We start from the raw sequence: 55,313 nt of genomic DNA on the forward strand, positions 1-55,313 counted from the left end.
AACTCGGCGTTGAGCTTGTCGAGCAGGGCGGCCACGCGGTGGTTGATGTATTCGCCGCCGTTATCGGCATGGACCCCGCGGATGCGAAACGGGAAGCAGGCGAGCATCTGTTCGAGCACGGGCAGCAGGAACGCCTCGGAGATGCGTTCGCAACAGGCCACGACCTGCCACTGGGTGACGCAGTCCACGGCGTCGATGTGGTACACGCCCTTGATGCCGTCGTAGTCGCCCTGGTGCACGCTGTCGATGCGCAGGAAGCCTGCGCGCCCTGCGGGCTTTGGAGCCTTTCTGATCGCGATGGAGACGGCCCGGCTGGGTCGGGCCGGCTCCCAGTGGCCGCGCGCCTGCCGGTAGCGTGCCTCGTGGCGCAGGTTGTACAGGTGGGAGACGGAGATCGTGGCCAGGCGCTCATCGCGCGCGTCGCCGTAGACCAGCCAGGCGCGCTGGCACAGGTGGCGGGTGGCCGCCCCGCTCAGGTTCTCGTGCAGGGCCTCGAGCCTGGCCAGCGCGGTGATGTCACCCTCGGTGTAGCGGCGCGTAAAGCCGTGCGCGGGCGCGTGGCGCTGCCCAAGCGGGGCGTGATCGCGGAATCGGGCGATCAATCGGCTAAGGTGCTGGCGTGAGTAGCCGCTGGTGGCCAGCTGGTAGCCGATGACCAGTCACTACTTGTCGCGTGAGAGTGAGTGGTATCGAAAGCGCTGCAGCACCGACAGGACGTGCGCGTGGCGCTGCGCCTCGGTGCCGTCGGCGACCTGTGGATCGAGCCCAGCGGTGCCGGCCAGAAATTGTTCCAGGCTCTCCCGGCTGGTGAGCCGTTCGTCGTGCAAGGTCAAGATCATCTCCCGATGATCGACGACCCGCGCCCAAAGCTCCAGACTCATCTGATGTTGGAATCACCAGGCCCCCTTCAGACTCATCTGATATTGGACAGGGCTCCGGACAGCGCCGGATGCGCAAACACGATACAATGGCGTCCCCGTGCCGCAATGACGCGGGCGCCTGCGCAGGCCCTCCGGGGCAGGCCCAGGCCGACTGGCCGGCTCCGCGCCGGCAGACCGTGCGCCTGTAGTTCAATGGATAGAATAGGAGTTTCCGAAGCTTCTGATACAGGTTCGATTCCTGTCGGGCGCGCCAGATAAATCAACGAGTTACGAACACTCGTTCAGGTTGGAATCAGTCCATCGGAATTCGGCCGCCGGTCGTGCGTACCCGCTTGCCCCGACGCACCCCTTCGATACCCATGCGATGCATCAGCCGCTCGGCCGTGCAGCGGGCCATCGGCTTGCCCTCGTGGTGCATCTGGCGCCAGACCTTGCGCGTGCCATACCTCGTACAGGTCCCGGTGTCCATCGATATAGGCGTTCACTTCTTCAGTTGGCGGTCGAGATGCGCCTGGGCGAAAAAAGCGCTGGTGGGTTCAGGATCTCATTGGCGCGGCGGAGCTCCCGATCCTCGCGTTCCAGGGCCAGGATGCGTTCACGTTCGGCCGTGGTCACGCCGGGGCGCACACCGCTATCGATCTCCGTGCGCTTGACCCAACCCAGCAGCGTGGTCGGCGTGCAGCCGATCTTCGGGGCGATCGAACCGACCGCCGCCCACAACGACGGGGATTCGCTGCAATGCTCCTGCACCAGCCGCACGGCGCGTTCACGCACTTCCCAGGAAAACTTCGTTTGATTCGCCCTGGGTCCATTCCCCCAAAGCTTGGAGCCTCCGCAAAACCCGGGTGGGATTCATGTGCGACCTTCATGGGCTCGCGAGGCGGGCAGCTGATGGGAGTAGTGTAGGCAACGCCGGTTTGGGCGGTACATGCCGGGCCGGCTAGAGTTTTCCCGTGCGGATATGTCAAATCATCTTTGATGGCGCTGTGGCGGCAAATGGCCATTCGTCGGACAGGAATGTTGATTCGTCATCTTCATCTTGCCCGCTGGCCGGCGATTTTCTTTAATCGGTTCCATACCTCTTGAGTATATGCAGCCATGATAGCTACGCCAAAATGCTTGAGCCTGGGCCGCGGCAGCGGTTTTCCGCTGCGCTGGCTTGCACTCTTCTTGTTGGCCGGGATTGCGGCGTTCCATTTTTCTGTGCAGACAGCCCATGCCCAGTCCGGTTCGCCGCTGGCCTATATATATCGTGGTGCGGACGGCACCTGCTACTCGGGCGGCATCCACCCGGACAACGGCCATGATGGCCAATGGGGACTGCGGGATTTCATCCAGAGCGACAGCAATCTGATCTGCACCGCGACGGGACCCGGCCAGGCCGGCATCCGGATCGATGTGAGCGGCGGCAACGGCGGGAATGGCAAGCATACTGACTATGAATACTCCCATTGGGGGGGCAACGGCGCGGGCGGCCGGAATATTGATTATGGCTTGTCAAAAAGCGTGGTCACCTCTGCCAGTCGTGGAGTCGATCTTCATTCGGGTGGCGGCAATGGAGGCCTGTATGGCAACGCCAATGGGCCTGATGGCGGCTATGGCATCGGGGGCGATGGACATCTGGCGCGCGCGACGCTGACCGATACGACGGTAAGCGGCATTGGCTTTGGCGTTGCGGCCCAATCATTGGGCGGCACAGGCAGCGATAGCGCCTTGCCCGCAGGTTTCGGCGGCGAGCGGGATTCCGGCCGCGGCGGGAACGCCGGTGAGGCCACCGTGAGCTTGCTGGGCATGACATCGGTGACGGTGCACGGGCCGGGACCGGACACCGTGAGCGCCGGAGTGGGCATGTTATCGATGGGAGGAAATGGCGGTACTGCCCAGCACATCGGGGATTTCGGCGGCCACAGCAATGCGGGGCGGGGCGGCGATGCGTCGACGGTCACCTTTACGTCCTCGGCGGGCTCCTCGGTCGTTAGCCAGGGGGACGGCGTGTACGGTGTGGTCGCCCGTTCTCTTGGGGGGAATGCGTCGACGAACAATTATGCCGACACGCGGGCGGGGGACGGTGGCAACGCGGGCCCGGTAATCATTGCCAACGGCGGCACGATCTCGACGCTGGGCAGTCGCTCGATCGGCATTTTCGCTTTGAGCCAGGGGGGCCAGGGCGGCAATGGCGGCGACGGCACTTGGGCCAGAGGGCACCCCGGGGGCGCGGGTGGAGCGCCGGGCGCCATTACCATCACCAACACCGGGGCCATCAAGACGGGTTCGAGCGACACCGTGGGTGCCAAAGGCATTGTGGCGAATGTGCTCGGCGGAGAAGGCGGCGAGGGCGGAGGCGGCGGATCATTCGGGCGCGGCGGGGACGGCGGCCCGGGCGCTCAGGCGGATCAGGCCATCTCCATTACCAACGCCGGTGATATTGCCACGGTGGGCAACGATGCGGCCGCCGTGCTCGCCAGCAGCGCGGGCGGGGGGGGCGGCCTGGCGGAAACCACCAACGGCATCATGGCTGTGGGCGGAGGCCGCGGCGGAGCCGGGGGCGCCGGAGGCCGCATCATCATGGACAATACGGGCGGCATTGCTACGTTGGGTGACAACAGCGCGGCGGTGTCGCTGCAAAGTATTGGCGGTGGAGGCGGCTTTGGCGGGGATGCGAATGCCACCGGAGTGATTACGTCCATCGCCATCGGCGGCAACGGCGGGGCGGGCGGCAATGGCGGCGAGCTTCGGTTTTCGTCGAATGGCAGCATTTATACCCAGGCGGGAAATTCCTCGGGAGTCGTGCTGCAGAGCGTTGGCGGTGGCGGTGGCAGCGCCGGGTCGGCCTCCGCGGTCGGCGTTGGCGTAGGGCTGAACATTACGCTGAGCAATGGCGGACGAGGAGGCGGCGGTGGTTCGGGCTCCTCCGTTTCGTTCACGCAGACCAGTCCGGGAATCATCGGGACGCTTGGCGCACATAGCGACGGGGTGTTGGCGCAAAGCATCGGGGGCGGCGGAGGCAATGGAGGCCTGGCTAATTCGCGCACCGTCACGATCGCGCCGCCGACCGGGGACAACCCGAGCGGAGCCGTTACGCTCGCCATCAGCAATGGCGGTTCGGGGCAAGGCGGCGGCGTTGGCGGTATGGTCACGCTTGTGAACGGCGGATTCGTCAGCACGGCGGCAGAGCAGAGCAAGGGTCTGATAGCGCAGAGCATAGGCGGGGGTGGCGGCAACGGCGGGGGCGTGCTGGCCCCGGTCAAGTTGTCGACGATCGGCAGTTCGCTGATCAGTTTGCAGTTCAGTCTTCGCCACGGCGGCCAGGGAGGGCAAGGCGGCAATGGCGGGCAGGTCAAAGCCGATAATTCCGGCACGGGCTCCGTTACCACCTTGGGCACGGGGTCGGTCGGCATTCTCGCGCAGAGCATCGGCGCTGGAGGCGGCAACGGCGGCATCGTTCAGACGCATGATGCCGGTTCCTTCAATGACATCCTTGGCTCGGCATCGGACCTGCCCGACTTGCTCGACAAGGTGGCGCTCTGGCTGGAGAGCGGCCCGGAACTGGAGCTCAGCAAAGCCATTGACCTGTCCGTCGGGGTTACAACAGGCGGCAGTGGTGGCGCTGGCGGCGACGCCGCCGCATTCAACGTGCGCAACGATGGCCTCATCAAGACGGCGGGGGATCACGCGCCCGGCATCGTCGCCCAAAGCATAGGCGGAGGCGGCGGCAATGCGGGGATGATCGATTCGAGTGGGATCTCCAGTCTGTTTTCCAGCATCAATGCGCTGATCCATGCCGCGGCGCCCATATCCCGCGGCGCATTTCTTTTACTGCCGCAAATCGCCATCACGCACCAGACCGGGGGAAGCGGCGGCGCGGCCGGTTCTGGTGGCGGTTCATCGTCGGACCCGAGCACCGTCCTGAATACTGGCACGATTGCGACGCTGGGCGACGGTTCGATGGGGATCTTGGCGCAAAGCATAGGCGGTGGCGGCGGGCGGAGCGTCGCCAGCGGCCAGGATCTGGAGAACGCGGTAGAGCAGGCCGCGGGCAGCAAAAGTGGTGAAATCATCGATAAGATCACCTACGTCATCGAGCTTCTCGACACTGGGCTGCGCTCTGCCTTCACCTCCGCCATCAATGTGAATGATGGGGGCGTGGATGGCTCGAGCGGTATCGGCGGGGTGGTCGTGGTCGACGCCAGTGCTTCGACCAGCCGGATCAGCACGCAGGGTTATCAGGCCCCCGGTATTCTGGCCCAGAGCGTGGGCGGCGGAGGGGGCGTGTCGTCGGTCAGCCAGCCGATGTTTCTTTTGAGCCATTTCGATCCGACCATGAAGCTAGGCGCCACAGGCACCCAGACCGGAGGGGGGACGACAAGCACGGGAGGCTCGGTGACCGTGACTCATGGGGGCGTGATCACGACCCATGCGTCCAGTTCGGCGGGCATCATGGCGCAAAGTGTGGGCGGCAGCGGCGGCCTGGGCGTGCTCAGCCTGCACAATGGCAGCCTTGCTCCCGTGGAGCATACCGCTACGCTGAATCTTACTTTGGGGGGCGAGTTCAAATGGGTGCCCCCCGGGTTCGGTTTTGCGCAGGTGAGCGGCGGCGCGGTAAGCGCAAGCAACAACGGTGGCATCGCGACACGCGGATCGCTTTCCCCCGGCATATTCGCGCAAAGCGTCGGGGGCGGCGGCGGAGCGGCCATCGTGTCGTCCAGCGCATCCCTGGAGAGCACCGACATCCTGCTGGGTAGCTCGGGAGGAGAGGACGGGGTAGAGGCCCCGCCCAGCGCCGGCGACGGAGGCAGTGTGGCGGTCGCCAACCCGGGCGGCAGCATCGTTACGGACGGTGCGCTGTCTTTTGGCGTTCTCGCGCAAAGCGTGGGCGGTGGCGGCGGCTATGCTGCGGTCGACGATTCGACGGCGCCGGCCGCGAATGCCGCGAACATTACCTTTGGATCCACTTCGCAGATGAGCGCGACGGGAGGAATGGTTACCGTGACGCAGGACGCGAACGGCAGCATTTCGACATCGGGCGTCAACGCGCACGGCATCGTGGCGCAAAGCGTCGGCGGAGGGGGAGGCATCGCGGGGCTGACGACCCAGCCCAATCTGACGACCCTGAGGCAGTTGGGCGCTGCGGCCGCCGGCGGCGATGGCGGCGCGATCAATCTTTCCATCTCCGGCACGGTGGCGACGTCGGGGGCTGGTGCCATCGGCATTCTCGCCCAGAGCATAGGCGGAGGCGGAGGACTGACGGGCGACCAGGCTTCCGCGCATTACACGACCAGTCTCATACAAGGGGCGGGGCTGACTGCTGGCGATGGCAATGGCGGCGCCATCGATGTTTCCGTCGGGGCCGGGGGATCCGTCCAGACTACAGGCGCGAACGCTCCGGCTATCCTGGCGATGAGCATTGGCGGTGGAGGCGTGTTCAAGGACGGCACGCTTTATCAATACGGCACGCCCGACAATCACCTGGCCAATGGCGGACCGATCTCCATCGATATTGGACAGGCCGCCAAGGTCGTGGCCAGCGGCGCAGATACTCCCGCCCTCGTAGCCGTCAGCAATGGCGCCAACGGAGGAGGCCGGTCTATCACGATCGGCCTGGCGTCGAAGGCGCTCCTGGGCGCCGATCTTGCGTCCGGAACGGCCATCCTGGCGCTGTCTCCCCTGTCGAGCACGACCATCGCCAATGCCGGTGTCATCCAGGCAAAGACGGCGATCGACGCCCCCGGGCGCACGGCCGTCACCAATACTGGAACCGTGGCGGGCGACGTGCTCATGGGAAGCGGCAGCGTTTTCAACAACGAGGCGGGGGGAAGCTTGTACAGCGGGCTGCAGTTCCAGGGCGATCTGAACAATGGCGGCGTGCTCAATCCCGGCGGGCCCGGCGCCTATCTGACGACGCGGATTGCCGGCACGCTGAACAATACGGGCGTCTATCGGCCGGATCTTGGTTTTTCCAACCACAACAGCGATTTTGTTTCGGTGTCCGGGGCGTCGGTCTTCGCCGGCACGGTTCGGCCTGTGCTGCACAATCCCGTGAAAAACATCTGGCTGGGCATAGCGCATTTCGACATCCCGCAAACCAGCGTGCCGGTTGCCGAAAGCGACTCCCCCTTATTCCGTTACATGCTGAAGAACAATGGTCCCCAGGCCTGGCGCGATCCGCTGATTTCGGTCGATGCCGATTTTACGCCCTCGGTGTTTGCGCTTAGCGCGGATCGCGCAAATATCACCCGTTCGCTGCAGGAGCTATGGAACCGGGGCGATGCAAGCACCGGCCTCGCATTCGACAAGTTCACCGGCGTCCAGACGCAGGACCAGTACCGGGATGCCCTGAACAGCATTGCCCATGATGGCCAGTTCGCCCGCGCCAGCAATCAGATGCAGGCATCCTACGCTTCGATGAACCGCATGATGAGCTGCCCGGGGTTTGTCGGGGAAAGCACCATGTTGCGGGAGGGCGATTGCACCTGGGCGCGCCTGGACGCGAACTGGATCGTGCGCGATACGACGGCGGATGACGAAGGTTATCGAGTTCGCCAGAAAACGGTGACCATCGGCGCGCAGCGCGAAATATCGCACAACTGGTTCCTGGGCGGAGCGCTAGGCTATGCGTATGGTGAAACCACCTCTTCCTCCAGTGTGTCGAACTATAGCGACACGTTCTCGGGCGGTCTGGCCCTCAAGTACAACCGCGCTCCCTGGCAGGCCGCGGTTGCCGTCTATGGCGGCGTGGAGCAGAGCCGGATGTCGCGAAGCACGCTTGACGGGGTGGCGAAAAGCACGCCCAAGTCGTTCTTCCTGGCGGGCAGGCTGCGGCTTGCCTATGAGGTCAGCCGACAGTCCTGGTACTTGCGCCCCTATGTCGACTTCGATGTGAGCCATATTCGCCAGAACGGCTATCAGGAAGAGGGCTCCGGCTTGTTCGACCTGAAGGTTCACGGCAACGACACCACGTCGTACATGGTTTCGCCCATGCTGGAGATCGGCGGGCGCAGGAACCTCGCCAGCGGCTCGACGCTGCGGGCCTATCTGGTGGGTGGCGCAAGCTTCTTGAATGGCGGAGACGTCGTAACCACCATGGAGCTTGGCAGCCTGGGCTCGAAACCGTTCTCGTTGAGGTCGGGCATGCCCAGGACTTACGCAAACCTGTCGGCCGGGCTGGAGTATGTTACGCCCAAGGGGTTCGAGCTGAAGACGGAGTATTCATTGCGCGTCAATGGGCAATACAGGGATCAGTCGTTTACTCTGCGCACGGCCTATCATTTTTGATCCGACGACCGGGGCCAGATTCCCATGCGTTCGCGCAGGCTTTTCCGGTACGAACGCGATACCGGCCAGGCATTGGCCGCCGCCCGCATTTCGATCAGCCACTTGTCGTGGCTTCTGCGGTCGACTGCGACGATATGCAGCGCATTCACGATGGCTGTTCTATGCACCCGGAAAAAGAACTGCCCCGGCAGCAGGACCGACCACATTCCAAGCGTGCGCGAGTCGAGCACCATCGATCCGTTCTCGAGCCATATCTCGCTGTAGTTTCCAGCCGAGCGCACGCCGACGATTGTGTTGGGCGGGACGCCCCGGGCCACACCGCGCATGCTGAGGTAGACGAGGGGAGCCGAGCTTTCGTACGCGGTGTTGCCGTGGTTTCGCTGGTTCCGGTATTTTGCCTGCCCAACCAGGCCCGCGCACTGAAACAGCGCGTGGACTTCGCCGCGAGACCAGGTTCTGTGCCGGGTGGTGGCGTCGAAGCCGATGATGCCGCGCAGCTTTTCTTCATGGAATATCGGCACGCTCAGGACGCTTTGGTTTCCCTGGCGCCGGAATTCGGCCTGGATGGCCCGCGCGTTGCGCGGCAAGTCGTTGACATCGTGCACGGCCACGGCATGCCCTTTCACCATGTACCGGTGCAGCCAGGCGATCAAGGTCGTCGGAACGTCCTGGAGTTCGGTCACGAATGGCTTGGTCTGGTCCCGGCACCATTCGTAGGTATTGCAAAAGCGCAGCATGTCCGGGCCGTATTCGAGCATCCATGCCCGGTCGGCATCGGCGGTCTTGCCCATGAAGGCCAGTTGTTCCGCAATCGCTTCATCGACCGGGTATGTGAGCAGGCTCATGGCGCAGTGATAGGCCCAGATGCCGGGTGGACTGGGTTCAAGGTCGGTTGCGGTGTAAATCGTATATGGACTTGCATTCTGCATGCGCGACTCCTGCTGCTGCTTGCGGGCTACTGCCTATATCGGCTGTGGTACGGCCAGACGCAGCCAGGGCAGGGTTTCCTGGTGGGCTATCCACAGGGTTAATGCCGACGAGGCGATGGCGATCAACAGGGAGAGCACGGTGATCGTCGGGTCGTAGCCCAGGGGAATCGGCCGGCTCAGCGCGAGCATGCCGACAAAATGCATGGACCTGATGCCCACGCTCATGGCGCAGGCGCCTCCGGCCAGCCACAGCCGCGCCGCGCGCCCTGATGTCTTGGTGATGCGTCCCGCTATGTCCAGGGCCGTATAGGAGGCCAATATGGCGACGAAGATCGAGACCGGAACAAATGAGCTGCTGTAGTTGGCGGCGAGCATTGTGGTTTCGCGTCTTTATGAAAGTGATGGATAGCCCGGGGAGCGGTGCATTGCAGGGTACGGGTGGGAGAAGAATGGTGCTGGGCAAGTGTTTGTGAATTAGACATTGTATGTCTAAATATATATATGCGGCGAAGGCACGGTCATGCAGCTGTCACCGGCTATAACGGCATCGTGGGTGAATACTTGAATTCGGCTGCTTTTTATTGGCCGTTGCCTCGCGGGCGCTCGATGGCGCGCCGGTGCCGTTTGGTGGGGCTGCCGTCACATCGATCGCGCCCAAGATCGGCTGCTCGCGCATTCGCTGCTCAAGTGGATCTGTAATTGGCCGCTCATGGTCGGAATCGGGCGCAAGTCATCAAAGCCCCTGGACACGGATCATCCAGCCGGAATCGTCACCGTCACCCGCAACCCGGTTTTCCGTTCCGGATCCGCAAAATCGAGATGAATCTGCGCGCCGATACGCCGGGCAATGGTCAGGACGATGGACAGGCCGAGTCCCGAACCCGGTTGCTCGCTGCCCAGCGTGCGATAGAACGGATCAAAAACCCGCTGCCGCTCCGCCAGCGCAATCCCCGGCCCGTCGTCCTGGATGCTGATCCGGGCCGTTGCGCCCGTCACATCCACCGAGAGATCGACTCGTCCGCCTTCGGGCGTGTAGCGGATGGCGTTGTCGACCAGATTCCTGATCATGATGATCAGGTCCAGTTCGCCGGCCTGCACGCGTGCATCCTGCGTGCCCTCGACCCCCAGGTCGATATGTCTGGCTTCAGCCAGTGGCATCAGGTCTTCGAGCACCCGCCGGAAAATGGCCTGGATGGAGAGGGACGATGTCGCCGCAGCCGTGGCCGATTGCGCCCTCGCCAGCGCCAGGAGCTGGTCCAGCAGATTTCTGCCGCGCGCGATGCCCCGGCGCAGCACCGCCAGTCGCGCGTGCGCCTGGCTGGACATGTCCGCTTGCGCCAGGCGTTCGGCTTGCAGCGAGAGGGCTGTCAGGGGTGAGCGCAGTTCGTGCGCGGCATCCGCCACGAAACGGCGCTGGTCGTCCATGCTCTGGCGCACACGGGCCAGCAAGCGGTTGATCGCCACGGCGAACGGGCGCACCTCGACGGGCAGGCGATGAGCCTCGATGGCGTGCAGTTCCTGTCCGGCGCGCTGGTCGATTTCCCGGGACAGGACGGCAATGGGGTGGAACATCTTGCGCACCAGATGGGCGACGATCAGCAGCAGGACCGGCATGAGGATGAGCAATGGCATGATGGCGCCGAAAGCGCCTTCGCTGGCGATCTCGTTGCGCAAGTCGGATTCCTGCGACACGGCGATGCGCTCGCCTGAGGCGGTGGTCCTGACCAGAACGCGGAATGTCTCGTCATCGGCTTCCAGCGTGTGCAGGCCGTCGGACAGCGAGGCCGGAAGCGGGAGCATGTCGCGGGCCTCGGTGTCGTCCTCGTTGTCCGCAGCGGGGGCGGCCCGCTCCAGCCGCTGGATGGTCACGCGCACGTCGTCATCGATGTCCTGCTGGCGGCGACTGGCGGCCGCCGGCGTCGCCAGCTGGGGCTGACGTTCCACGAGCTGCGCGATCTGGCGCAGCATATCGTCCTGCAAGTCCTGGGCTTCGTCGTAGGTCGACAGGAACGAAAAGGCGCCCGCGACGAGCGCGGTGCCGAGGATCGCCAGAAAGAGCGTGAGGGACAGCTTGAGCTGAACCGATTCGTTCAGACGCCTTTTGAGACCATCCATCCGACTCCCCTGACGTTCTTGATGACCGTGCTGCCGAGCTTGCGGCGCAGGGCATGGATCAGATATTCGACCGCATTGCTTTCGACCTCTTCGGTCCAGCCGTAGATACGGTCTTCCAGCTCGCTGCGCGACAGGATCGCGCCGGGTCTGGCCAGCAGGGCCTGAAGCAGCGAGAATTCGCGGTTGGACAGTTGCAATGGCGCCCCGTCATCGACACGGGCCGCTTTGGTGGCGGGATCGAGCGATACGATGCCGTTGCTCAGGAGGGGCGCTGCCGTGCCGCCCTTGCGCCGCAGCACGGCGCGCATCCGCGCCAGCAGTTCGGCCATCTCGAACGGCTTGATCACGTAGTCGTCGGCGCCGCCGTCCAGACCGCGCAGACGATCTTCCAGACCGTCGCGCGCCGTGATGATGAGCAGGGGAACGGGGTTGTCCCTGGCGCGGATGCTCGCCAGCACCTCCAGTCCGTCCTCGCCGGGCAGCCCCAGGTCGAGCAAGGTCAGGTCATAGTGCTGGCCGTGCAGCGCCGTCAGGGCGGCCCGGCCGTCCTTGACCCAGTCGGCGGCATAGGACGCATCCTTGAGGGCGTCCTGGATTGCCGTGCCGATCATGGGATCGTCCTCGACCAGCAAGACCCGCATGGCTTTTTCCCCGGCTCATTCGTGGTCTTCTTTGTCCTCGACGGAGGAGAGGACCGTGCCCTTGTCGGCATCGATCAGGACATCGAAGACCCGGGTGCCGCTGACGATTTCCACGTCGTAGACCCAGCCCTGGCGTGAATGCTCGAACTCGGCCTGGGTCGCCTTGCCGTTGACATGCTGTTCCGCGATGGTCACGGCTTGCGTGAGCGGAATCCCGGCCTTGCCGATGGCCTGGATCTCACGGTCGATGCCTGCGGCGGCATGTGCCAGGGAACTGGCCGTGGCGAGAGTGAGGGCCAGCAGGGAAAGTTGGGTGGTGCGGTACATGCGTTTTCTCCAGAATGAGGCGTGCGAACAGTGACACCAGAGACAAGATACGCAGGCCGACTTAGCTGAGACTGAGGTCGGCCTCAGTTGACCGGCTCCGGCCCCAGCGCCGCGTGGAACTGCTCGACGTAGTCCTCGAATGACATGGTGTCGGCGGCCTCGAGGGCGGCCTGCTCGGTGATGGAGTCCCGGGCGGCCTGGTCGTAGGCGGCCAGGGTGTCGGCGGGCAGTCCGTCGGCCTGAAGCGCGGCCCAATGGGCCTGGCTCTGGGCCAGGGTCCAGTCGTGGAATTCCTGGCCTTCGTCGCGCAATGCGGTCAGCAGGCGGGCCGAGGGCGTGTGGTTGGGATCGCCGATCTTGGCGTGTTGCGGGGCCAGTGCGGTAAGGTGTCCGTCCTCGCCGGCGTGCTGGTCCAGCAGCCGGGCGTAAGGCTCGATGCGCTCCAGGATCTCCTGCGCCCAGTCGCGCAGACTCAGGGCGCAGCCGTCGTGTTGCAGCAGCAGGCCGGGGCGGCGGCCTTCCCGGGAAACCAGGGCGGAATTTTCCTGGCTTTCCTGGCAGAAGCCGGGCTGCGGGAACAGGGGGCTGTCCTCGATGGCGCAGAACAGCAGGAACGCGTCCAGGAACCGGCTGGTCTCGGCCGAGATGCCGGCGGGCGCCCAGGGGTCGATGTCCATGCAGCGGACTTCGATGTACTGGATGCCGCGCTGATGCAGCACGGTGTTGGGCCGTTCGCAGCGGCCGGTGGTCTGCTTGGGCCGGATGCTGGAATAGTATTCGTTCTCGATCTGCAGGACGTTGGTGTTCAGCTGGATGCGCTTGCCGTCGCGGTGAGTGCCGATGGCCTCGTAGGCGGGCCACGGGGTCGTGACGGCGCGGTGAATGCGCGCGGTAAAGGTATCCAGATCGTTGTAGCAGAGTTGCAGGTCGGACTGGACCGGGCTCTTGTAGCCCAGATCGCTCATGCGCAGGCTGGTGGCCCAGGGCAGGCAGTACGTGTCCGGACTGAGCTGTGTGAGCAGGGCGGCGTAATCGGTGCGCTGGAGGAAACTGCGCGACACGGCGGGCGAGGCGCCGAACAGGTACATCAGCAACCAGGCGTAGCGCGAGAAGTTGCGCACCAGCGCCATGTAGCCGGTGTCGCGGCGGTCTCGCGGCGTGTCGCCATCGGCCAGCCGGTCCCAGGCGGACTCGGGCAGCGAAAAGTTGTAATGCACCCCGGCGATGCATTGCATGACCTTGCCGTAGCGCCAAGCCAGGCCCTGGCGGTAGACGTGCTTGAGCATGCCGGAGTTGGAGGTGCCGTACCATGCGACGGGGATGTCGGCCTCGGGCGGCAGATGCGCCGGCATGGACTGGTTCCAGATAGGCTCGCCGGGGTTGCGCAGCGCGATGTAGCGGTGGATGTCGGTCAGTTCGCCGATCAGCGTCCCGGCGTCGGGCAGGGGGCGTGTGATGAGTTCCAGCAGGGATTCGGAATAGTCGGTGGTGATGCGCGGATTGGTCAGCGCCGATCCGAGCGCGGCCGGATGCGGAGTCGCGGCCAGATTTCCCGAAGCATCCACCCGCAGGCCTTCTTTTTCGATGCCGCGCCGGATGGCGCGGAGCAGTTCAGGTTGTGCCGCCAGATAGGCGCGCCGTTCCGAGGCCTGGCTCATGATGAATAAGTACCGGGTTGGTCTGAATAAGAGGGATTTTAGCTGCATCGTTGCGGAGCCAGCGGCGCCGGCGCGGATCGGGCCGCGCCGGCGGATCGCGCCGTACAATGCGGCCGGAGGGCGCGCTGGCGCCTGTCGGGATGCGGGAGAGGAGCGGAACATGCGCGGACATGCGCTGATCGGGATCTCGTGCGGCATGCGCCGGTGGAGGCGGGCGGCCTGCGCGCCATGGCCTGTGCGGCGACTCGTCCGGCGCCTGGCCGCTGGCGGATGCGCGATCCTGCTGGTGGCCTGTTCGCCGACGTTCGATTGGCGGCCGGTGGCGTTCGGCCAGGCTGGCGCGGCCGGGGTGTTGCCGGATACGCCGCAGGCGCAAACCCGGCCCGTGCCGTTCGGCGATCAGACGCTGAGCCTGACGATGCAGTCGGCGCGGGCGGGCGGTGTGCTGTTCGCGCTGGGGGCGGCTGAGTTGCCTGCGGGCTGGGCGGCTGATGCGCGGGTCCGGCAGCGGCTGGCGCGCTGGGCGGTCGAGGCCTTGTATCGCAATGCGGGCGCCGAGCCGCCCGGCGCGGATTTCGATCCGGAACAGCGGTTTGTCATTCGGGGACGGGGACCGCAAGGCCCCGTGCGGGTCGAGGCGCAGGTCCGGGTCACGGCCACCGAGTGGCTGGAGGCCATTGTGATTGCCGGCCCCGATGCCGATGCGCGCGCGCCCTTGGGTGATTTCTGGCTGTCGCTGCGTTGGCCGGACGGGGGCGCGAAAGCAGCGCCTGGCGTATCGCGGCCGTAATGGCGGCCTGGCGAGTGCGCACGTCCAGTTTGCTGCATGTGTTGGCGATATGGAAATTGGCGGTTCGCTCGCTGATGCCCAGAATGCAGCCGATTTCCCAGCTGGTCTTGCCTTGTGCCGCCCAATACAGACAGTCGTGTTCCCGGTTGGTCAGTTGCTCCATGATGAAGCGTCCTCTCGGTGGATACCGTCATGTCTCAAGGAAGAAGCGGCCAAGGCTTCTTCAATGAAAACCATCGTGAACAAATGTATCACCGTTCGCGGGCCGACTCATGGCGTCATCCGAAAAGGTTGATGTGCCTTAATCTCTGAAACGGTCGAGGGGTCGAGAGGGCGCCGTCGCGTCGCCGGGCAGTCGGTCGAGGGGCGGGAGGTCGAGCAGTCGAGGTGGGCGGTGGCCGGACGGGGATGGCCGCGCATCGGACCTCGATGCTAGAATGACCCACGAATTCGCGCCGATTTGCCTGATCCGCTTGCGGGCGCTCCATAAATCCAGCTAAAGAGGTCTCATGACCACGACTGCCTTTTCCTCCGTGCCCGCTCCCGAGCCGGCCGTCTCCGTGCCCGATCCGCGTCCTGTGCCAGAGGGCAGTGTCGGTTACGTCTCCCCCGAGTTCCTGCATTTCACCGATCCTCTGACGCTGTCCAGCGGCCAGGTGCTGCCGTCGTACACGCTGGCGGTGGAGACCTATGGCCAGCTCAACGCCGCGCGCAGCAACGCGGTGCTGGTGTGTCATGCCCTGAATGCCTCGCATCATGTGGCCGGCATGGATGCGGACCAGACGGACCAGGTCGGCTGGTGGGACAACATGGTTGGCCCCGGCAAGGCCGTGGACACTGACCGGTTCTTCGTCATCGGCGTCAACAATCTCGGGTCGTGTTTCGGTTCCACCGGGCCGACCACGATCGATCCGGCCACGGGCCGGCCCTGGGGGGCATCGTTTCCGTTGCTGACGGTGGAGGACTGGGTGCATGCCCAGGCGCGCGTGGCCGATCATTTCGGTATTGAGCGCTTTGCCGCCGTGATGGGCGGGTCGCTGGGCGGCATGCAGGCCCTCAGCTGGGCGATCACCTGCCCGGAGCGGGTGGGCGATTGCATCGTGGTTGCCAGCACGGCGCGTCTGTCGGCGCAGAACATCGCCTTCAACGAGGTCGCCCGCCGCGCCATCCTGACCGATCCGGATTTTCATGACGGGGACTACCAGGCCCATGGCGTCGTGCCGTCCAACGGCCTGTCGGTGGCGCGGATGGTGGGCCACATCACCTATCAGTCCGACGAGGTCATGGCCTCCAAGTTCGGGCGCGCGCAGCGCGCGCCCGGCCCCACGGGCGATTACCGCTACAACTACGACGTCGAATTCGAGGTCGAGTCCTATCTGCGGCATCAGGGGGAAAAATTCTCCCGTTACTTTGATGCCAACACCTATCTGCTGCTGACCCGCACCCTGGATTATTTCGATCCGGCGCGCGCGCATGGTGGCGATCTGGCCCGCGCCCTGTCGCCGGCGCAGGCGCGTTTTCTGCTGGTGTCGTTCACCACCGACTGGCGCTTCGCGCCCGAGCACTCGCGCGAGATCGTCCGTGCGCTGCTGAAAAACCAGCGCGAGGTCACCTACGCGGAAATCGACGCACTGCACGGCCACGACGCCTTTCTGCTGGGCGACCGGCGCTATCACGCCGTGGTGCAGGGCTATTACGACGGCATTGCCGCCCGCCTGGGGCTGGGCGAGCGCCGCCGCGTCGCGGGAGTGCTTGCATGACGACGATACCGGCGGCCGTGCCGCATCCGTGCGCATCGAATCCGTCCGCGCCGGACGCGGCACACGAGGCGAGCCAGCCCCTGCGGACCGACCTGCTGCGCATTGCCGAGTGGATCGAGCCCGGCAGCCGGGTGCTGGATCTGGGGTGCGGCGATGGCCGGCTGCTGGACTATCTGCAGCGGACCCGTCAGGTGCGCGGGGCCGGCGTCGAACTCGACGATGAGCGCATGATCGCGGCGGTACGGCGCGGGGTCAACGTGATCCAGCAGAACCTGGAAGAAGGCCTGGCCTTGTTCGACGACAGGCAGTTCGACACGGTGGTGCTGTCCCAGACGCTGCAGTCCATGCATCATACGGAACACATCCTGCGGGAAATGGCGCGGGTGGCGCGGTATGGCATCGTGTCGTTCCCGAATTTCGGTTTCTGGCCGCACGGCTGGTCGATCCTGGGCGGACGCATGCCGGTCAACGATCAGATGCCGTATCAGTGGTACGACACGCCCAACATCCATTTGTGCACCCTGCGTGACTTTCAGGAGCTGGCGGCGCAACTGGGGCTGCGGGTCACGCATCTGGCCACGTTCCGGGGCGACCGTGAAATCCGGCACCTGCGCGGCTGGCGCAGCCAGCTGGCGGTCTATCGTTTTGAATCGCCGGGGAGCGGCCGCGCATGACACAGGCGCGAGGCGCGGACTGCGACGCCACGACTCCCGATGCTGATCCGGCGCGCGACGCGGCGGATGCCTCGACCGGGTCGGGCGGCCGGGCGCGCGGCTGGGGCGTCTATGGCGGCCGGCGTGTGGCGCCGTTGCTGTTCCTGGGCTTTTCCAGCGGCTTGCCACTGGCGCTGACCTCCGGGACGCTGCAGGCCTGGGCCACGGTGGCGCAGGTTTCGTTGCAGAGCATCGGGTTCCTGACCTTGGCGGGTACCGCCTACACGCTGAAATTCCTCTGGGCGCCGCTGGTGGATCGCTATGCGCCGCCCTGGCTGGGTCGGCGACGTGGCTGGGTCTTCTTGACGCAGTGGCTGCTGGCGGCCTCGATTGCCGCCATGGGCCTGTTCGACCCAGGCTCGGAACTGCGCACGCTGGCGCTGCTGGCGGTCTGGGTGGCCTTTCTGTCGGCGACCCAGGATATCGCGTTCGATGCCTACAGCACCGATGTGTTGCGTCAGGACGAGCGTGCGGCGGGCGCGGCGCTGAAAGTCATGGGCTACCGGCTGGCGATGGTGGTGTCCGGCGGACTGGCGCTGATCCTGGCCGATCAATGGCTGGGCTGGGGCGCCATGTACATGTTGATGGGCGGACTGATGGCGCTGGCCTCCCTGGCGACCCTGTGGTCGCCGGAGCCCGAACGCGCCACCCGGCCGCCGCGCACGCTGCGCGAGGCCGTGGTCGAGCCGCTGCGCGAGTTTTTCAGCCGTCGCGAGGCCTGGGCGATCCTGCTGCTCATCGTGCTCTACAAGCTGGGCGATGCGTTCGCCGGCGCGCTGTCCACCACCTTCCTGATCCGGGGCGCGGGCTTTGGCGTCACCGAGGTCGGCATGGTCAACAAGGTCTTCGGGCTGGCCGCCACCATCGTCGGCGCGCTGGCCGGTGGCGCGCTGATGACGCGCCTGGGCCTGTACCGCGCCCTGATGCTTTTCGGTCTGCTGCAGGCGGTCTCTAACCTGGGCTACTGGATGCTGGCCGTCACGCCACCGCATCTGTACTCCATGGCGCTGGTCGTGGCGGTCGAAAACCTGTGCGGCGGCCTGGGCACGGCGGCTTTCGTGGCGCTGTTGATGGCCCTGTGCCAGGCGAAATTCTCCGCGACGCAGTTCGCGCTGCTGTCGGCGTTGTCGGCGGTGGGCCGGACTTATCTGGCTGGCCCGCTGACGCCGGTGCTGGTCGCCGGGTTCGGCTGGCCGGTCTTTTTCATTCTGACGGTGGCGATCGCCCTGCCGGGGCTGGGCCTGTTGTGGTGGATGCGCGGGCGCATCCGGGCCCTGGGAAGCTTCTGATCGCGGGCGCATGAACCCCGGGCGGCGTCGGCGCGCGGCGGTTCATGTCCCGTCGGACGGAGTGTCCCGCCATGCGCCTGCGGCGAATGCCCGGGGCGTGACGCCGGTGTGCGCCCGGAAGGCCGCGATGAAGGAGGACAGGCTGTCATAGCCGCAGGCCAGGGCGACGTCGGTGATGCGGTCGCCGTTTTCCAGCAGCGGCAGGGCGTGCACCAGCCGTGCGCGTTGACGCCAGAGGCGGAATCCCAGGCCCGTCTGCCGCTGGAACAGCCGCGTCAGTGTCTTGTCCGACAGCCCCAGACGGCGACTGAAGGCGCCCAGATCGAGATCGCTGTCAGGGTGGCTCTGCAACTGGCGGCACACGGATTGCAGGCGCGGATCGGTGGGCCAGGGCAGGATCAGTCCGGCATCCGGACAGGTGGCCAGTTGATCGGCCAGGACCTGCGCCAGCCGGCCGTCCGGTCCGTCGAGATCGTATTCGGTGGGCAGTGTACTGAAATGCCGGATCAGTTCGTGCAGCAGCGGGCTGACGGCCAGTACCCGGCAGGCGGGCCAGTCCAGCCCCATGGTGGCGGCATCCAGGTACAGGCTGCGGATGACGGTGTGCGGCGATTGCCGGACCTGATGCGGCAATCCGGGCGGGATCCAGACGGCGCGGTGCGCCAGGGCGACAAAGCGGGCGTCCGGTGTCCAGACTTGCAGATGGCCCTGGGTGGCGTAAGACAGTTGCGCCCAGGCGTGTTTGTGATGCCGGGGAATCAGGAAATTGGGCTGGCTGTCGATGTGCCCGTAGACGGGACGGGGCAGGCGACGCAGCCCGCCGCGCCGCGATGGCGCCGGTTCCTGGTGGAGGGATCGGGCAGGGTTGCGTCGGGTCCGGGTGGTGTCCGCCGGGTCTTGAATGTCCGTTCGCGAATATTTCATAGCTGTTTGCCGCTAAACATGGCTTTCACTGTAGTTTAATCTTCTCTGCGAGAGCCCCGGACCGCCGGAGCACCCATTACCATGATGTCAAAATTACGTCTGCTGTTTGATCGTTTCACTCTGATCCTGATCGCGGTCGTCACGGCCGCCACGGTCTTGCCTGCCCACGGTCAGGGAGCGATGCTCTTCGAACGGCTCACGGCCGCAGCCATTGCGTTGCTGTTTTTCCTGCATGGGGCCAAGCTTTCCCGCGAGGCCATCATCGCCGGCGCCACGCACTGGCGGCTGCACGGGGTGATCTTCATCTGGACATTCGTGATTTTCCCTATCCTGGGGTGGGTGCTCCGGCCGGTTCTTTTGCCTTTGTTGGGCGAGCCGCTCTATGTCGGCATCGTCTATCTGACGGTTCTGCCCGGCACGGTGCAGTCGGCCATCGCCTTCACTTCGATCGCGCGCGGCAATGTGCCCGCGGCAGTCTGCGCCGCCTCGGCGTCGAGCATCGTCGGAATCGTCATCACGCCCCTGTTGCTGCAATGGCTGCTGGGCGCGGATACGTCCGCCCTGGGCGGCAGTTCGCTGCTGCAGGCCATCGGACGGATCAGTGTGCAGATTTTTCTGCCTTTTGTCGCCGGTCATCTGATGCGGCCGGTGATCGGCCGCTGGATGGACGGTCACCGCAAGCTTGTCACCAGTGTCGATCAGAGTTCGATCCTGCTGGTGGTCTATACGGCGTTCAGCGAGTCGGTGATCGGCGGGTTGTGGCAGACTGTGGATCCGGGTTCGCTGGTCTGGCTGGTGGTGGTCTGCTGCGTGCTGCTGGCGCTGGTGCTGACGCTGAACACCTGGTCGGCGCGCCGCATGGGGTTCAACCGCGCCGACGAGATCACGATCGTATTCTGCGGCTCCAAGAAAAGCATGGCCACGGGGGTGCCCATGGCGGGCGTGCTGTTCAGCGCGGGGGCCATCGGGCCGGTGCTGTTGCCGCTGATGATTTTCCACCAGATCCAATTGATGGTGTGCGCGGTGCTGGCGCAGCACTATCTGCGCCAGGGGCAACAGGCCGAGGGGTCGGGGCGGCGCGTGGCGGCCTGATTCTCGGGGGGCTTGCGCCGCCCGTCGCCGCATTGTCCCCCATCACCTCCACGCATACTCCACTGTCAGCGGCGCATGATCGCTGAATCGCGGCTCGCGGTGGATATCGACTGTCTGCGCCCGGGCGGCGATCCCGGGGGTGGCGATGTGGTAATCGATGCGCCAGCCGACGTTCTTGGCCCAGGCCTGGCCGCGGTTGCTCCACCAGGTGTAGGCCTCGCCGGTCGCGTCCGGATGCAGGCGGCGGTACACGTCCACCCAGCCGCGCTCGTCCAGGATCTTGCTCAGCCAGGCGCGTTCTTCGGGCAGAAAGCCGCTGTTCTTCAAATTGCCCTTCCAGTTTCTGAGGTCGATTTCCTGGTGGGCGATGTTCCAGTCGCCGCAGATCACGAATTCCCGGCCGGTGTCGCGGTGCTCCCGCATCAGCCCGTCCATCCAGGTCTCGTAGTGCGCCAGGAACCGGTATTTGGCCGTCTGGCGCTCGTCGCCGCTGGACCCTGAAGGTAGATAGGCGCTCACGACCGACAGGCCGGGCCAGTCGGCGCGCAGGATGCGGCCTTCGGCGTCGAATTCCGGGCAGGCCATGCCGGCCGTGACCTGATCGGCCGGCTGGCGCAGGTAGAGCCCCACACCGCTGTAGCCTTTTTTCTCGGCGTGGTGGAAATGGCCGGTCAGGCCGTCGGGATGGCGCAGCTCGTCGACCAGGTCACTGTCCTGGATCTTGATTTCCTGCAGGCAGACGGCGTCGGGGCGGGTGGCGGCCAGCCAGTCCGCCAGCCCCTTGCGGAAAGCCGCTCGGATGCCGTTGACGTTCAGAGAGGTGATGCGCAGCACGTGAGTATCCGGTGGTCATTGCAAGACTGCACTTTACCCCAGGATGCCGGCCGGGCTCAGTCGAACCGGAAGCTGGAGACGGTGAGCCCGCCTGCGGCGTCGGTTTCGTGGTGACAGCATAGGGCGGGGCTGCCCTCCGAGGCACCGTTGGCGACGAACAGGGGCACCAGATGGTCTTCCTGCGGATGGGCGATCCGCGCGGCCGGAGCGTGTTTCCAGGCCCGCAGCCGGTCATGGCGGGATGTGGCATCGGTCGGCGCCATGGCCTGTTGCAGCCAGGCGTCGAATTGCGCCGATGGTATGCGGCCCGCGGGGCCGGACAGGCGCAGGTTGTGATAGCTCAGTCCGCTGCCGATGATCAGCACACCCTCGTCGCGCAGCGGCGTCAGGGCGGCGCCCAATTGGCGGTGCCAGTCCGGATCGAAGCCGTGTTCGATCGACAGCTGGACCATGGGAATGTCCGCTGCCGGGAACATGACGTGGGCCGGCACGAAGGCGCCATGGTCGAATCCGCGTTGTGCGTCGAAATCCACCGGTATGCCGTCGGCCCGCAGCAGATCGGCGGCGCGGGCGGCCAGATCGGGGGATCCGAGGGCGGGATAGCGAATGCCGTAGGTATGGGCGGGAAAGCCGTAGTAGTCGTACAGCATGCCTGGCTGCGGGTGGTTGCCGAGCAGGACGCCGCCCTGGGTGATCCAGTGCGCCGAGACCATCAGGATCGCTTCGGGCGGACGGGGCAGGGTGGCGGGAATGGCCTGCAGTTCGGCGGCCAGGATGGCATAGGAGGCCTGTGCCTCGGGCATCCAGGGCCAGGGGCCGCCGCCATGGGACAGGAAAAAGACCGGTTGGCGCATGGGATGAACTCCCGGGGCGAAAGGGGGAAAAGAACATGATAGTCTTGGACGCAGGCCCAGCGCGGCGGCCAAACCTGCGAACGCCTCGCTCAAATATCCGATAATGTCGCCTTTCCCGCACAGAGATCACTTGCCATGCCCGGTTCCCGAGCCCAATCCTTCGTCCGTTTCGCCCTGGAGAAAGGGGTCCTGAATTTCGGGGATTTCACGATGAAATCCGGCCGCCGCAGCCCGTATTTCTTCAATGCCGGATTGTTCAATGATGGTGCCTGCGTGGGTCGGTTGGGCCAGTTCTATGCCCGGGCCCTGGCGGATTCCGGGCTGGATTTCGACATGCTGTTCGGCCCCGCGTACAAGGGCATCCCCCTGGCCACCACCGCCGCCATCGCCCTGTCCAACCACCCCGCGCGCGCCGACCGCCCGGTCCCGTTCGCCTTCAACCGCAAGGAAGCCAAGGACCACGGCGAAGGCGGCACGCTGGTCGGCGCGCCGCTGCAAGGCCGCGTCGTCATCATCGACGACGTCATCACGGCGGGCACGTCCGTGCGCGAATCCGTCGCCCTGATCCGCGCCGCCGGCGCCCAGCCCGCCGCCGTGCTGATCGCCCTGGACCGCATGGAACGCGCCGGCGCGGACGACGCGCTGTCCGAGGGCTCGGCCGTCCAGGAAGTCGAACGGGCCTACGGCATCCCCGTGGTCAGCATCGCCTCGCTGGCCGACATCATGGCCTTGCTGGAAGACGACGCCACCCTGGCCAAGCACCGCGACGCCGTGTCGGCGTACCGGGGCAAATACGGAGTGTGAGTTCACGCCGGGAAGTTCCGGCATCGCCGGAACCGGGTGAGCTGCGCGTTGGCGCGGGGGCATGCACCGGCCGAGATCTACACGGGGCGCACGCCGGCCGAAATCACAGCCCCAGCCAAGACCGATCAGGCATCCAGCTTCCGCTTCAGCACCTCGTTCACCTGCTGCGGATTCGCCTTGCCCTTGGCCGCCTTCATCACCTGGCCCACCAGCGAATTGAACGCCTTCTGCTTGCCCGCCCGGTACTCCTCCACGATCGCCGGATGGGCCGCCAGCACCACGTCGATCATCGCCTCGATCGCCCCCGTATCGCTGATCTGGCGCAGCCCCCGCGACTCGATGATCGCGTCCGGATCGCCGCCCGACTCGCCCGCCCACATCGCCGCGAACACATCGCGCGCGATCTTGGTCGAGATCGTCCCGTCCAGCACGCGGGCGATCAGCGCCGCCAGACGCTGCGGTGGCACTGGCGAGGCGCCGATGTCCAGATCGTCGCGGTTCAGCGCCGCTGACAATTCACCCAGGATCCAGTTGGCGGCCTGTTTGGCCTGCCCCGCCTGCAAGGCCGCCGACGCGGCCTCGAAATAATCCGCCGTCGCGCGGTGCAGCGTCAGCTGGGCCGCATCGTAGGCCGACAGGCCCAGGTCGGCCTCGAAACGTGCGCGCTTGGCGGCCGGCAGTTCCGGCATGGCCGCGCGCACCTGTTCGATCCATTCCGGGGCTACCACCAGCGGCGGCAGGTCGGGATCGGGGAAATAGCGGTAATCGTCGGAATCCTCTTTCGTCCGCATGGCGCGGGTTTCGTCCCGGTCGGGATCGTACAGCCGGGTCTGTTGCACCACCTTGCCGCCGTCCTCGATCAGCTCGATCTGGCGGCGCACCTCGTACTGGATGGCGCGTTCCAGAAAGCGGAAGGAGTTCAGGTTCTTGATCTCGCAGCGGGTGCCGAATTCGGCCTGGCCGCGCGGACGTACCGATACATTGGCGTCGCAGCGGAACGAGCCCTCCTGCATGTTGCCGTCGCAGATGCCCAGCCACACCACCAGCCCGTGCAGCGTGCGCGCGTAGGCCACGGCCTCTGTCGCTGAACGCATCTCGGGTTCGGTCACGATCTCCAGCAGCGGCGTGCCGGCGCGGTTCAGGTCGATGCCGCTGGACGATTCGCCATGCGGTCCCGTGAAATGCTCATGCAGCGATTTGCCCGCGTCCTCTTCCAGGTGGGCGCGGGTCAGGTTCACCGTGTGTTCCTGTTCGTCGACGAAAAAGGACAGTTGCCCGCCGACGACGATCGGCAGTTCGAACTGGCTGATCTGGTAGTTCTTGGGCAGGTCAGGGTAGAAATAGTTTTTGCGCGCGAACACGGAGCGTTCGGCCACCCGGGCGCCGATGGCCAGGCCGAACTGGATCGCGCGTTCCACCGCGCCCCGGTTCATGGCCGGCAGTGAGCCGGGCAGGGCCATGTCCACAGCATTGGCCTGGGTGTTGGGCTCGGCGCCAAAGCGCGTGCTGCTGCGGGAAAAGATTTTCGACTGCGTGGAGAGCTGGGCGTGGGTTTCCAGGCCGATGACGATTTCCCAATCCATTTATGCGTGTCCCGGAATGCGTTGATGCCAGTCGGTGGCTTGCTGGTAGCGGTCGGCCAGGGCCAGCAGGCGGCCTTCGTCGAAATAGCGGCCGATGATCTGCAGCCCGATGGGCAGACGGCCCGATTCGCCGCCGAATCCGCAGGGGATGGACATGCCGGGCAGGCCCGCCAGACTGACGCCCAGCGTGTAGATGTCGCTGAGCCAGTCGGCGATCGGGTCCTGGCGCGTGTCGCCGATGCGGTGCGCCACGGTGGGGGTGACCGGACCCATGATCACGTCGCAGTCCTGGGTCAGGACGCGGCGGAAATCGTCGGCGATCATGCGCCGCACGCGCTGGGCCTGCAGGTAATAGGCGTCGTAGTAACCATGGGACAGCACGTAGGTGCCGACCATGATGCGGCGGCGGACCTCGTTGCCGAAGCCCTCGGAACGGGACCGGCTGGTCATGTCGGCCAGGTCGGTGTATTTGGCGGCGCGATGGCCATATCGCACGCCGTCGTAGCGCGACAGGTAGCTGGAGGCCTCCGCTGGCGCGATCACGTAGTAGACGGGGATCGCCAGGCGGGTGCGCGGCAGGGATACGTCCACGCGAACGGCGCCCAGGGACTCGAAGACTTGCAAGGCGGACTCCACCGCGGCGCCGACTTCAGCGGACAGGCCTTCGTTGAAGAATTCGCGCGGCACGCCGATGCGCAGGCCTGCCAGCGGGCGCTCGCCGCCGGCCTGTTGACCGGCCCGAGCGGCGTCGAAGGCAGCCTGGACGCGGCCAGCGGCATTGGGCGCGCCGTCGCAGGTTTCCAGGCTGGTCGAATCGTGCGGGTCGAAACCACTCATGGCGTCCAGCAGCGGCACCAGATCACGGGCATTGCGCGCCAGGGGGCCGGCCTGGTCCAGGCTGGAGGCAAAGGCGATGATGCCGTAGCGCGACACGGTGCCGTAGGTGGGCTTGATGCCGCTGACTCCGCACAGGGCGGCGGGCTGGCGCACCGAGCCGCCGGTGTCCGTGCCGGAAGCGCCCAGCACCAGGCCGGCAGCCACGGCGGCGGCGGAGCCGCCGGACGAGCCGCCCGGCACCCGGTCCGGGTCCCAGGGATTGCGTACTGGTCCAAAGGCGGAATTCTCGTTGCCCGAGCCCATGGCGAATTCGTCGCAGCTGAGCTTGCCCAGCGAGACGGCGCCGGCCTCGCGCCAGCGGTCGACCACGGTGGCGTCAAAGGGGCTGACGTAGTCGGCCAGCATCTTGCTGGAGGCGGTGGTGCGCCAGCCGCGCGTCACGAACAGGTCTTTGTGGGCGATGGGGATGCCGGTCAGGGGGCTGGCGGTGCCATCGGCCAGCGCCTGATCGGCGGCGCGTGCCTGCGCCAGGGTCAGGTCGTCGTCGATGTGCAGAAAGACGTTGGGATCGCAGTGGGCGCGGGCCGCGCGCAGGGCGTCGGCCGCCAGTTCGGCGGCGCTGATGCGCCGGGCGCGCAGGGCTTCGCCCAGCGCCTGGATGCTGTGGAATGCGGAAAGCTGGGTCATGGCATCATTCGATGACGGTCGGCACGAGGAACAGCCCCTGGTGGGCGGCGGGTGCATTGGTCAGGCAGGCGTCGCGCTGCGCGGGCGTCTGCGCCGGGTCGGGCGTGTCGTCGCACAAGCGCAGGGCGATGTCCTGGTGGGCGGCCAGTGGATGGGCCATGGGCTCGACGCCCGCCGTGTCCACGGCTTGCAATTCCTCGATCAGGCCCAGGATGCGGTCCAGTTCCTGGCGGGCGCGATCCGAGTCGCTGGAATCCAGCCTCAGGCCCGAAAGCCGTGCCAGCCGGGCAATGTCCTGTTCGGTGAGTGCCATGTCGTCGTATTGGAGTGGCCGCCGCCGGGGCGACCGGATTTGAGTGTGTGCGGATGTGACCGGAATGTGAAAAGCAGGAGTTTTGCAAAACATTCTCCCTCAATCCAGGCATAACCTTACGGGATTATAAGTTATCATTGCTGATTCCATGCGGTTTGCTTGGCCTGCGCTTTTGTTCTGGCGGCCCTGATTCAAATCAGTACCGGGCGAATTTGCATGGATCTACCAGACACCCAATTTTATTAGTGCGCCCATGTTCGGATTCCTACGCAGCTACTTTTCCAGCGACATGGCGATCGACCTCGGCACGGCGAATACGCTGATCTATGTCCGTGGCAAGGGCATCGTGCTCGATGAACCCTCGGTCGTCGCCATCCGCCATGACGGCGGCCCCAATGGCAAGAAAATCATCCAGGCCGTCGGCCACGAGGCCAAGCAGATGCTGGGCCGCGTCCCCGGCAACATCGAGGCCATTCGGCCGATGAAGGACGGCGTGATCGCCGACTTCACCGTGACCGAGCAGATGCTCAAGCAGTTCATCCGCATGGTGCATCCGCGCAGCATGCTGGCCCCCAGTCCGCGCATCATCGTCTGCGTGCCCTGCGGGTCCACGCAGGTCGAGCGCCGCGCCATCCGCGAATCGGCATTGGGCGCGGGCGCCAGCCAGGTCTATCTGATCGAGGAACCCATGGCCGCCGCGATCGGCGCCGGTCTGGCGGTGTCCGATGCCAGCGGCTCGATGGTGGTGGACATCGGCGGCGGCACCACCGAGGTCGCCGTGATCTCTCTGGGCGGCATGGTCTACAAGGGCTCGGTGCGCGTCGGCGGCGACAAGTTCGACGAGGCCATCATCAACTACATCCGCCGCAACTACGGCATGCTGATCGGCGAACCCACGGCCGAGCTCATCAAAAAGGAAATCGGCTCGGCCTTCCCGGGCTCTGAGATCCGCGAGATCGAGGTCAAGGGCCGTAACCTCTCCGAAGGGGTGCCGCGCAGCTTCACGGTGTCTTCCAACGAAATCCTGGAATCCCTGACCGATCCGCTCAATCAGATCGTCTCGGCCGTGAAAACGGCCCTGGAACAGACCCCGCCCGAGCTGGGCGCAGACATTACCGACAAGGGCATCGCCCTGACGGGCGGTGGCGCGCTGCTGCACGATCTGGACCGCCTGCTCCAGGAGGAAACCGGTCTGCCCGTGGTGGTGGCCGAAGACCCCCTCACCTGCGTCGTACGCGGCTGCGGCGAGGCGCTCGAACATCTCGAACGCCTCGGCGGGGTGTTCATCTACGACTGATTCCCGACCAGACGTTCCTCGTTATGCGTGAACCGGGAACCCTGAGACTCTTCAAGCGTGGCCCCAGCCTCGAAGTCCGGCTGGTTCTGCTGCTTGCACTGTGTCTCGGGATGGTCGTGGTCGATGCGCACTGGTCCGTGCTGGGGCCGGTGCGCAGTTCCCTGTCCGTGGCCCTCTATCCCTTTCAGCGCTTTGCGCTGGCGCCGCGCGACGCGGTGGAATATGTCGACAGCTGGTCGCATGCGGCCACTCAGGTACGCGACGAACAAGAGGCCCTGCGCCGCCAGCGCATCGAGATGGCCCAGCTGTCTACCCACGCGGCCCAGCTCTCCGCAGAAAACGCGCAGTTGCGCCGCCTGCTCAACATCTCCGAATCCATCACCCAGCCGTCCGTGGCGGTCGAGGTTTTCTACGTTCCGTCCAATGCCTTCAGCCATCGCCTGATTTTCAACAAGGGCTCGCACGACGGCATCGCCCCGGGCATGCCGGTGATCGACGAGGGCGGGGTCGTGGGCCAGATCGTGCGCGTCACGCCCTTCACCTCCGAGGCCGCCCTGCTGATCGACGATCAGGTGTCGATTCCCGTCCAGGTGCTGCGCAACGGGCTGCGGCTGATCGCCTTTGGCGGCAATGAGGTCGGCAAGCTCGAGGTCCGCTACCTGTCGACCGGCGTGGACGTGCGCGCGGGCGATGTGCTGGTGACTAGCGGCATCGGCGGGTTGTTCCCGGCCGGGCTGTCGGTCGGCCGCGTGGAACGCGTCGATCGCGACTCGGGCACCGGCTTTGCCGTGGCGATCGCCGAGCCGCTGTCGCATCCGGAACGCTATCGCCATTTTCTGGTTCTGCGCGTGGATGTGGCCGATGTGCCCGAACCCGAGGAGATCGAGCATGCCCTCGACGCCCAGTAGGCCCCGCAAGGAGTCCTCCCTGATGGATCTGCAGCCGGTGGATACCGGTGCGTTCCAGAGTGCCGCCTCCGGCTGGCTGGTGTGGGGGACGCTGATCCTGGTGTGGGTGGCGTCCCTGCTGCCCTGGCGGCTCTGGCAGACGGCGCCCGATGTGCTGCTGCTGTTGCTGCTTTACTGGTGCCTGCATGCGCCCTCCCGGGTGGGACTGACGACGGCATTCGTGTTCGGCGTGCTGATGGATGTCCAGGACACCGGCCTGCTCGGCCTGCATGCGCTGTGCTATGTGCTGGCGGCCTATGGCGTCCTGCGCCTGAGCCCGCGACTGCGACGTTTCAATGCCTGGCTGCAGACGCTTCAGGTGCTGCCGGCTCTGGTGATCGCCTACACGCTGTCCAGCCTGCTGGGTGCCTGGCTGAACGGCGCCTGGGTGGGTTGGGACTGGTTGTGGTCTGCGCTGTTCACCGGCGTGTTGTGGCCGTTGCTGGATATCCTCATGTCGCTGCATCCCCGCCGTCAGGGTGGCGACGGCGCAAGGCCCTAGGCCCTAGGCTATGTTCGAGTTCCGCAAAACAGGACATCGCCAGCGGCAGACCGTGGTGCTGCGCGCCTGGGTCGCGGGGCTGTTCGCCCTGGTGTGCCTGCTGTTGCTGGCCGGCCGGCTGTGGTATCTGCAGGTCAATCGCTACGAGGCCCTCTCGGCGCGCGCGGAACAGAATCGCATCACCATCGTGCCCGTGCCGCCCCGACGCGGGCAGATCTCCGATCGCAACGGCGTGGTGCTGGCCAAGAACCTGCGGGATTACACGCTGACGGTGACACGCGCCCAGGTGCAGGGCGATGTCGGCGACATGCTCGACCGGTTGAGCGAACTGGTCTATCTGAGCGAGGGCGACCGGCGCAAGTTCATGCGCCTCTACCAGCAGAGCGGCCGTTATGCGCCGGTGCTGCTGCGCAATAATCTGAACGAGATCGAGGCCTCCTGGTTTGCCGTGCATGCCTACCGCTTTCCCGGCGTTAGTCTGGAAGCCCGCTGGGTACGGACGTATCCCATGCAGCAATCGGCGGCCCATGTGCTGGGGTTCGTCGGGCGGATTTCCGAGGACGACCAGCAGGCGCTGGAGGAGTCCGGCCAGATGGGCAATTACCGGGGCACGCTGACCATCGGCAAGAAAGGCGTCGAAAAGACCTGGGAAAAGACCCTGCACGGCCACACCGGCATCGAGGAGCTGGAGGTCACCGCAGGGGGGCGTCCGGTGCGCGAACTGAGCCGCACGGACCCCGTGTCCGGCTCCAATCTCGAGTTGTCCCTGGATATCGGGCTGCAGCAGATGGCCGAGGCCGAGTTCGACGGCCGGCGCGGCGCGCTGGTCGCGATCCAGCCAAAGACCGGCGAGGTGCTGGCCTTCGTGTCCTCGCCCTCCTTTGATCCGAACCTGTTCGTGGACGGCATCGATGTCGAGAACTGGCGCAAACTGAACGAATCGCCGGATCACCCGCTCATCAACCGGCCGCTGTACGGCACCTATCCCATTGGTTCGACCTACAAGCCGTTCGTGGCGCTGGCGGCGCTCGAAATGGGAGTGCGCTCGGCGCAGGAGCTGATTCCCGATCCCGGCTATTTCGAGCTGGCGGGCCAGAAATTCCGCAACGCCGGCGGCGCCGTCTATGGGCCGACCGACATGCACCGGGCCATCGTCGTGTCCTCCGACACGTACTTCTTTTCGCTGGGCGCCCTGATGGACGTGGATGCCCTGCACGATTTCAGCAAGCAATTCGGTTTTGGCCAGATCACCGGGATCGACCTGGATGGCGAGCGCAGGGGCATCCTGCCTTCGCGCGAATGGAAACGCAAGGCCTACAAGAAGCCCGAGCAGCAGCACTGGTATCAGGGCGAGACCGTGTCCGTCACCGTGGGCCAGGGCTACAACGCGTTCACCTTGCTGCAACTGGCGCAGGCCACCTCGGTGCTGGCCAACAATGGCGTCTACATGAAACCGCACCTGGTGCGCAGGATCATCGATTCACGCACGGACCAGTTCAGCTATCCGGTGGTCGGGCCGCAGGCCACCATCGATCTGAAACCGGACCATCTGCGCGTGATCCGTGAGGCCATGGTGGATGTGGTGCGCAAGGGCACGGCGCGGCGCGCGTTCCAGGGCGCGCCGTATCAGGCGGCCGGCAAGACCGGCACGGCGCAGGTCTACAGCCTGCGCGGGGCCCGGTACCGGGCGCGTTCCGTGGACGAGCGTCTGCGCGACCATGCGCTGTTCATGGCGTACGCGCCGGTCGACGATCCCCAGATCGCGGTGGCCCTGATCGTGGAAAATGGCGGCTGGGGGGCCTCGGTGGCCGCGCCCATCGCCCGCAAGGTGTTCGACTACTGGCTCGACCCGGCCCGGGTCGAGCAGCGCCGCGCGAGCCTGCGGGCTGAACGTGCGGCATGGGATGCGCAGGCCGGCCCGGCGCCGGCGGCGTTCCCGGGCCGGCCCGAGACGCAGCCGGCGCCCGACGATGACGAGGCGCCCGAACCGGCGCCCTTGCCTGACGAGGCATCGGCGCCCGAGGACGGCGCCGAGGAGGGGAGTCCATGAAACTGCTTGTGCAGGCCGTGCGCCGCATGTTCGCCGTGCTGGACTGGCCGCTGCTCATCTTGCTGATCGTCATGGCTGTGGTCGGCATGGCCACCATGCACTCGGCCGTCGGCGATACGGACTGGCGCTTTGCCGATCAGTTGCGTAATTTCCTGCTGGCGGTGGCGGCCATGTGGGCCGTCGCGCTGCTGCGGCCGGCCTGGATCATGCGCGCGGCGCCGTTGCTCTATGTGCTCGGGGTGGGGCTGCTGGTGGCGGTCATGCTGTTCGGAGAGACCAGCAAGGGCGCGACCCGCTGGCTGAATCTGGGCATTGCGCGCATCCAGCCTTCGGAGATGATGAAGATCGCCGTGCCGCTGATGCTGGCCTGGTATTTCCAGCGCCAGGCGGGGAGCCGTTTCCGCGTCATGGATTTCCTGGTGGCCGGGGTGCTGCTGGCCGTGCCGGCCGGGCTCATCATCGACCAGCCGGACCTGGGCACGGCGCTGCTGGTGCTGGCGTCGGGGTTCTGCGTGATCTATTTCGCCGGATTCTCGTTCAAGCTGCTGATTCCCGCCGTGCTGGCGATTGCGCTGGGCCTGGGTACGCTGGTGGCCTACGAGGATCAGATCTGTCAGCCGGACGTGGATTGGGTGGTGCTGCACGACTATCAGAAATACCGGGTCTGCGTGCTGCTCAACCCGGGGTCGGATCCGCTGGGCAAGGGGTTCCACACCATCCAGTCGATGATCGCCGTGGGTTCCGGCGGACTGTACGGCAAGGGCTACATGCAGGGCACCCAGACACACCTGGATTTCATCCCCGAGCGGACCACGGATTTCATCTTCGCCGTGTTCGCCGAGGAATTCGGCCTGTATGGCGGGGTGACGCTGCTGGTCCTGTACGCGATGATCGTGCTGCGGGGGCTGACCATCACGGCACGGGCGCCCACGCAGTTCGGACGATTGCTGGCGGGCGCCATGTCCATGATGATGTTCGTCTACGTCTTCGTGAACATCGGCATGGTGACCGGGGTGCTGCCGGTGGTGGGGGTGCCGCTGCCTTTCATGAGCTATGGCGGCACGGCGCTGATGACCCTGGGGGTGGCCTGCGGCCTGTTGATGAGCATCGGCGCGCATCAGCCCCGCCCGGACTGACCGGCGCGCCGGCATCGACAAGAGGGCCCAGGTCTCGACGGTGCCGCGTCAGCGCGGCCGGGAGGTGTCCCCGTACAGGCCGGCCAGCAGCCGGGCGATCGGCGCCGGCATGCCATGGGCATCCAGGGCCTCGATGGGCGCCCAGGCCTGATCCGCGCCCACCTGCCCGGGCACGGAGCCCGGCAGGCGCAGCCAACAGGGCTGGATGCGCAGCCGGAAATGTGTGAACACATGATCGATGGCCGCCAGCGCTTGCGGCGGGCTGTCCGCTGACAGCCGGGCGCAGGCGGCCTTCAGCGCGGTCTCGTCCTCGAATTGCGGCAGGCTCCACAGGCCGCCCCAGATGCCGCTGTCCGGGCGGCGCTGCAACAGCACCCGGTCTGCGCATTGTGCGATCAGCATCCAGCCGTGGCGCAGCGGCTGGGCCCGGCGCGCGCGCGGTGACGGCAGTTCGTGCTGCCGCCCCTGGATGCGCGCCTGACAGTCCGGCGCCAGCGGACAGCGCGCGCAATCGGGCCGCGAGCGGGTGCAGACCGTGGCGCCCAGATCCATCTGGCCCTGAGTGTAGGCCACCATATCCAGCCCGGCAGGCGCGGCATCGATCAGCGATTGCGCATGCGCCTGCAATTGCCGGCCCGTGCGCGTCGATGCGGGGTCGCCTTCGACGGCAAAATAGCGCGCCAGCACCCGGCGCACATTGCCGTCCAGAATCGGTGTCCGCTCGCCGTAGGCAAAGGCGGCGATGGCGGAGGCGGTCGAAGGGCCGATGCCGGGCAGTTGCGCCAGTTCGTCCGCCGTGGCGGGAAAATGGCCGCCGTGCGTGTCCCTGAGCGCCCGGGCGCAGCGATGCAGGTTGCGCGCGCGGGCGTAATAGCCCAGTCCTGCCCAGGCGCGCAGGACGGTATCCTGCGGCGCGTCGGCCAGGTCGGTGACGGTGGGGAACAGCGCCAGGAATTGCGTGTAGTACGGCACGACAGTGGCGGCCTGCGTCTGCTGCAACATGATCTCGGACAGCCAGATACGGTAAGGGTCGCGGGTGTGCTGCCAGGGCAGGCCATGCCGTCCGGCCCGGCGCTGCCAGGCGGCGATGCGCGATGCGGCGTCGTCCGGGGCGACGGTGAAACCGCCGGAGCCCGTCAGGGCGCGGCGGCGCATCAGAACCGGGTGCGGCGCGTGACCGACAGCCGCGCGGCGATGGCCCCCAGCAGGACGACCAGCAGGCCCGAGAGCAGCAGGTCCGTGAGCGCCGGCAGGTGGATGGCCCAGTCCACGCCGTAGCTGCGCGCGAAGCCGCCCAGAATGACGTTCAGCGGCGTCAGCGCCAGCCAGGCCAGCAGCAGCGCCAGCAGGCTGGCGGCCAGGCCGGTCAGGGCGCCCAGGTACAGGAAGGGGCGACGGACGAAGGGCTCGGTCGCGCCCACCAGCCGGGCGACGGCGATTTCCTCGCGCTGAGTCAGGGCCTGCAGGCGGACGGTGTTGAAGACGGTCGCCAGCACGACGATGGCCACGGCGATCGCCAGCAGGCCCAGGCTGACCCGCACGAAGGCGAGCAGGGATTCCAGGCGCCGCATCCATTCGCTGTCGAGCTGGATTTCCTGGATTTCCGGCCACTGCCGCCATGCCTGCGCCACGTCGGCGGCCTCTCGCGCCGGGGCATCGGAATCGCGCAAGGTGACGATCAGTGCGTCGGGCAGGGGATTGTCGGGCAGCGCGTCCAGCGCCCGCGCCCAGGTCGGGTCGGCGCGCAGTTGAGCCATGGCCTGATCGCGTGGCATCAGCCGGGCCTGGGCGACGCGTTCGCCCCCCTGTTCGCGCACCCGCGTCAGCAGGGATTGTTGCGTGGCGGGCGACAGGTCCGATTTGAGGAACAGGGTCAGTTCCGGCGCGGTGGACATTTCCCGGGTCAGCGGCTGGCTGGATTGCAGGACGGAAGCGCCCAGGATGGGCACGGCCAGTATCAGGGCGATGACCACGATGTTGGCCAGTGACGAGAAAGGATACTGGCGCAGGCGCCGCAGCGCCACGGCCAGCGCGTAGCGATGATGTCGCAGCCAGCGGTTCATTGCAACACCTCGGTGTCGGCGGGCACGCCCGCGATGTCGTCGAACCGGCCGGCGTCGATGCGCAGGGTGCGGCGCGCGTAGCGGGCCATGAGCGCGGTGTCGTGCGAGGCGATCAGCGTCGTGACGCCGACCTGATTGAAGTCCCGGAAGACGTCCATGATGCGGGTGGCGCTCTCGTGATCGAGGTTGGCGGTGGGTTCGTCGGCGATCAGGATGGCGGGCCGGCTCACGATGGCGCGGGCGATGGCCAGGCGTTGCTGCTCGCCGCCGGACAGTTCGATGGGCGACAGGTCTTCCTTGCCGCGCAGGCCGACTTTCTCCATGGCGGCGCGGGCGCGGGTCGCCGCAGTGGCGCGGTCCAGGCCCAGCACGGACAGCGGCAGCATGACGTTGGCGAAGGCGTTGCGGTCGAACAGCAGATGGGCGTCCTGCAGGATCAGGCCGACCGTGCGGCGCAGGTAGGGCAGGGTACGCGCCGACAGTTGGTCGATGCGGTGGCCGTTGACGGTGACGGCGCCCCGGCTGGTGGGTTCCAGCCCGCCGACCAGTTTCAGCAGGGTGGATTTGCCCGCGCCCGAAGGGCCGGACACGAAAACGAATTCGCCGGGGGCGATGCTGAAATTGACGTCCGCGAGGATGTTGCGCCCCCGGCCGAAGGATTTGAAGACGTGCTGAAATTCGATCATGCGTGCCTTGCGGGTCGAGAGGTCCGGCCTGTGATTGCCGCAACTATGGCACAATCCGGGCGCTATGGCGGGTGCAGGGATATCCCGCATGTTTCATGCCTGTAATGACAGGCTACGATTCATGTTGGACGGACCAATTCCACAAGATTGTATTCCGTGTTGTTCAATGCCACTTGCTCAATCAGGTAAAGGATGAATATGAAACTGATGAAACTCGCAGCCGTCAGCGCGGCCCTGCTGTTCGCCGGCACGACCGCTCAGGCAGGTGAGACCTTCAACGCCGTCAAGGCGCGCGGCTTCGTGCAGTGCGGCGTGAATGCCGGCCTGCCGGGCTTCTCGCAGGCCGACAGCAAGGGTGTCTGGAAAGGCATCGACGTCGACATGTGCCGCGCCGTCGCAGCCATGGTGTTCGGCGACGCCAGCAAATTCAAGGCCACGCCCCTGACCACGCAGCAGCGGTTCACCGCGCTGCAGTCCGGCGAGGTCGACGTCCTCACCCGCAACACCACCGCCACCATGAGCCGCGACACTACGCTGGGCCTGATGAGCGCGGGGGTCAACTACTATGACAGCCAGGGTGTGCTCGTCAAGAAGAGCCTGGGCGTCAAGAGCGCCACCGAGCTGGGCGGCGCGGCGGTCTGCGTGCTGCAGGGCACCACCACCGAGCTGAATCTGGCGGACTGGTTCCGCGCCCACAACCTCGACTTCAAGCCGGTCGTGATCAACACCTCCGAAGAAGGCTTCCGTACCTTCGAGGCCGGCCGTTGCGACGTGGTGACCAGCGACAAGTCCCAGCTGGGCAGCCTGCGCGCCTCCTCCGCTTCGCCGGATGACTACGTCATCCTCCCGGAAAACTTCTCCAAGGAACCCCTGGGCCCCATGGTCCGTCAGGGCGACGACGAGTGGTTCATGGTCGTGCGCTGGGCGCTGGGCGCCATGGTCGAGGCCGAGGAATACGGCATCACCTCCAAGAACCTGGAGGAAATGCTCAAGAGCCCCAACCCCAATATCCAGCGCATCCTGGGCGTGTCCGGCGACATGGGCAAGGGCCTGGGCCTGGACAAGAAATGGGCCTACAACATCATCGGACAGGTCGGCAATTACGGCGAATCCTTCGAGCGCAACATCGGCAAGAGCTCCCCGCTCAAGCTGGACCGCGGCCTGAACGCCCAGTGGAAAGACGGCGGCGTGATGTACGCCTGGCCGATCCGCTGATTGTGATCGGCTGATCCGTTCTCCGGCTCTCTCGGCCGCCGGGGTTTCCCCGGCGGTCGGATTTCGGCGGCCATAGCCGCCCTTTTTGTCCGCATCCTATGAACGAAACGAAAAATCGTGCACCCAGGACGCCGCGCAGGCGCTGGTCCTGGAACGATCCGGGCACGCGCGCGTTGATCTATCAGATCCTGATCCTGGGCCTGGTCGGTCTGGGCGTGTGGTACCTGGCTTCCAATACGCTGCACAATCTGGCGGCACGCAACATCTCCACCGGTTTCGATTTCCTGCACGAGGAAGCCGGTTTCGCCATCGGCGAATCGATGGTGGATTACAGCCCCGCCGACACCTATGGCCACGCGGTCCTGGTCGGCCTGCTCAACACCCTCAAAGTCTCCGTGATCGGCGTGATCACCGCCACCCTGTTCGGGACCTTGCTGGGCATCTGCCGCCTGTCCAAGAACTGGCTGGTCTCGCGCCTGTCCAGCCTCTACATCGAGGTCATGCGCAACATCCCGCTGCTGTTGCAGCTGTTCTTCTGGTATGCCTTGATCACCGAGCTGATGCCGGGGCCTCGACAGGCCTTGCAGCCCATCTCGGACGTCTTCATCTCCAACCGTGGCCTGAAGCTCCCCTGGCTCAAGGGCGATGCCATGGACTGGATTTTCGGCGGGCTGGCGCTGGCCATCGTGCTGATCCTGCTGCTGGCCCACTGGGCGCGCCGCCATCAGGACGCCACCGGCAAGATCTTCCCCCTGGGGCGGGCCGCCCTGGGCCTGCTGATCGTGGTGCCCCTGCTGGCTTTCTGGATCAGCGGCGGGTCGCTTGAGCTGGACCGTCCCGAACTCAAGGGCTTCAACTTCCAGGGCGGCCTGAACATGTCGCCGGAATTCTCGGCGCTGCTGCTGGGACTGGTGACCTATACCTCGGCCTTCGTGGGCGAGGTCGTGCGCTCCGGCATTCAGGCCGTCAGCCAGGGCCAATGGGAGGCCGCCTCCTCGATCGGCCTGTCGCGTGCGCGCACGCTGCGGCTGGTGATCCTGCCGCAGGCCATGCGGGTGATCATTCCGCCCATGACCAGTCAGTACCTGAATCTGACGAAAAACAGTTCTCTGGCCGTGGCGATCGGGTATCCCGACATCGTGGCTGTCACCAACACCATCCTGAACCAGACGGGGCAGGCCATCGAAGGCATCATGATCATCATGGCCGCCTACCTGGTCGTCAGCCTGTCGATCTCGGTCTTCATGAACTGGTACAACAAGCGCATCGCGCTGGTGGAGCGATAGATGGACCGCGTACTCCCTGGCACCGACCGTCTGCCGCCGCGTTCCGACACCGGCGTCCTCGGCTGGCTGCGCACCCGGCTGTTTTCTTCCCCGCTGAATGCGATCCTGACGATCCTGGCCCTCTGGCTGCTGCTGATGGCGATCCCGGCCCTGATCGACTATCTGCTCGTGAAACCCGACTTCGCCGCGACGACGGCGGCCCAGTGCCGCGAGAGCGGCGGCTACTGCTGGGCGTTCGTGCGCGAAAAGCATCGCCTGATCCTTTTCGGCATCTATCCCTACGACGAGCAATGGCGTCCGCTGCTGGCCTCGGTGATCCTGGTGGGGGTGATCGTCTGCAGTTGCATCCGCTGGTTCTGGCGGCCGTTCCTGGGGCTGATGTGGGTGGTCGCCCTGGTGGCCGTCGGCGTGCTGATGTGGGGCGGGGTGCTGGGCCTGAGCTATGTCGAGAACGCCAAATGGGGCGGTCTGCCGCTGACCCTGATCCTGTCGACCTTCGGCATTGCCTTTGCCTTCCCGTTCGGGTTGCTGCTCGCGCTGGGACGGCGCTCGCACATGCCGGGCGTCAAGGCCGTGTGCGTGGTCTACATCGAACTCATCCGCGGGGTGCCACTGGTCAGCCTGCTGTTCATGTCCTCGGTGATGCTGCCGCTGTTCCTGCCCGAAGGCTTCTCCATCGACAAGCTGCTGCGCGCCCAGATCGCCATCATCATGTTCGCGGCGGCCTACGTGGCCGAGACCGTGCGCGGCGGCCTGCAAGCCATTCCCAAGGGGCAGTACGAGGGGGCCGATTCCCTGGGATTGAGCTATTGGCAGCAGATGCGCAAGATCATCCTGCCCCAGGCGCTGAAGATCGTCATTCCGCCGCTGGTGGGGATTTTCATCTCCCTGTTCAAGGACACGTCCCTGGTGGTGATCATCGGCATTTTCGACCTGACACAGGCGGCCAAGGCGGCCGTGTCCGACGCCGTCTGGCGCGGCTTCAGCACGGAATCCTATCTGTTCATCTCGGTCATCTATTTCATCTTCTGCTTCTCGATCTCGCGGTACAGCCTCGCGCTGGAACGTCAGCTGGATCAAGGGCAGCATCGTTAATCTTCGTACTGGCGGGACGGTGATCCCGCCGCAGGAGCCTGCATCCATGTCGGAATCCATCATCCGCCTGCAGAACGTCAACAAATGGTATGGGCAGTTTCACGTCCTCAAGGACCTGAACCTGGATGTCGCGCCCAGTGAGCGCATCGTGATCTGCGGCCCGTCCGGGTCGGGTAAATCGACCATGATCCGCTGCATCAACCGCCTGGAGGAACACCAGGAAGGCCAGATCATCGTCGACGGCACCGAGCTGACCAACGATCTCAAGCAGATCGAGGCCATCCGCCGCGATGTCGGCATGGTGTTCCAGCATTTCAACCTGTTCCCCCACATGACGGTGCTGGAAAACCTGACGCTGGGGCCGGTGTGGGTGCTCAAGCGCCCCAAGGCCGAGGCCGAGGCGACCGCCATGAAATACCTGGAGCGGGTGCGCATCCCGGACCAGGCCAGAAAATACCCGGGTCAGCTGTCCGGCGGCCAGCAGCAGCGCGTCGCCATCGCCCGGTCGCTGTGCATGAATCCCAAGATCATGCTGTTCGATGAGCCGACTTCCGCGCTGGACCCCGAAATGGTCAAGGAAGTGCTGGACGTGATGGTCGAGCTGGCCGAAGAAACCGGGATGACCATGCTGTGCGTGACCCACGAGATGGGCTTTGCGCGCAAGGTCGCCAACCGGGTGATCTTCATGGATCACGGCGAGATCATCGAGCAGAACGCGCCGGACGCCTTTTTCGACAACCCGCAGAACGAGCGCACCAGGCTGTTCCTCAGCCAGATCCTGCATTGATCGGGCGCCTGGACGCGGCCCCGCCCTTCCGGACAGGATCGGCGGGGTTGTTTTTTGGATGTCGAGAGCCGCGTGAGCCAGCGCCGGGGATAGAATAAGTCACATCGGTGCCCATGCTTTTTGCTACGCTGTTCAAGTCTCGACAAAAAGGAGAATGCGATGCATACAGTCACGAAGCGGCTTGCCCGCACGACGGTGATCGGCAGTCTGGTGCTTCTGACGGCTTGCGCCAACATGTCGCCCCAGGGCAAGAACACGGCGGTCGGGGCTGGCGCGGGCGCGGCCATCGGCGCCGGGCTGGGGGTGCTCATCGGCGATTCCAGCAAGGCCGCCCTGATCGGCGCCGGGATCGGCACGGTGGTGGGCACGGTCGTCGGCTACAACTGGAAAGCAGTCAAGCAGGATGTCGAAAAATCCGGCGCCTCCAACCTGGGGATCGATGTCATCGAAATGCCCGATGGCACCCTGAAGGTCAACATCCCGAGCAATGTTTCGTTCGATACCAACAAGGCGGTGCTGAAACCGGCGTTGCTCCCCGTCCTGGACAGTGTGGCCCGGGCCTTGAACCAGCATGCCGAACTGCGCGCCAAGGCCATCGGCCATACCGATTCGACCGGCAGCGACGCGGTCAACATGCCGCTGTCCCGGCGCCGCGCCGGCGCGGTCACGCAGTATCTGACGGGGCAGGGTGTGGCGGCGGGCCGGCTGACGGCCGAAGGCCATGGCGCCGCCAGCCCGGTGGGCGACAACGGCACGGTCGAGGGCCGCGCCCTGAACCGCCGGGTCGAGCTGTTCCTGTACGCCGTCAAATAGGCGCTTGCGCGGCGAGACGGATCCGCGTCTCGCCACGCATCGCGCCCACGGTCTGCGCTGCGCCGCGATGGTTGTCGCCATCGCGGCGCATGCACGGTCCGGCGCATCAGGCCTTCTGGTACAGCGCCGAGCCCTGGCGGATGAATTCCGCCGATTTCGCCGCCATGCCCTGCGCCAGGGCGGTGGCTTCGTCCAGGCCGTTTTCCTTGGCGTAGTCGCGCACGTCCTGCGAGATTTTCATGCTGCAGAACTTGGGGCCGCACATGGAGCAGAAGTGCGCGACCTTCATCGAGTCCTTGGGCAGCGTCTCGTCATGGAAGGCGCGCGCCGTGTCCGGGTCCAGGCCCAGGTTGAACTGATCTTCCCAGCGGAACTCGAAGCGCGCCTTGGACAGGGCGTTGTCACGGATCGCCGCGCCCGGGTGGCCTTTGGCGAGATCGGCGGCGTGGGCGGCGATCTTGTAGGTGATGATGCCGTCCTTGACGTCTTTCTTGTTGGGCAGGCCCAGGTGTTCCTTGGGCGTGACATAGCACAGCATGGCCGTGCCGTACCAGCCGATCAGCGCGGCGCCGATGCCCGAGGTGATGTGGTCGTAACCGGGCGCGATATCCGTGGTCAGCGGGCCCAGCGTGTAGAACGGGGCTTCGTGACAGTGCTCGAGCTGCAGGTCCATGTTTTCGCGGATCATCTGCATGGGGACGTGCCCCGGGCCCTCGATCATCACCTGCACATCGTGCTTCCAGGCGACCTGGGTCAGTTCGCCCAGCGTGCGCAATTCCGCAAACTGGGCCTCGTCGTTGGCGTCGTAGCCCGATCCCGGGCGCAGCCCGTCGCCCAGCGAGAAGCTGACGTCATAGGCCTTCATGATCTCGCAGATGTCTTCGAACCGCTCATAGAGGAAGCTTTCCTTGTGATGCGCCAGACACCATTTGGCCATGATCGAGCCGCCGCGTGACACGATGCCCGTCATGCGGTTGGCGGTCATCGGCACGAAGGGCAGGCGCACGCCCGCGTGGATGGTGAAATAGTCCACGCCTTGCTCGGCCTGTTCGATCAGCGTGTCGCGGAAAATCTCCCAGTTCAGTTCCTCGGCGATACCGCCAACCTTTTCCAGCGCCTGGTAGATCGGCACCGTGCCGATGGGCACCGGCGAGTTGCGGATGATCCATTCACGCGTTTCGTGGATGTGCTTGCCGGTGGACAGGTCCATCACCGTGTCGCCGCCCCAGCGGATCGCCCAGGTCATTTTCTCGACTTCTTCGCTGATGTCCGAGCGGATGGCGGAGTTGCCGATATTGGCATTGACCTTGACCAGGAAGTTGCGCCCGATGGCCATGGGCTCGACTTCGGGATGGTTGATGTTGGCCGGGATGATGGCGCGGCCCCGGGCGATCTCGTCGCGCACGAATTCGGGCGTGATCCGCTCGGGGATGGCGGCGCCGAATGCGCGGCCGGGATGTTGGCGGGTCAGGCGTTCGGCCAGCCGGTCGCCGTCCGGTCCGCTGCGGCGCAGGGCGTCGATGTACTGGTCGCGACGCAGGTTCTCGCGGATCGCGACGAACTCCATTTCGGGCGTGACGATGCCGCGGCGCGCATAGTGCATCTGCGTCACGTTCGCGCCGGCGCGGGCGCGGCGCAGGGTGCGCTTCAGGTCGAAGCGCAGCGTGTCCAGCTCGATGTCGGCCAATCGGGCGCGGCCGTACTGGCTGGAGAGTCCCGGCAGGGTCTCGGTGTCGCCGCGTTCCAGGATCCAGGGCAGGCGCGGGGTGGCCAGGCCCTTGCGGATGTCGATGACGGCATCCGGATCGGTGTAGGGGCCGCTGGTGTCATAGACCGTCAGGGGCGGGTTGGATTCGCCGCCGAACAGCGTGGGCGTGTCGTCCTGGTGGATTTCGCGAAAAGGCACGCGAATGTCGGGCCGGGAACCGGTGACATAAATCTTGCGGGATTGCGGCAGCGGTTCGATGGCAGCCAGATCGACAGTGGCGCGGGCGGCGAGGAATTGCGGATGAGTGGTCAAGATGGAGCTCCAGGTTCGAAAAGGTTTCGGAAATGGAGCCGAGTCGGGGAGGGGAAAGCGAGTTCCGGGGAAGGATGGTCTCGGGGAGAAGATGAAACCGGGGAGGAAACCGCACGCTCCCAGCATCGGCATTATCCGTACTGGTACGAAGGGTTTTTCTCAACACGCCGGCGCTGCCGGCGAGTACCCCTGCGTGCGGCCAGTATACCCGCCATTTCGTTCGGGGGCGGCGCCGTCGGGGTCGCCGTCTCGTGCGAAACCGGTGCCGTCAGCGCCAAAGACGCGCGTCCGGCCGGCAGAGCTCCGGGGACTGTTTACGCTTTGTCACCCGAAATCAGCAGGCTGTCGATCAGGGCGCTGACGGCGCGCTCCACGACCTGGCGGTCCTTGCGCGTCAACGTCCAGAACTGGGCGGGGTCGATGGAGGAAAAAGGCCAGGCGCCTTCAGCCAGGGACCTGGCGACGACCGGGAGCGGCATCATGTCGCCCTGGCCCCGGCTCAGCCAGTAGATATCCACCTCCAGGGTCTGAGCCAGGCTCAGCAGCTTCTTGGGGGATTGGCGGGTGCCGTTCTCGTAGCTGGAGATGGCACTTTGCGACAGATCGCAGGCACGTGCGAGGGCCACCTGCGACAGACCGCGCAGGAGACGCGCATGCCGGAGTCTGTCCGCAAAGGTATCCATCTGTTCATTTGACTAAAAACAGGAATTACATTGGTATTTATGGAATAATGCATTTGTAATATTTCACAAATCTCACCAGCCTCTGGGACGGAACGCATGCGAGACCGACGGGTGTTGGCATTGGCGCCGGATGACAATGCGGATGTGCGGTATCTGCGGGCCGAAGGCTGCCGGATACAGCGCTATCGCTCCATTGCCGACGTCGACCGGAAAACGCTTCAGGCGGGGATGCAGGACAGCGATGCGGTCTTGTTGATGGCCGATGCGGCCGCCAACTGCCGGGTGGCCAGTCTGGCGCGCGACATGGAGCGGCCCCCGGATCTGGTGGCCGTGATGAGGCCTGCGCATCGAGGCGAACTGACGGCGCTGTTGCGGGTCGGCGTGGATTGCGTGATGAGACAGGGCGATCCGCCCTCGTTGCTGGCCGCAGTGCTGCGTGCGCTGCATCTGCGCCGCCTCGATCGATCCGGCGCCGGGGCGCCGGCGGCCAGTCACTGCATCGGTTCCTGGTCCCTGGAAAACCAGGGCTGGTGCCTGCGACATGGCGATGGCGCCTTGCTGCGCCTGTCCGTCTCCGAGCGTGCGATCCTGGTCTGTCTGTTCGAGGCGCCAGGACATGTCGCCAGTCATGCCATGCTGGACCAGGCGCTGCGCCTGGGCTGGCAGCATGCCGGCGGACCCCGGCCTCACCGTCCCAGGCCGCGCGGGATCATCAGCCGGCTGCGCTTGCGGGGACAGCAGGCGGGCATGGACCCGCCCGTCCAGTCGCTGCGCGGCTACGGTTACGTCTGGGAAATCTGACGCCAGGCGATCCGGCCCGGATTCAGCGGTAGCGCTGGACGCCCAGATCGTCGTGGCGGATGTCGGGCTGCTTGCCGGACACGATGTCGGCGATCAGCCGGCCGCTGCCGCAGGACATGGTCCAGCCCAGGGTGCCGTGACCGGTATTCAGGAACAGATTGCCCAGCCGGGTCGGCCCGACGATGGGGGTGCTGTCCGGGGTCTTGGGCCGCAGGCCGGTCCAGAAATGCACATCGCCCGGCGCGTAGCTGCCGGGGAACAGATCGTTGAGCACCATTTCCAGCGTCCGCTGGCGGCGGGTGTCCAGTGCCGTGTCGTAGCCCACGACCTCGGCTATGCCGCCGACGCGGATGCGTTCGTCGAACCGGGTCAGGGCGATCTTGTAGGTTTCGTCGAGCAGCGTGGAGACCGGCGCCCGTTGCGGGTCGGCGATATCCACGGTGATGGAATAGCCTTTCATCGGGTAGACCGGGATGTCGACCAGGCCGCGCAGCAGCAGGGGCGAATAGGAACCCAGGGCGACCACGTAGGCGTCAGCCTGTTCCACGCCGGTGGCGCACTGCACCCCCGTGACGCGATCGCCCGCCGTCAGCAGGGACTGGATGGTGGCCCCGTAGCGGAACTGCACGCCTTCGGCCCCGGCCAGGCGGGTCAGGGCATGGGTGAACAGGCGGCAGTCGCCGGTCTCGTCGTCGGGGGTGCGCAGGCCGCCCACCAGCTTGTGGCGTACCTGGGCCAGCGCGGGTTCGTACTGGGCCAGCCGGTCGCCATCGACCAGTTCATGGACAATGCCGGCCTCGGTCAGGGCCTGGACGTCGCGCTGGGCGCTGTCCATCTGTTTTTGAGTGCGGAAGAGCTGCAGGGTGCCCTGGCGCCGGCCCTCGTACTGGATGCCGGTATCGGCTTGCAGCGCATGCAGGCACTGGCGGCTGTAGGCCGACAGGCGCAGCATGCGATCCTTGTTGGCGGCGTAGCGGGCCGGGGTGCAGTTGCGCCACATGTCCAGCATCCAGCGCAGCTGGAACAGGCTGCCGTCGGGACGGATGCTCAGCGGGGCGTGCGGGGTGAACAGCCATTTGAGCGCCTTGAGCGGAATGCCGGGCGCGGCCCAGGGCGAGGAATACCCAAAGGACAGCTGGCCGGCATTGCCGAAGCTGGTTTCCTCTGCCGTCCCGCTTTCGCGGTCGAGCACGGTGACTTCGTGTCCTTGCCGGGCCAGATAATAGGCGCTCGTGACCCCCACGACACCGGCACCCAGAACGAGAACCTTCATGATGTACCTTTTGTGATCCTGTGAATTATTTTTTATTGATGATAGGCAATATTCCCAGATAAATTTTTATGAAAAAATTCAGTTTTCATGAAAATATATAGGTATGAGTGAAAGCCGATGGGGTGAGCAGGACTCAATCCTGGTGCACCGCAAGGTTTCCGATCCTTGGGGCCGGGACCGGGGCCGCGCGTGGGCGCGGCGGCATCCCGGCACCGGTTCCCCCGTTCAGGAGAATCATCATGCGCGTACAGAAGGAATCTGTCCATGCCCTGGACAAGATCGATCGTCGCATTCTGGATCTGTTGCAGCAGAATGGCCGTCTGTCGATGACGGAGCTGGCCGATGCGGTGGGGCTGACGGTGACGCCGTGCATCGAACGCGTGCGCCGCCTGGAGCGGGATGGCGTGATCACCGGCTACCATGCCCGGGTATCGCCGGCCGCGCTGGATGCCGGCTTGCTGGTGTTCGTCGAGATCAGCATGTCGAGCAAGTCCAGCCGGGCGTTCGAGGATTTCCGACGCGAGGTGCTGTGCGTGCCCCAGGTGCTCGAATGCCACTTGGTCTCAGGGGACTTCGACTACATGGTCAAGGCGCGGATCAAGGAAATCAGCCAGTACCGCAATCTGCTGGGCGAGATCCTGTTGCGCCTGCCGGGTGTGACGCAGACCAAGAGCTGTGTGGTGATGGAAGAGGTCAAGGAGACCTTGTTCATCCCGGCGCAGCGTTAGCGCCGCGCGGGTACGCGTCGGCCGTCCCCGGCTCAGGCGCCGGGGCGGGCGACGATCATGTTGTCGCGATGGATCAGTTCGGGATCGGACAGATGCCCCAGGATCTCCGCGATGCGGGCGCTGGGCTGGCGCAGAATGCGCACGGTGTCGGCGGACGAGTAGTTGATCAGGCCGCGGCCGCATTCCACGCCATGTTCATCCACGCAGGCCACGACGTCGCCGCGTTCGAAATCGCCCTCGACGGCGATCACGCCGATGGGCAGCAGACTGCGATGGCCCTGGGTCAGCGCCCGCACGGCGCCGGCGTCCAGGGTGACGCGCCCGCGCAGACGCAGGTGATTGGCCAGCCAGCGTTGCCGGGCCGAGCGCACCGGCAGCACGGCGCGCAGTTCGGTGCCGATGGGCTCGCCCGAAGCCAGACGTTGCAGCACGGCTGGTTCGCGGCCCGACGCAATGATGGTGTGGCCGCCGCTGTTGGCGGCGCGGCGCGCGGCCAGGACCTTGGTCAGCATGCCCCCCGTGCCGATCGCGCTGCCGGAACCGCCCGCCATGGCCTCCAGCGCGGGGTCGCCCGCCTGGCCCTGGTGGATGAAGCGCGCGTCCGGATGCTTGCGTGGGTCGGCGCTGTACAGGCCGGACTGATCGGTCAGGATGATCAGCACGTTGGCCTCGATCAGGTTGGTCACCAGGGCGCCCAGAGTGTCGTTGTCCCCGAGGCGGATTTCGTCGGTGACGACCGTGTCGTTCTCGTTGACGATGGGCAGCACGCCCAGCGCCAGCAGCGTGTTCAGGGTGCTGCGCGCATTCAGGTAGCGGCGCCGGTCGGCCAGATCCTCGTGCGTCAGCAGAATCTGGGCGGTGCGCACGCCGTGGCGGGCGAAAGCGGCCTCGTAGGCCTGGATCAGGCCCATCTGGCCGACGGCGGCGGCCGCCTGCAGTTCGGACATGGCCTTGGGCCGCCGGGGCCAGCCCAGCCGCGCCATGCCTTCGGCGATCGCGCCGCTGGACACCAGCACCAGTTGCCGCCCCGAGGCGTACAGGCCGGCGATCTGCCCGGTCCATTGCGCCACGGCCTCCTGGTCGATGCCCCGGCCTTCGTTGGTGACCAGGGATGAGCCGAATTTGAGGACGAGACGTTTTGCATCCCGGGCGACGGACGGGGAAAGTTCCGGACGAGTCATGATGGCGGTTGGCGGCCTGAGCGGATGCGGGAAAGTTCAGGAAGTGAAGCGGGGATCGTCGTCATAGGCATGGGCGCTGCGCTGTTGCTCATCCAGCCAGGATTGCAGCGCCCCGGTCAGGGCCTGGGTGCCGTCGCCCGTCAGGGCGGAGATGCTGAACACCGGCCCCGTCCAGCCGAGTTCGCGGCAGATGCGATCCTGCACGGCGGCGGGATCCTCGACCATGTCCAGCTTGTTCAGCACCAGCCAGCGCGGCTTGGCGGCGAGTTCCTGGCTGTAGTGTTCGAGTTCGCGCGTGATGGCCCGGGCGTCCAGCACGGCCTGGGCGCAGGCGTCGATGTCGGGATCGGGTGAATGCACGTCCAGCAGGTGCAGCAGCACACGGGTGCGGCTCAGATGACGCAGGAACAGGTGGCCCAGGCCGGCGCCTTCCGAGGCGCCTTCGATCAGGCCGGGAATGTCCGCGATGACGAAGCTGTGCGAGGGGGATGTGCGCACCACGCCCAGGTTGGGGTGCAGAGTGGTGAAGGGATAGTCCGCAATCTTGGGGCGGGCATTGGACACGCGGGTGATCAGGGTGGACTTGCCCGCGTTCGGCAGGCCCAGCAGCCCCACGTCGGCCAGCACCTTGAGTTCCAGGCGCAGGCGGCGCTGCTCGCCTTCCCGTCCGGGGGTGAACTGGCGTGGTGCGCGGTTGGTGCTGGACTTGAAGTGCAGGTTGCCCAGGCCGCCCGTGCCGCCCGCCGCCAGCGTGACCTGTGCGCCATGGCGGTCCAGGTCGAAGAGCTGCTCGCCCGTGTCGGCGTCGTGGACCACGGTGCCGACAGGCATGCGCAGCACGATGTCCGGCGCGCCCGCACCGTACTGGTCGGAGCCCCGGCCGTTCTCGCCGTTCTTGGCGCGGTGCAGACGGGCGTAGCGGTAGTCGATCAGCGTATTGATGTTGCGGTCGGCCACGGCGAGGATGGAACCGCCCCGGCCGCCGTCGCCGCCATCGGGCCCGCCCATGGGAATGAATTTTTCCCGGCGGAAGCTGGCAACGCCGTTGCCGCCTTTGCCGGCAATGACCTCGATGGTGGCTTCGTCAACGAATTTCATGGTGAATACATTCTAATGAAAAAAAAGACCCTGCTGAAAAGCAGGGCCTCTTTTTGCCGTGAGTCGCCCCAGGGCAAAAACAGCCCCGGTGAGGGGCCGCCAGCCGAAGGCGCGGCGTGGGGCTGTTGCGGATTGCGCGGTGGTCAGTTCGCGGTGTCGACCGAGACGGTGCGCTTGTTGCGCGCGCCCTTGATGGAGAACTGCACGACGCCGTCCACGAGGGAATACAGCGTGTGGTCCTTGCCGATGCCGACATTGACGCCGGGATGGAACTGGGTGCCGCGCTGGCGGACGATGATGCCGCCGGCCAGGATCTGTTGACCGCCGTAGACCTTCACGCCCAGTCGTTTCGATTCGGAATCGCGGCCGTTGCGAGTCGAGCCGCCGCCCTTTTTGTGTGCCATGATGAGCTCCTAAATACGATGACCGGATCAGGCCGCAACGGTGTCGATGCGGATTTCGGTGTAGTTCTGACGATGGCCCTGGCGCTTTTGGTAGTGCTTGCGACGACGCATCTTGAAGATCTTGACCTTGTCGTGACGGCCTTGTGCAAGAACGGTGGCTTTGACCGCGGCGCCTTCGACGAAGGGCGCGCCGATTTTCAGCGTATCGCCTTCGCCGACGGACAACACCTGGTCGAGCGAGATTTCTTGCCCAATGTCAGCCGGTATCTGTTCGATTTTCAGTTTCTGGCCGGCGCAAACGCGATATTGCTTGCCGCCGGTTTTTATGACCGCGTACATGGGGATTTCCTGTGAGAATGCCCGGTGTGGGCTGTAGGGGCTTGAAGGGCGTCGCTGCGACAGGGTTGCTGCGCAATGACACCAGGGCCCCGCGGGCCTGGCCGGGTATGCCAAAAACGGCCTGATCCAGTGCGGACCAAGCCAAGCCCTGTATTTTACGCAGAAATCCTTATGTAAATCAAGTGCTTTGTGCGCGAGGCCCGCGCGCGCGGTTTTGGGCCGGCCGTGCCGGGGCTACGATCGGTAGTCCGCATTGATGCTGACGTACTCGTGCGAGAAATCGCAGGTGTACACCGTGTCGGCCGCTTCGCCGCGCCCCAGGGCGACACGCACCAGGATCTCGGGTTCCGCCATCACGCGCTGACCGTCTTCCTCGCGGTAGTCGGGGTCGCGGCCGCCTTGAGACGCCACGCGCACCTCGCCCAGCCAGAGCGTCAGCCTGGCAACGTCCAGGTCGTCGATGCCGGCATAGCCGATGGCCGCCAGGATGCGGCCCAGGTTGGGGTCGGAGGCGTAAAAGGCGGTCTTGACCAGGGGCGAGTGCGCGATCGCGTAGGCCACCTTGAGGGCTTCGTCGGTGGAGGCGGCCTGCTCGATGCGGATGGTCATGAATTTTGTCGCGCCTTCGGCATCGCGCACGATTTTCTGGGCCAGGTCGCGCGCAGCCTCGGTCAGGGCCTTGGCCAGGACGGCAAAGCGTGGATCCTGTTCGGATTCGATGTGCGCGCCGCTGGCGCCGGTGGCGATAATGATGAAGGAATCGTTGGTGGAGGTGTCGCCGTCGACCGTGATGCGGTTGAAGGACTGGTCGGCGATGCGCTGGGCCAGGCTGCGCAGCAGGGCGGGCGGCAGCCCCACGTCGGTGCCCAGGAACCCCAGCATGGTCGCCATGTTGGGCCGGATCATGCCGGCGCCCTTGCTGATGCCGGTGATGGTGACCGGAGTATGGCCCAGATCGATCCGCGAGGAGTGGATCTTGGGCTGGGTGTCGGTGGTCATGATGCTGTGAGCGGCCTGGAACCAGTGGTCCGGACGGGCGTCGTCCAAGGCGGCCGGCAGGCCGGCGATCAGGCGGTCCACAGGCAGCGGCTCGAGGATGACCCCGGTGGAAAAGGGCAGGATCTGTTCCGCCGCGACCCCCAGCCGGCCCGCCAGTGCGCGACAGGTTTCCAGCGCGGCCCGCATGCCGGGTTCCCCGGTGCCGGCGTTGGCATTGCCGGTGTTGATGACCAGGGCGCGGATGCCGGCGCCGGCGGCCAGGTGCGCCTCGCAGACCTGGACCGGCGCGGCGCGAAAGCGGTTGCGGGTGAAGACGCCCGCCACCGAGGTGCCTTCATCCAGCAGCAGGACGGTCAGGTCGCGGCGTCCGGCCTTGCGGATCCCCGCCTCGGCCGTGCCGATGCGGATGCCGGAAATCGGGTGGATGGCGTCTTGCGCCGGAATGATCAGGTTGATGGCCATGGCGAGGAGATCGAGAGGGTGGCGGAAAAGAGGTGCCCGGGATGTCCCAGGGCAAAAAAACAGCCCCCATTCTATGCCGAATGGGGGCGTCGGGGGATGCGGTGGCCTGGTGATCAGGTCGTCGGCAGGCGGGCGTAGGTGGATTGCTTGAGATCGCCCAGCAGGTCGAACAGTGTCGTGCGCGCGGATGGCGTCAGGCCGCTGAGCAGGGACTCGATCCAGGTGGCGTGCGCCCGTTGCATGCGGCGGTGATAGCGGCGGCCTTTCAGGGTCAGGCGGATCAGCGAGCTGCGGCGGTCGGCGTCGTCTTTCATGCGTTCGACCAGACCGTCTTTTTCGAGCTGGTCGGTGATGCCGGTGATGTTGCCGTTGGTGACCATCATCAGGCGGGACAGCTCACTCATTTTGAGGCCCTTGGAGGCGTGCGTGAGCTGGGACATCAGATCGAAGCGCGGCAGCGTGGTCTGGAACTCGGTGCGCAGCCGGCTGCGTAATTCGTTTTCGATCAATGTGCAGCAGCTGAGCATACGCAGCCACAGGCGCAGATCCTGCGGCTCCTGGCCGGTGGCTTGGGATTCGAGGTCCGGCACCGGCGGGGTGACGGACGGATGTTGGGTGGCAGCGTATTGAGTGTAGTCGCACATGGCGCGTCTCCAGCCCCTGACCGGGCGTGTTCTAAGCCAGTCCAGTGTAGGGGGTTCTTTGGTCGCATGTCCTTGTCATATATCAAGAAACTTGAGGTTCGGATTATTGAGACGGACAAGGATACGGACTGGCCCCGGGGCCGGCGCTGTAGAGATACGATGAGATCCGACCGATCTCATCGTATGACCTCACAACCGGGCGAAGACGCGGTCCGCCGCATCCAGCGTGGTCTGGATGACGGCATCGTCGTGGGTGGACGAGACAAAGCCGGCCTCGAAGGCCGACGGGGCGAAATGCACGCCTTCGGCCAGCATGCCGTGGAAGAACCGCTTGAAGGCGTCGGCATCGCTGGCGGAGACCTCGGCCAGTGTGGTCGGCACCGTCTCGCGGAAATACAGCCCGAACAGGCCGCCCTGCCAGTCGCCGCTTAGGGTGACGCCGTGGCGCCGCGCGTGTTCGACCAGCCCCTGGATCAGGACGCCGGTCTGCCGGTGCAGGGTGTCATAGAAGTCCGGCTCGGCCAGGCGGCGCAGCGTGACACGCCCGGCGGCGACCGCGACCGGATTGCCCGACAGGGTGCCCGCCTGGTAGACCGAGCCCAGCGGCGCGATCCCGGCCATGATGTCGGCACGGCCGCCGAACGCGCCCACCGGCATGCCGCCGCCGATGATCTTGGCCAGTGTGGTCATGTCGGGCGTGACGCCGCACAGGCCCTGCATTCCTTGCGGGCCCACCCGAAATCCGGTCATGACTTCGTCGAAGATCAGGACGGCGCCGTAACGGGTGCACAGGGCGCGCAGGCCCTCGAGGAAACCGGGCGCGGGGCGCACCAGATTCATGTTGCCGGCGATCGGTTCGACGATGATGCAGGCGATGTCCTCGGGAAACTGGGCGAAGGCGGCTTCGACGGCGGTCAGGTCGTTGTAGTCGAGCACCAGGGTGTGCTGGACGAATTCCGCAGGCACGCCGGCCGAGGTCGGGTTGCCGAAGGTCAGCATGCCCGAGCCGGCCTTGACCAGCAGGCTGTCCGCGTGGCCGTGGTAGCAGCCTTCGAATTTGATGATCCTGGATCGGCCCGTGCGGCCGCGCGCGAGCCGGATGGCCGACATGGTGGCCTCGGTGCCCGAGCTGACCAGGCGCACCTGTTCGATCGAGGGAATGCGCTCGATGATGGCTTCGGCCAGTTCGATTTCGGCCTCGGTCGGCGCGCCGAAGGACAGACCGTCCACGGCGGCGGCCTGCACGGCCGCGACGACTTCGGGATCGGCATGGCCCAGGATGGCGGGACCCCAGGAACCGATGTAGTCGATGTAGCGGGTGCCCTCCGCGTCCCACAGGTAAGGACCCTGGGCGCGCTGGATGAAGGGCGGGGTGCCTCCCACGGAACGGAAGGCGCGGACGGGGGAGTTGACGCCGCCCGGGATGGCGCGGCAGGCGCGTTCGAAGAGTTCAGTATTGCGGGACATGACGGAGTTCTGCTGGCGATGAGGTTCAGGAAGTCCGGCGCGATGCGTATGCGGCGGCATGATGTTGGAAAAGGCGTGGGAGCGGCGAGGGGTTCATGGGACAGCGGTTCGCGAAACGGTGGTTCATGCGGTGCCGGTGCCGGTGCCAGGAGCGGTGTCGGGATCGGTGTCGAACAGGCGGGCGCAGCGCTGGGCGGCGGCGCGGATGTCGGGGGCCTCGAACAGGGCGCTGATGACCGCGATGCTGTCGGCGCCGGCCTGAATTACCGGCGCGGCATTGTCGGGCCGGATCCCTCCGATGGCGACCACGGCGGCGCGCGGCTGCGCCGTGGCGGGTTCGCCGGGGGGATGCCGGTCCTCGACCAGGCGGCGGCCGGCGCGGACATGGTCCAGGGTGGCGCGCACGGCATCGGGTTTGACGCCGGACGGATACAGGGCGCCGAAGGCGATGTAGTCGGCATCGTCCCGCAGCCGGCGGGCGGCCAGCTCGGGCTGATCGTAGCAGGAGCAGCCGATGAGCTTGTCCGAGCCCAGGGCGAGGCGGGCTTGCGCGACCAGGCCGTCGTCGCGGCCCAGATGGGCGCCGTCGGCGTCCAGGTCGGCGGCCAGGCGCCAGTCATCGTTGATGATCAGGATCAGGCCCAGGCGCAGGCACAGGTCGCGCACGGCGCGGGCCTGGACGCGCAGGTCGGCCGGCGCGCCGAGCTTGCGGCGCCATTGCAGGGCGGTCATGCCGCCGACATGGGCCTGCTCGATGGCGGCCAGCAGGCGGTCGGTATCGGCCCAGTCGGGTGTGACGCCATACAGGCCGCGAGGAAAACGCAGTGTGCTCATGGTGCGGCTTGCAGGAGGATACGTTGCCCCATGCCGGGGTGGAAGTGCCGTTCCAGGATGGCGCCGGCGCTTGCGACTGCCTGGGAGATGGCTTCGTCGGGGGGCAGACCGCAGGCCAGCAGGCAGCACAGCACCGTGGCCAGCAAGCTTTCGGCGTCGCCCGTGCGGATGCGGGGCGCCGTCCAGGGCCAGCGCCTGCTGGGCTGATCCTGGGCATGCAGGGTCAGGCCGTTCAGTCCGGGGCCGAGCGCCGCGTTGCAGCACAGGACGAGGGGCGCGCCGAATTCGTGCAGTGCGCCGATCGGGTCGTCGGCCCGGGCCGACGACAGCAGGCCCTGGCTGGCCCATTGTTCCGGCAGCCGGGCATCCACGACGATGACATGCGCCTGGGGCACCAGCAGTTCGAGCAGCGCGCCGACGGTTTCCTCGGGATCCAGGTCTTCCAGGTCGGGAATCGACGGCGGCGCGCACAGTTGCAGCACCAGCGGCAGCGCGCTGTAGTCGGCGGCGATCTGCGCCAGTGTCGAGATGGTCTCGGGATCGTATTGAGGGCCGATTTTCAGGGCGCCAAAGGCCATGTCCTCGAGCAGGCAGCGCGCCTGGTCGTCGACCAGGTCAGGGGCCAGGCGCAGGATGGTTTCCGCGCCGGCCGTGTCCTGGACGTGGATCGCGGTGGCCACCGAGCCTGCGTGCGCGCCCAGACCGGCGCAAATGACCGCGTCGGCAGGCAGGTGACTGGCCCCGCTGGGGTCGAACGGACCGAAAATCAGGGGCAGGGGGATGGAAGGTGAGTCGGGTGGTGGCATGAGGGCAAAAAGGACAGCCGGTCGCCGTGACCGGCGGTTTGTGTACTATGCATTCATTCTAATCGCTTGCAAGCGGCAGAACATTTTCAGAGGATAGGAATTCATCGCCATGCGAACCTGGATGTGCCTGATCTGCGGCTGGATCTATGACGAGGCGGCCGGCTTTCCGGAAGACGGGATCGCGCCCGGCACGCGCTGGGAGGACGTCCCGCCCAACTGGGTCTGTCCCGAATGCGGCGCCCGGAAGGAAGACTTCGAATTGATTGAAATATGAATCACGCCGCCCGTGCGTGTTCCGCCGCGTTTCTGATACTCTAGTGACAAGGGCCATTGGCCGGACTACAGGGGATCGCCATGACGACCGTACCGCATCCTTCCGACACCGGTTCACGCATCGATCTGTCCCGGCAGTTTCTGCTGGCCATGCCGGGCATGGTGTCGGGCGAGCTGGCCAATACCGTGATCTATGTCTGCGAGCATACGGAACACGGCGCGCTCGGCCTGGTCATCAACCGGCCCACCGATCTCACCATCGGCGATCTGTTGCAGCGCATCGACCTGCCGTTGTCCCTGGAGATCGGACCGGTACAGGAATCGCCGGTCTTCTTCGGTGGACCGGTCCAGACCGATCGCGGCTTTGTGCTGCATGTGCCCAGCGGCGAATACAGTTCCAGCATCGAGCTGGGCGATGACGTGGCGCTGACCACCTCCCGCGACGTGCTGCAGGATGTCGCCGCCGGACACGGCCCGACCCGGCTCCTGGTGACATTGGGTTATGCGGGCTGGGGCGCCGGTCAGCTCGAAGACGAACTGGCCCGCAATGCCTGGCTGAATGTGCTGTCCTCCGAGGACATTCTGTTCGACACCCCGGCAGAGGACAGGTACGACGCGGCGCTGGCCCAGCTGGGCATCCGCGCCTCGATGCTGGCCAGTGATGCGGGTCATGCCTGACGCCGAACAGACGTTGCTGGCCTTTGATTACGGCCTCAAGAAAATCGGTGTGGCCCTGGGCAATACCCTGACGAATCAGGCGCGTCCCCTGTGCGTCCTGACTCCCTCCACGCGCGAACAGCGTTTTGCCCAGGTGAGGGCCTTGTTGGCCGAATGGCAACCCGACCTGGTGGTGGTGGGCCTGCCCCTGACGCTGGATGGCGAGGAGCAGCCCGCTTCGCGGCAGAGCCGCCGGTTTGCTCATCAGATCGAAGGCCGGTTCCGGGTGCGTGTCGTGCTGGTCGATGAGCGCGGCTCCAGCCTGGAAGCCCAGCAGATCCTGGGCACGCATGCGCCCGATGATGCCGTGGCGGCTGCCGTGATCCTGCAGCGCTACCTGGAGAGGCACTGAAGGCGCCGCCCGACGGCCGCATGCCGTGAATCGCGCGGTTTTGCGCATCCTC

Annotated in this window: 49 protein-coding genes, 1 tRNA gene, 4 pseudogenes, 1 riboswitch and 1 other annotated feature; of the genes and pseudogenes, 23 read left to right on the top strand and 31 right to left on the bottom strand. The window is 65.9% G+C overall.

What is annotated here, in order from left to right:
• Together ACK5JE_RS00760 and ACK5JE_RS00765 are read right to left on the bottom strand one after the other, a co-directional pair.
• Window positions 1–602: pseudogene (locus ACK5JE_RS00760) on the bottom strand (integrase); the annotation flags it as partial.
• A gap of 60 nt (window positions 603–662) precedes the next feature.
• Entirely contained in the window at window positions 663–881 is a 219-nt protein-coding gene (locus tag ACK5JE_RS00765; protein ID WP_416799812.1) for a hypothetical protein, read from the bottom strand.
• A 178-nt stretch (window positions 882–1,059) separates the two neighbouring features.
• On the opposite strand from ACK5JE_RS00765, the gene ACK5JE_RS00770 reads away from it, so the two are divergent.
• A tRNA-Arg gene (locus tag ACK5JE_RS00770) sits at window positions 1,060–1,134 on the top strand.
• 63 nt (window positions 1,135–1,197) lie between these two features.
• On the opposite strand, the pseudogene ACK5JE_RS00775 reads toward ACK5JE_RS00770, so the two are convergent.
• Window positions 1,198–1,655: pseudogene (locus ACK5JE_RS00775) on the bottom strand (IS3 family transposase); the annotation flags it as partial.
• Window positions 1,318–1,408, bottom strand: a sequence feature (AL1L pseudoknot). (Overlaps the previous pseudogene by 91 nt.)
• Before the next feature lie 345 nt (window positions 1,656–2,000).
• Here ACK5JE_RS00775 and ACK5JE_RS00780 point away from each other — a divergent pair.
• Window positions 2,001–8,153 (top strand): autotransporter outer membrane beta-barrel domain-containing protein, encoded by a 6,153-nt coding sequence (locus tag ACK5JE_RS00780; RefSeq protein WP_416799813.1) that lies wholly within the window; start codon window positions 2,001–2,003, stop codon window positions 8,151–8,153.
• Here the strand turns inward: ACK5JE_RS00780 and ACK5JE_RS00785 are convergent.
• The 6 genes and pseudogenes from ACK5JE_RS00785 to gshA all read right to left on the bottom strand — a co-directional run bounded on the left by ACK5JE_RS00785 (window position 8,144) and on the right by gshA (window position 13,826).
• Window positions 8,144–8,998: a GAF domain-containing DNA-binding protein gene (locus tag ACK5JE_RS00785; protein ID WP_416799814.1), complete on the bottom strand. Its 855-nt coding sequence runs from the start codon at window positions 8,996–8,998 to the stop codon at window positions 8,144–8,146. The two genes, ACK5JE_RS00780 and ACK5JE_RS00785, sit on opposite strands and share 10 nt — an antisense overlap.
• 135 nt (window positions 8,999–9,133) lie before the next feature.
• Window positions 9,134–9,457: pseudogene (locus tag ACK5JE_RS00790) on the bottom strand (MHYT domain-containing protein); the annotation flags it as partial.
• 378 nt (window positions 9,458–9,835) lie between these two features.
• Window positions 9,836–11,197, bottom strand: coding sequence for an ATP-binding protein (locus ACK5JE_RS00795; RefSeq protein WP_416799815.1), 1,362 nt, complete (start codon window positions 11,195–11,197; stop codon window positions 9,836–9,838).
• Complete coding sequence (locus ACK5JE_RS00800) at window positions 11,173–11,838, bottom strand: response regulator transcription factor (RefSeq protein WP_416799816.1); 666 nt, start codon at window positions 11,836–11,838, stop codon at window positions 11,173–11,175. The genes ACK5JE_RS00795 and ACK5JE_RS00800 overlap by 25 nt, the downstream gene beginning before the upstream one ends.
• A gap of 15 nt (window positions 11,839–11,853) precedes the next feature.
• Window positions 11,854–12,165, bottom strand: coding sequence for a PepSY domain-containing protein (locus ACK5JE_RS00805; protein ID WP_416799817.1), 312 nt, complete (start codon window positions 12,163–12,165; stop codon window positions 11,854–11,856).
• 83 nt (window positions 12,166–12,248) lie between these two features.
• Entirely contained in the window at window positions 12,249–13,826 is a 1,578-nt protein-coding gene (gene gshA, locus ACK5JE_RS00810; protein WP_416799876.1) for a glutamate--cysteine ligase, read from the bottom strand.
• Between the two features lie 157 nt (window positions 13,827–13,983).
• Between gshA and ACK5JE_RS00815 the strand changes: the two genes are divergently transcribed.
• Window positions 13,984–14,613 carry a hypothetical protein gene (locus ACK5JE_RS00815; protein WP_416799818.1) on the top strand — a complete coding sequence of 210 codons (630 nt, stop codon included), beginning with the start codon at window positions 13,984–13,986 and terminating at the stop codon, window positions 14,611–14,613.
• Window positions 14,614–14,665: 52 nt separating this feature from the next.
• On the opposite strand, the pseudogene ACK5JE_RS00820 reads toward ACK5JE_RS00815, so the two are convergent.
• Window positions 14,666–14,776 (bottom strand): annotated as a pseudogene (locus tag ACK5JE_RS00820) (helix-turn-helix domain-containing protein); the annotation flags it as partial.
• 346 nt (window positions 14,777–15,122) lie between these two features.
• On the opposite strand from ACK5JE_RS00820, the gene metX reads away from it, so the two are divergent.
• From metX to ACK5JE_RS00835, 3 genes are read left to right on the top strand one after another with little or no spacing between them, the layout of a single operon-like run.
• Window positions 15,123–16,373 (top strand): homoserine O-succinyltransferase MetX, encoded by a 1,251-nt coding sequence (metX, locus tag ACK5JE_RS00825; protein ID WP_416799819.1) that lies wholly within the window; start codon window positions 15,123–15,125, stop codon window positions 16,371–16,373.
• Window positions 16,370–17,047, top strand: coding sequence for a methionine biosynthesis protein MetW (gene metW / locus ACK5JE_RS00830; protein ID WP_416799820.1), 678 nt, complete (start codon window positions 16,370–16,372; stop codon window positions 17,045–17,047). Before metX ends, metW begins: the two co-directional genes overlap by 4 nt.
• Entirely contained in the window at window positions 17,044–18,375 is a 1,332-nt protein-coding gene (locus ACK5JE_RS00835) for a muropeptide transporter (protein ID WP_416799821.1), read from the top strand. The genes metW and ACK5JE_RS00835 overlap by 4 nt, the downstream gene beginning before the upstream one ends.
• Window positions 18,376–18,417: 42 nt before the next feature.
• Here the strand turns inward: ACK5JE_RS00835 and ACK5JE_RS00840 are convergent, their stop codons facing one another.
• Window positions 18,418–19,299 carry an AraC family transcriptional regulator gene (locus tag ACK5JE_RS00840; RefSeq protein WP_416799822.1) on the bottom strand — a complete coding sequence of 294 codons (882 nt, stop codon included), beginning with the start codon at window positions 19,297–19,299 and terminating at the stop codon, window positions 18,418–18,420.
• A gap of 84 nt (window positions 19,300–19,383) precedes the next feature.
• Between ACK5JE_RS00840 and ACK5JE_RS00845 the strand changes: the two genes are divergently transcribed.
• Entirely contained in the window at window positions 19,384–20,391 is a 1,008-nt protein-coding gene (locus ACK5JE_RS00845) for a bile acid:sodium symporter family protein (protein ID WP_416799877.1), read from the top strand.
• A gap of 42 nt (window positions 20,392–20,433) precedes the next feature.
• Here ACK5JE_RS00845 and ACK5JE_RS00850 read toward each other — a convergent pair whose 3' ends face one another.
• Together ACK5JE_RS00850 and ACK5JE_RS00855 are read right to left on the bottom strand one after the other, a co-directional pair.
• Window positions 20,434–21,225: an exodeoxyribonuclease III gene (locus ACK5JE_RS00850; protein WP_416799823.1), complete on the bottom strand. Its 792-nt coding sequence runs from the start codon at window positions 21,223–21,225 to the stop codon at window positions 20,434–20,436.
• 56 nt (window positions 21,226–21,281) lie between these two features.
• Window positions 21,282–22,079 (bottom strand): DODA-type extradiol aromatic ring-opening family dioxygenase, encoded by a 798-nt coding sequence (locus tag ACK5JE_RS00855; protein WP_416799824.1) that lies wholly within the window; start codon window positions 22,077–22,079, stop codon window positions 21,282–21,284.
• Between the two features lie 135 nt (window positions 22,080–22,214).
• Here ACK5JE_RS00855 and pyrE point away from each other — a divergent pair, with 135 nt between their 5' ends.
• Window positions 22,215–22,883 carry an orotate phosphoribosyltransferase gene (gene pyrE / locus ACK5JE_RS00860; protein WP_416799825.1) on the top strand — a complete coding sequence of 223 codons (669 nt, stop codon included), beginning with the start codon at window positions 22,215–22,217 and terminating at the stop codon, window positions 22,881–22,883.
• Between the two features lie 125 nt (window positions 22,884–23,008).
• Here the strand turns inward: pyrE and gatB are convergent, their stop codons facing one another.
• The 3 genes from gatB to gatC are packed head-to-tail and all read right to left on the bottom strand — an operon-like array spanning window position 23,009 to window position 26,303.
• On the bottom strand, window positions 23,009–24,466 hold the full coding sequence (gene gatB / locus ACK5JE_RS00865) for an Asp-tRNA(Asn)/Glu-tRNA(Gln) amidotransferase subunit GatB (protein WP_416799826.1): 1,458 nt from the start codon (window positions 24,464–24,466) through the stop codon (window positions 23,009–23,011).
• Window positions 24,467–25,990, bottom strand: coding sequence for an Asp-tRNA(Asn)/Glu-tRNA(Gln) amidotransferase subunit GatA (gatA, locus tag ACK5JE_RS00870; RefSeq protein WP_416799827.1), 1,524 nt, complete (start codon window positions 25,988–25,990; stop codon window positions 24,467–24,469). It abuts the gene before it with no gap.
• 4 nt (window positions 25,991–25,994) lie between these two features.
• Entirely contained in the window at window positions 25,995–26,303 is a 309-nt protein-coding gene (gene gatC / locus ACK5JE_RS00875; protein ID WP_416799828.1) for an Asp-tRNA(Asn)/Glu-tRNA(Gln) amidotransferase subunit GatC, read from the bottom strand.
• A gap of 253 nt (window positions 26,304–26,556) precedes the next feature.
• Between gatC and ACK5JE_RS00880 the strand changes: the two genes are divergently transcribed.
• From ACK5JE_RS00880 to rodA, 5 genes are read left to right on the top strand one after another with little or no spacing between them, the layout of a single operon-like run.
• Complete coding sequence (locus tag ACK5JE_RS00880) at window positions 26,557–27,600, top strand: rod shape-determining protein (protein WP_320346672.1); 1,044 nt, start codon at window positions 26,557–26,559, stop codon at window positions 27,598–27,600.
• Window positions 27,601–27,623: 23 nt separating this feature from the next.
• Window positions 27,624–28,508 carry a rod shape-determining protein MreC gene (gene mreC / locus ACK5JE_RS00885; protein ID WP_416799829.1) on the top strand — a complete coding sequence of 295 codons (885 nt, stop codon included), beginning with the start codon at window positions 27,624–27,626 and terminating at the stop codon, window positions 28,506–28,508.
• Window positions 28,489–29,049 carry a rod shape-determining protein MreD gene (mreD, locus tag ACK5JE_RS00890; RefSeq protein ID WP_416799830.1) on the top strand — a complete coding sequence of 187 codons (561 nt, stop codon included), beginning with the start codon at window positions 28,489–28,491 and terminating at the stop codon, window positions 29,047–29,049. The genes mreC and mreD overlap by 20 nt, the downstream gene beginning before the upstream one ends.
• A gap of 10 nt (window positions 29,050–29,059) precedes the next feature.
• Window positions 29,060–31,099: a penicillin-binding protein 2 gene (gene mrdA / locus ACK5JE_RS00895; RefSeq protein WP_416799831.1), complete on the top strand. Its 2,040-nt coding sequence runs from the start codon at window positions 29,060–29,062 to the stop codon at window positions 31,097–31,099.
• Window positions 31,096–32,235 (top strand): rod shape-determining protein RodA, encoded by a 1,140-nt coding sequence (gene rodA / locus ACK5JE_RS00900; protein ID WP_416799832.1) that lies wholly within the window; start codon window positions 31,096–31,098, stop codon window positions 32,233–32,235. The genes mrdA and rodA overlap by 4 nt, the downstream gene beginning before the upstream one ends.
• A 48-nt stretch (window positions 32,236–32,283) precedes the next feature.
• Here rodA and mutY read toward each other — a convergent pair whose 3' ends face one another.
• The 3 genes from mutY to ACK5JE_RS00915 are packed head-to-tail and all read right to left on the bottom strand — an operon-like array spanning window position 32,284 to window position 34,984.
• Window positions 32,284–33,390 carry an A/G-specific adenine glycosylase gene (gene mutY, locus ACK5JE_RS00905; RefSeq protein ID WP_416799833.1) on the bottom strand — a complete coding sequence of 369 codons (1,107 nt, stop codon included), beginning with the start codon at window positions 33,388–33,390 and terminating at the stop codon, window positions 32,284–32,286.
• Window positions 33,390–34,298 (bottom strand): cell division protein FtsX, encoded by a 909-nt coding sequence (locus tag ACK5JE_RS00910; RefSeq protein WP_416799834.1) that lies wholly within the window; start codon window positions 34,296–34,298, stop codon window positions 33,390–33,392. The genes mutY and ACK5JE_RS00910 overlap by 1 nt, the downstream gene beginning before the upstream one ends.
• Window positions 34,295–34,984 carry a cell division ATP-binding protein FtsE gene (locus tag ACK5JE_RS00915; protein ID WP_416799835.1) on the bottom strand — a complete coding sequence of 230 codons (690 nt, stop codon included), beginning with the start codon at window positions 34,982–34,984 and terminating at the stop codon, window positions 34,295–34,297. The genes ACK5JE_RS00910 and ACK5JE_RS00915 overlap by 4 nt, the downstream gene beginning before the upstream one ends.
• 198 nt (window positions 34,985–35,182) lie before the next feature.
• Between ACK5JE_RS00915 and ACK5JE_RS00920 the strand changes: the two genes are divergently transcribed.
• The 5 genes from ACK5JE_RS00920 to ACK5JE_RS00940 all read left to right on the top strand — a co-directional run bounded on the left by ACK5JE_RS00920 (window position 35,183) and on the right by ACK5JE_RS00940 (window position 40,180).
• The gene (locus tag ACK5JE_RS00920) at window positions 35,183–36,199 is read left to right on the top strand and encodes an amino acid ABC transporter substrate-binding protein (RefSeq protein ID WP_416799878.1); all 1,017 of its coding nucleotides are present in this window, start codon (window positions 35,183–35,185) and stop codon (window positions 36,197–36,199) included.
• 98 nt (window positions 36,200–36,297) lie between these two features.
• Window positions 36,298–37,485 carry an amino acid ABC transporter permease gene (locus ACK5JE_RS00925; RefSeq protein WP_416799836.1) on the top strand — a complete coding sequence of 396 codons (1,188 nt, stop codon included), beginning with the start codon at window positions 36,298–36,300 and terminating at the stop codon, window positions 37,483–37,485.
• Window positions 37,486–38,580, top strand: a complete 1,095-nt coding sequence (locus tag ACK5JE_RS00930) for an amino acid ABC transporter permease (protein ID WP_416799837.1) — start codon at window positions 37,486–37,488, stop codon at window positions 38,578–38,580.
• Between the two features lie 46 nt (window positions 38,581–38,626).
• The gene (locus ACK5JE_RS00935; protein ID WP_416799838.1) at window positions 38,627–39,367 is read left to right on the top strand and encodes an amino acid ABC transporter ATP-binding protein; all 741 of its coding nucleotides are present in this window, start codon (window positions 38,627–38,629) and stop codon (window positions 39,365–39,367) included.
• 159 nt (window positions 39,368–39,526) lie between these two features.
• Window positions 39,527–40,180 (top strand): OmpA family protein, encoded by a 654-nt coding sequence (locus ACK5JE_RS00940; RefSeq protein ID WP_416799839.1) that lies wholly within the window; start codon window positions 39,527–39,529, stop codon window positions 40,178–40,180.
• 106 nt (window positions 40,181–40,286) lie between these two features.
• Here the strand turns inward: ACK5JE_RS00940 and thiC are convergent, their stop codons facing one another.
• Window positions 40,287–42,200 (bottom strand): phosphomethylpyrimidine synthase ThiC, encoded by a 1,914-nt coding sequence (gene thiC / locus ACK5JE_RS00945; protein ID WP_416799840.1) that lies wholly within the window; start codon window positions 42,198–42,200, stop codon window positions 40,287–40,289.
• Window positions 42,201–42,300: 100 nt separating this feature from the next.
• Window positions 42,301–42,401: riboswitch (TPP riboswitch) on the bottom strand.
• Window positions 42,402–42,514: 113 nt separating this feature from the next.
• Window positions 42,515–42,883 carry a helix-turn-helix domain-containing protein gene (locus ACK5JE_RS00950; protein WP_416799841.1) on the bottom strand — a complete coding sequence of 123 codons (369 nt, stop codon included), beginning with the start codon at window positions 42,881–42,883 and terminating at the stop codon, window positions 42,515–42,517.
• 96 nt (window positions 42,884–42,979) lie between these two features.
• Here ACK5JE_RS00950 and ACK5JE_RS00955 point away from each other — a divergent pair, with 96 nt between their 5' ends.
• The gene (locus ACK5JE_RS00955; RefSeq protein ID WP_416799842.1) at window positions 42,980–43,684 is read left to right on the top strand and encodes a helix-turn-helix domain-containing protein; all 705 of its coding nucleotides are present in this window, start codon (window positions 42,980–42,982) and stop codon (window positions 43,682–43,684) included.
• A gap of 22 nt (window positions 43,685–43,706) precedes the next feature.
• Here ACK5JE_RS00955 and ACK5JE_RS00960 read toward each other — a convergent pair whose 3' ends face one another.
• Window positions 43,707–44,957: a D-amino acid dehydrogenase gene (locus ACK5JE_RS00960; RefSeq protein ID WP_416799843.1), complete on the bottom strand. Its 1,251-nt coding sequence runs from the start codon at window positions 44,955–44,957 to the stop codon at window positions 43,707–43,709.
• Window positions 44,958–45,196: 239 nt separating this feature from the next.
• Between ACK5JE_RS00960 and ACK5JE_RS00965 the strand changes: the two genes are divergently transcribed.
• Window positions 45,197–45,685: a winged helix-turn-helix transcriptional regulator gene (locus ACK5JE_RS00965; protein WP_416799844.1), complete on the top strand. Its 489-nt coding sequence runs from the start codon at window positions 45,197–45,199 to the stop codon at window positions 45,683–45,685.
• Window positions 45,686–45,717: 32 nt separating this feature from the next.
• Here ACK5JE_RS00965 and proB read toward each other — a convergent pair whose 3' ends face one another.
• From proB to thiD, 9 genes are all read right to left on the bottom strand, one after another.
• Window positions 45,718–46,866, bottom strand: a complete 1,149-nt coding sequence (gene proB, locus ACK5JE_RS00970; protein WP_416799845.1) for a glutamate 5-kinase — start codon at window positions 46,864–46,866, stop codon at window positions 45,718–45,720.
• A gap of 36 nt (window positions 46,867–46,902) precedes the next feature.
• Window positions 46,903–47,964, bottom strand: a complete 1,062-nt coding sequence (obgE, locus tag ACK5JE_RS00975; RefSeq protein ID WP_416799846.1) for a GTPase ObgE — start codon at window positions 47,962–47,964, stop codon at window positions 46,903–46,905.
• A gap of 143 nt (window positions 47,965–48,107) precedes the next feature.
• Entirely contained in the window at window positions 48,108–48,368 is a 261-nt protein-coding gene (gene rpmA / locus ACK5JE_RS00980; RefSeq protein WP_416799847.1) for a 50S ribosomal protein L27, read from the bottom strand.
• Between the two features lie 27 nt (window positions 48,369–48,395).
• The gene (gene rplU / locus ACK5JE_RS00985) at window positions 48,396–48,707 is read right to left on the bottom strand and encodes a 50S ribosomal protein L21 (RefSeq protein ID WP_416799848.1); all 312 of its coding nucleotides are present in this window, start codon (window positions 48,705–48,707) and stop codon (window positions 48,396–48,398) included.
• Between the two features lie 234 nt (window positions 48,708–48,941).
• Window positions 48,942–50,168, bottom strand: a complete 1,227-nt coding sequence (gene argJ, locus ACK5JE_RS00990) for a bifunctional glutamate N-acetyltransferase/amino-acid acetyltransferase ArgJ (RefSeq protein ID WP_416799849.1) — start codon at window positions 50,166–50,168, stop codon at window positions 48,942–48,944.
• A 113-nt stretch (window positions 50,169–50,281) separates the two neighbouring features.
• A complete protein-coding gene (locus ACK5JE_RS00995) occupies window positions 50,282–50,812 on the bottom strand; it encodes a MarR family winged helix-turn-helix transcriptional regulator (RefSeq protein ID WP_416799850.1) in 531 nt (176 codons plus the stop codon).
• Window positions 50,813–51,001: 189 nt separating this feature from the next.
• Window positions 51,002–52,279, bottom strand: coding sequence for a glutamate-1-semialdehyde 2,1-aminomutase (hemL, locus tag ACK5JE_RS01000; protein ID WP_416799851.1), 1,278 nt, complete (start codon window positions 52,277–52,279; stop codon window positions 51,002–51,004).
• A gap of 123 nt (window positions 52,280–52,402) precedes the next feature.
• A complete protein-coding gene (gene thiE, locus ACK5JE_RS01005) occupies window positions 52,403–53,113 on the bottom strand; it encodes a thiamine phosphate synthase (protein WP_416799852.1) in 711 nt (236 codons plus the stop codon).
• Complete coding sequence (gene thiD, locus ACK5JE_RS01010; RefSeq protein ID WP_416799853.1) at window positions 53,110–53,919, bottom strand: bifunctional hydroxymethylpyrimidine kinase/phosphomethylpyrimidine kinase; 810 nt, start codon at window positions 53,917–53,919, stop codon at window positions 53,110–53,112. Before thiD ends, thiE begins: the two co-directional genes overlap by 4 nt.
• A gap of 109 nt (window positions 53,920–54,028) precedes the next feature.
• Between thiD and ACK5JE_RS01015 the strand changes: the two genes are divergently transcribed.
• The 3 genes from ACK5JE_RS01015 (at window position 54,029) to ruvX (ending at window position 55,261) form a co-directional block, all read left to right on the top strand.
• Window positions 54,029–54,193, top strand: coding sequence for a rubredoxin (locus ACK5JE_RS01015; protein WP_043685094.1), 165 nt, complete (start codon window positions 54,029–54,031; stop codon window positions 54,191–54,193).
• 80 nt (window positions 54,194–54,273) lie between these two features.
• Complete coding sequence (locus ACK5JE_RS01020; protein WP_416799854.1) at window positions 54,274–54,870, top strand: YqgE/AlgH family protein; 597 nt, start codon at window positions 54,274–54,276, stop codon at window positions 54,868–54,870.
• Complete coding sequence (gene ruvX, locus ACK5JE_RS01025; protein ID WP_416799855.1) at window positions 54,863–55,261, top strand: Holliday junction resolvase RuvX; 399 nt, start codon at window positions 54,863–54,865, stop codon at window positions 55,259–55,261. The genes ACK5JE_RS01020 and ruvX overlap by 8 nt, the downstream gene beginning before the upstream one ends.
• The last annotated feature ends 52 nt before the right edge of the window (window positions 55,262–55,313 follow it).

Source organism: Castellaniella sp., from assembly GCF_047971665.1.
Taxonomy (GTDB): Bacteria; Pseudomonadota; Gammaproteobacteria; order Burkholderiales; family Burkholderiaceae_B; genus Castellaniella.

What these genes read in the sequence shown, in the direction of transcription:
- ACK5JE_RS00765 (WP_416799812.1), bottom strand. Translation starts at nt 881, where the DNA reads ATGAGTCTGGAGCTTTGGGCGCGGGTCGTCGATCATCGGGAGATGATC.
- ACK5JE_RS00785 (WP_416799814.1), bottom strand. Translation starts at nt 8,998, where the DNA reads ATGAGCCTGCTCACATACCCGGTCGATGAAGCGATTGCGGAACAACTG.
- ACK5JE_RS00795 (WP_416799815.1), bottom strand. Translation starts at nt 11,197, where the DNA reads ATGGATGGTCTCAAAAGGCGTCTGAACGAATCGGTTCAGCTCAAGCTG.
- ACK5JE_RS00800 (WP_416799816.1), bottom strand. Translation starts at nt 11,838, where the DNA reads ATGCGGGTCTTGCTGGTCGAGGACGATCCCATGATCGGCACGGCAATC.
- ACK5JE_RS00805 (WP_416799817.1), bottom strand. Translation starts at nt 12,165, where the DNA reads ATGTACCGCACCACCCAACTTTCCCTGCTGGCCCTCACTCTCGCCACG.
- ACK5JE_RS00815 (WP_416799818.1), top strand. Translation starts at nt 13,984, where the DNA reads ATGCGCGGACATGCGCTGATCGGGATCTCGTGCGGCATGCGCCGGTGG.
- metX (WP_416799819.1), top strand. Translation starts at nt 15,123, where the DNA reads ATGACCACGACTGCCTTTTCCTCCGTGCCCGCTCCCGAGCCGGCCGTC.
- metW (WP_416799820.1), top strand. Translation starts at nt 16,370, where the DNA reads ATGACGACGATACCGGCGGCCGTGCCGCATCCGTGCGCATCGAATCCG.
- ACK5JE_RS00835 (WP_416799821.1), top strand. Translation starts at nt 17,044, where the DNA reads ATGACACAGGCGCGAGGCGCGGACTGCGACGCCACGACTCCCGATGCT.
- ACK5JE_RS00840 (WP_416799822.1), bottom strand. Translation starts at nt 19,299, where the DNA reads ATGAAATATTCGCGAACGGACATTCAAGACCCGGCGGACACCACCCGG.
- ACK5JE_RS00845 (WP_416799877.1), top strand. Translation starts at nt 19,384, where the DNA reads ATGTCAAAATTACGTCTGCTGTTTGATCGTTTCACTCTGATCCTGATC.
- ACK5JE_RS00855 (WP_416799824.1), bottom strand. Translation starts at nt 22,079, where the DNA reads ATGCGCCAACCGGTCTTTTTCCTGTCCCATGGCGGCGGCCCCTGGCCC.
- pyrE (WP_416799825.1), top strand. Translation starts at nt 22,215, where the DNA reads ATGCCCGGTTCCCGAGCCCAATCCTTCGTCCGTTTCGCCCTGGAGAAA.
- gatB (WP_416799826.1), bottom strand. Translation starts at nt 24,466, where the DNA reads ATGGATTGGGAAATCGTCATCGGCCTGGAAACCCACGCCCAGCTCTCC.
- gatA (WP_416799827.1), bottom strand. Translation starts at nt 25,990, where the DNA reads ATGACCCAGCTTTCCGCATTCCACAGCATCCAGGCGCTGGGCGAAGCC.
- gatC (WP_416799828.1), bottom strand. Translation starts at nt 26,303, where the DNA reads ATGGCACTCACCGAACAGGACATTGCCCGGCTGGCACGGCTTTCGGGC.
- ACK5JE_RS00880 (WP_320346672.1), top strand. Translation starts at nt 26,557, where the DNA reads ATGTTCGGATTCCTACGCAGCTACTTTTCCAGCGACATGGCGATCGAC.
- mreC (WP_416799829.1), top strand. Translation starts at nt 27,624, where the DNA reads ATGCGTGAACCGGGAACCCTGAGACTCTTCAAGCGTGGCCCCAGCCTC.
- mreD (WP_416799830.1), top strand. Translation starts at nt 28,489, where the DNA reads ATGCCCTCGACGCCCAGTAGGCCCCGCAAGGAGTCCTCCCTGATGGAT.
- mrdA (WP_416799831.1), top strand. Translation starts at nt 29,060, where the DNA reads ATGTTCGAGTTCCGCAAAACAGGACATCGCCAGCGGCAGACCGTGGTG.
- rodA (WP_416799832.1), top strand. Translation starts at nt 31,096, where the DNA reads ATGAAACTGCTTGTGCAGGCCGTGCGCCGCATGTTCGCCGTGCTGGAC.
- mutY (WP_416799833.1), bottom strand. Translation starts at nt 33,390, where the DNA reads ATGCGCCGCCGCGCCCTGACGGGCTCCGGCGGTTTCACCGTCGCCCCG.
- ACK5JE_RS00910 (WP_416799834.1), bottom strand. Translation starts at nt 34,298, where the DNA reads ATGAACCGCTGGCTGCGACATCATCGCTACGCGCTGGCCGTGGCGCTG.
- ACK5JE_RS00915 (WP_416799835.1), bottom strand. Translation starts at nt 34,984, where the DNA reads ATGATCGAATTTCAGCACGTCTTCAAATCCTTCGGCCGGGGGCGCAAC.
- ACK5JE_RS00920 (WP_416799878.1), top strand. Translation starts at nt 35,183, where the DNA reads ATGAAACTGATGAAACTCGCAGCCGTCAGCGCGGCCCTGCTGTTCGCC.
- ACK5JE_RS00925 (WP_416799836.1), top strand. Translation starts at nt 36,298, where the DNA reads ATGAACGAAACGAAAAATCGTGCACCCAGGACGCCGCGCAGGCGCTGG.
- ACK5JE_RS00930 (WP_416799837.1), top strand. Translation starts at nt 37,486, where the DNA reads ATGGACCGCGTACTCCCTGGCACCGACCGTCTGCCGCCGCGTTCCGAC.
- ACK5JE_RS00935 (WP_416799838.1), top strand. Translation starts at nt 38,627, where the DNA reads ATGTCGGAATCCATCATCCGCCTGCAGAACGTCAACAAATGGTATGGG.
- ACK5JE_RS00940 (WP_416799839.1), top strand. Translation starts at nt 39,527, where the DNA reads ATGCATACAGTCACGAAGCGGCTTGCCCGCACGACGGTGATCGGCAGT.
- ACK5JE_RS00950 (WP_416799841.1), bottom strand. Translation starts at nt 42,883, where the DNA reads ATGGATACCTTTGCGGACAGACTCCGGCATGCGCGTCTCCTGCGCGGT.
- ACK5JE_RS00955 (WP_416799842.1), top strand. Translation starts at nt 42,980, where the DNA reads ATGCGAGACCGACGGGTGTTGGCATTGGCGCCGGATGACAATGCGGAT.
- ACK5JE_RS00960 (WP_416799843.1), bottom strand. Translation starts at nt 44,957, where the DNA reads ATGAAGGTTCTCGTTCTGGGTGCCGGTGTCGTGGGGGTCACGAGCGCC.
- ACK5JE_RS00965 (WP_416799844.1), top strand. Translation starts at nt 45,197, where the DNA reads ATGCGCGTACAGAAGGAATCTGTCCATGCCCTGGACAAGATCGATCGT.
- proB (WP_416799845.1), bottom strand. Translation starts at nt 46,866, where the DNA reads ATGACTCGTCCGGAACTTTCCCCGTCCGTCGCCCGGGATGCAAAACGT.
- obgE (WP_416799846.1), bottom strand. Translation starts at nt 47,964, where the DNA reads ATGAAATTCGTTGACGAAGCCACCATCGAGGTCATTGCCGGCAAAGGC.
- rpmA (WP_416799847.1), bottom strand. Translation starts at nt 48,368, where the DNA reads ATGGCACACAAAAAGGGCGGCGGCTCGACTCGCAACGGCCGCGATTCC.
- rplU (WP_416799848.1), bottom strand. Translation starts at nt 48,707, where the DNA reads ATGTACGCGGTCATAAAAACCGGCGGCAAGCAATATCGCGTTTGCGCC.
- argJ (WP_416799849.1), bottom strand. Translation starts at nt 50,168, where the DNA reads ATGGCCATCAACCTGATCATTCCGGCGCAAGACGCCATCCACCCGATT.
- ACK5JE_RS00995 (WP_416799850.1), bottom strand. Translation starts at nt 50,812, where the DNA reads ATGTGCGACTACACTCAATACGCTGCCACCCAACATCCGTCCGTCACC.
- hemL (WP_416799851.1), bottom strand. Translation starts at nt 52,279, where the DNA reads ATGTCCCGCAATACTGAACTCTTCGAACGCGCCTGCCGCGCCATCCCG.
- thiE (WP_416799852.1), bottom strand. Translation starts at nt 53,113, where the DNA reads ATGAGCACACTGCGTTTTCCTCGCGGCCTGTATGGCGTCACACCCGAC.
- thiD (WP_416799853.1), bottom strand. Translation starts at nt 53,919, where the DNA reads ATGCCACCACCCGACTCACCTTCCATCCCCCTGCCCCTGATTTTCGGT.
- ACK5JE_RS01015 (WP_043685094.1), top strand. Translation starts at nt 54,029, where the DNA reads ATGCGAACCTGGATGTGCCTGATCTGCGGCTGGATCTATGACGAGGCG.
- ACK5JE_RS01020 (WP_416799854.1), top strand. Translation starts at nt 54,274, where the DNA reads ATGACGACCGTACCGCATCCTTCCGACACCGGTTCACGCATCGATCTG.
- ruvX (WP_416799855.1), top strand. Translation starts at nt 54,863, where the DNA reads ATGCCTGACGCCGAACAGACGTTGCTGGCCTTTGATTACGGCCTCAAG.